We start from the raw sequence: 57,202 nt of genomic DNA, 5'->3' as shown, positions 1-57,202 counted from the left end.
CCTGGTTGTACATCTCGAACTCGGGGTGCTGTGCCTTGAGCACCTTCGCGCCGGTGAGCTTGTGGGTCCAGTCGGTGTGCCCGTCTTCGTCGTAGTAGGCCATGATCTGGTCGACGTTGATGCCCTTGGCCCAGGGGTAGGTGAGGCGCTTCTCCTTCCCCTTGAAGTAGTACTCGACGTGGCATTGCCCACAGACGTACGTGCGCATCTCCTGGCGGGTGGCGTGCTCATTCACGCGGAAGTCAGGCACGCCCTGGCTGGCCTTGAGCGCGGCGATGCCCTCGATGAAGCCGGGGCGTGTGATGCGCAGCTGCATCGTGGTGGGGTCGTGGCAGTCGATGCAGGACACCGGGTGCTCCACGAGCTTGCGCGCCTCGGCGAAGGGCATCTGGTTCATCTTCTCGAAGCCCTTGATGAGGTCCCCGTCGCCCAGCTTCTTGTAGGGGACGTACACGCTTCCGTGACAGTGGATGCAGGTGCCCGGCTGCTGCGTTACGTGCTGGCGCTCGGTGAAGACCTGGTCCTCGAGCATGTGCGCATGGCCACGCTCCTCGCGGAAGTCGGTGGCGAAGGCATAGCCGCTCCACATGGTGACCAGTCGCGGGTCCTCCTCGAGCCGGCTCTGCGCCACCACCGAGCGCGGGTCCGCCTGGGTGGGCGTGCGCGCCACCGCCTCGCTGCCACCGTAGCGGGTGCGCTGCTGGTCCACCGTGCGCTTGTAGCCGTCGTACTGCAGCGGGAAGTTCTTCCCCCACACGGCGGGGTCGGTGATGGTGTCGTCGAGTTCGACCACCCGGTAGAAGGGGTTCTTCGCCTCCTGCTTGCGCTCCATGATGTTGACCAGGAGCGCGGTGACACCCGCCGCGGCCAGCGCCGCGGCGACAGCGACCGCGACCACGAGTCTGGTGCCGCTGAAGCGTCGGCGCTTCTCCGGAGCCTTCTCGGGCTCGGTCATCGTGCATTCTCCTTACGGATGAGCTCGGGGTTCCCCGAACCTTCGGGGTGGCCCACGGAGTTGTGGCAGGTGAGGCACTGCAGTTGCTCGCTGGGGGCCACCTGCTCGTGGCCCGTGGGGGGCGTTTCAATGGCTTCCACGATGGACCCGTGGCACTTGCGGCAGGCGTTCTCCGTCACCACGCGATTGCCCGGACGCAGGCGGATGGGGTCCGGGAAGGTGCCGGTGGTGAAGTAGTAGGAGTGCCAGAAGCCGTTGCTCGCCTTCGTGTAGTACTTGGGCAGGAAACCCGCGGGCGTATGGCAGTCGTTGCAGGTGGCCACCGCGTGGTGGCTGCTCTTGCGCCAGCCTTCATACTGCTCGTTCATGATGTGGCAGTTGGCGCAGGCGGCCGGGTCGTCTTGCAGGTAGGACGAGCCCTTCGCGTACACGAAGGTGAAGCCGCCGAGGCCAACCGCCACACCGATGGCAATCCCGAGGATCACGGCCAGCACGGTGCGGGAGGCGGAGGGCACGCGGGGCAACCTAGCAATGCTCGTGCTACGCGGAAGTGGGATGTTGCTGTCGCGTGCGGATGGTGAGGCCTGTCGGATTGCCGGAGTGTGGCTCCGGGCGCGGCGCTTCGTGCTGACGCGCAACACTTGCGCGTACGGCGCAGTCTTTGCGCGCCGCGCAGCCTTTGCGCCGCTGGCGCATCGTTCTCGCGAGTGCGTTCTCATGGACCGACTCCCGCGCGTCGCCATCTACCGCGAGGACCGGCGGCGTGACGCTTGAGCAGAGGCTCCGTTCCGTGCTCCAGTTCCTTCCACGCGACTTCACTCATGCGCGTGGAACACCGAGCGCGCGCTCATGCCGTGTCAGCGCTTTCGCGAGAGTCGACGGGGAGTGGAAGGGGACGACGTCAGCCCTACAGTGCCGCGCACCCGTGCGTCTGTATCGCGGCGCCCTCGGTCTCGAGGATTCCCTCCAGCACCCAGAAGCCGTTGATCTTCTCGCCCTGGAAGTGGAGCACTCCACGACCGGTCGACCCCGCCACTGGCATTCGCCAGTCCACCCGGCCAGAGGTCGCGGACCACGCCTGACTCTTCCGAGGGACCTTCAGGTAGCCGTAGGACCAGCCCCACCAGGCCGCGTCGATGGGCTCGCCCAGCAGGTTGCGAGCCTCCGCGCACGCCGCCAGTTTCTCCAGCGCGGCCCGGGGTGCGCCACTCATGCGCAGCCTCATCCGGTCGTACACCTGATAGGCCACCGTGAGGACCAGCAGCGCCAGCACGCCTTGAACCGCGCGTTTCGAGAGGCTGACGGGGCGCGAGGAGGGCCGAGGCATCTGCCCAGTGTCCTCCACAACATCCGGAGCCATCAACCGCGTTCCCATCCAGTCTCGGGAGGAAGGGCAGGGCGAGTCTCCGATGGGCGGGAATGGGCACGCCCGCTCGACATGGCGGCCGGGATGGAGATGGGGCCCGGGAGGCTTCATCCCTCGGCCCGACGGTTTCGTCCCGCCGTAGAGGGGATTGAGCCCTTCCCGCGCAAGACGCCTGTCTCGGCGGCGTAGATAGCCGGGTGGAACCACGAAGTGGCGACAGACCGCACGGCTCGTGGTCTCCGCAGACGGCCGAGGGAGTGACATGCGATTCATGAAGTCGTGGCGGCGCTTGCTCATGGTGGGCACCCTGTTTGTGGTGTGTGCTCCGGGATGTCGACCTGGTCCGGAGGAGGGCGATGCACCGGAGGCGCCTCGCGCGGACCTGGCCCACCAGTCCCAGGAAATCACATGCGGGAGCAGCCAGGTCCCTGTGATGACGAGCGGCACGTTGCCAGTCGGCATCGTGACTCGCTCGGGGGCTTTCGGCCCCGGTTACGAGGCCTGGCTGGCATTCGATGAGGTCGATAGCTCCAGCTCGATGTGGATCTCCGGGCTACAGCAGAGCCCCGCGTGGATTGGCTACGAATGGGCGGACGGCCCGCGGCGAATCATCCGCTACGCCATCCGCTTCTCGAATGGCTCGCTCACGTCTCGCGCGCCCAAGGCCTGGACGCTCCAGGGCTGGAACGGCTCGCAGTGGGTGGTGGTGGATACCCGAACCAACGAAGTGAACTGGGGGGGCACGGAGCGCCGTGTGTACACCCTGGCGGCCACCGCGACCTACCCGAAGTTCCGCCTCAACGTGACGGATGACAATGATTCGCGCGCGGGCATCGAGGTTGTTTCGATAGGGCGGCTCGAACTGCTCGGCTGTCTGCCGGATACGACGCCCCCCACGGCGCCTGTCCTCACGCACTTCACCCCGGCCCCACCGTCCACCACTTCGAACCCCAATCTGATTGGAAACGCGGAGACCGGGTCGACGGTGCGCGTCTACCCCAACGCCAACTGCTCGGGGACGCCATCGGTCTCGGTCACCGCGGGAACGGAGCAGCTCTTCCTGGCGGTCGTCCCCGTGAATCCCAACGCGACGACGGTCTTCACCGCCACGGCGACGGACTCCTCCGGGAATGTGTCCGCATGCTCGCAACTCCTGAGCTACGTGCATGACAGCATGGCTCCGGCGGCGCCCGTGATGACGGGCTTCCAACCCGTGTCACCGGGCAACTCATTGACGCCCCAGGCGCGCGGCACCGCGGAGAAGGGGAGCACGGTTCAGGTCTTCAAGGGCTCGGGCTGTGTGGCGCCCGTCGTGGTGAGCGCCGTGGCGGATGCCTCCACGGGCGCGTTCTCTGCTTCCGTGACTGTCACGGCCAACACGACGACGAGTTTCTCCGCGCGGGCCGTGGACCTGGCGGGGAATGTGTCGGCGTGTGCCACCGCCATCAGCTACGTGCAGGACAGCGTTGCCCCGGCGGTGCCTGTGCTGACGGGGTTCCAGCCGGTGTCTCCGGGCAACTCGCTCACGCCTCAGGTGCGCGGCACCGCGGAGAAGGGAGGCACCGTTCAAGTCTTCAAGGGCTCGGGCTGCGTGGCGCCTGTCGCGGTGAGCGCCGTGGCGGATGCCTCCACGGGCGCGTTCTCTGCTTCCGTGACTGTCACGGCCAACACGGTGACGGATATCTCCGCGCGGGCCATGGACCCTGCGGGGAACGTGTCGGCGTGTTCGACGGCCATCAGTTACCGGCACGACGGCATCGCCCCTCCCGCGCCTCGGTTCATGCCGGGCTTCATTCCCGTCGATGGGAACGCTACCGGGGGGCTGGTCCGCGCGATGGGGGAGGTGGACTCGCGAGTCACGCTTTTCATGGATGCTGCGTGCGCCACCTTGTTCTCGCCATCAGGTCCCTTCGTGGTGGGCGTGGATGGCTCGGTGACGATGGCGCTGACGCCGGGCCAGCGGCTCGGGCCGCTGTTCGCGGATGCGCGCGACGTGGTGGGCAATCGCTCCGCATGTGTTCCGGTGCCGGTGGGCTGCGACATGGGCTTCGCGGACTGCGACGGGAATCCGGCCAACGGGTGTGAGGGGGACCTGCTCGCGGACGAGGCGAACTGCGGGGCCTGCGGCACCGTGTGCGCTGGCGCTCCGTCTGCCCGTGCCGTGTGCGGCGCGGGGACTTGCGGGCTGGGCTGTGTGGTGGGCACGTTCGATTGTGACGGCAGCGCGGCCAACGGCTGCGAGTCCCCCAGTGCGTGCGCGCCGTTGGCGTGTGGCGTGGACATCTCGTCCGAGCTGATGATCACCGACCTCTCCGTGGTCGATGACCCCTTGAGGACCACGGGTGACGGTGTGTGGACCTTCGGTCACCTCATGCGCGAGATGAACGGCGGGCAGGACCCGTCGGACCTGGTCCGCGACTGGTTGTCCACCTGGATGTCGGACCAGTTCATCGGTGCGACGGAGGTCGGGGCGCGGCCCAACATGGCGGGGATGGTGCTGCAGCCGTGGGAGAACAGCAGTGGGCCGGGACCCTCCCTGGACTTCAACGTGGCCCCGTTCCGTCTGCTGGCCATCGTCAACCGGATGGACTTGCGCAAGGAGGGCGAGTTCGCGGGCGAGGGGCGCTTCGTGTTTGGCGTGACGGACCCCAACGGCCATCCGCTGCCGTTCACCGTCATCCTGGAATACATCCTGCCCGGGGGCTCACCGGATGAGTTCCAGCGCTGGGCGCGGGACTGGCACGAGTTGGGGCGCATCGGTGTCGGGAGCCCCGGCTACAACGAGAAGCTCGAGGCCCTCACGAGCCGCTTCACGAAGTCCTTCGTCGCGCGGGGCGCGCACCTGGGCAGCGCCATCCACCAGGTCCGCACCAACGAGAACGCGTTGGTGCCGCTCTGGGAGCTGCGTGAGTTTCACCTGGGCCCTGGAGGGTTGATGCCCGCGCACGTCGCGCTCTCGCCCACCCTGTTCTGGGACGGCTCGCGCACCCTGGCGGACTATGTCAACCTGAACCTGTCCTCCATCCTCACGGAGACGCACACCGTCCCGGAGTTCTTCGAGAACCAACCCCTGCTCGCGGGCTCCGCGTTTACGTTCCCCAACTTCGCGTGGGCCGTGCCGCAGGTCTCCACCGAGGCGCGCCACAAGTTCTCGTTGAACACCTGCAGTGGCTGTCACGGAGGGGAGACGGGCACCGTCTTCTTGCACGTGCACCCTCGCGCCGAGGGAGTGTCGTCGGCCTTGTCTCCCTTCCTCGTGACGTCTGGGCCCATTCCGGATCGGTTCGACCCCTCCGTGACGCGAACCTTCGCGGACCTGGTTCGGCGCCAGGCGGACATGACGTCGCTCGTGTGTGGCGTGCCAGTGGCGAATCCTCTCGCTCGGGCAATGGAGACCCTGGGCACGTCGATGCTCTCGGGTTCGAGTGAATCGGTCCGGCCCGCGGTGCCTGGCTTCCCGCCGCCCTCCAACCTGCCGGCGGGTCGCGTCCACTGAGGTGAGCCGTCGCTGAACGCAGCGGTCGGGGCAGGGCGCCGCGTGCATCGGGCGCCCTGTGGGGGCATGGAGCCAGCCGTGGACCTCAGGATGCGGCGCGTCGTGAGCCGTTGTTCGCTCGTTGATTGCCTCGCATATCCCGACTCAGTCAACAGGGCCCCCACCGCGCTGATGCGTCATACTCCACGAGCAAGTCCTACTCGTTTCAAGTAGCGCATGGAGGCCGACATCAACAATGGCGGCTTCATGCAGTTCTTCTGCAGGAAGTATCCATCGCCTCTCATGACCACGATTCGATGAGGGAGCCCTTCAGGGGACTCCAACTCAGTGAAGGGCGGGCCCTGGACGTGGGCCCGCCGGGAAGTGTCATCGGGTGCGGCGTCAGCCCATGTTGCCGCGGAAGCCGATGGGGCCCTCACCGTTGTACGTCATGGTCCCGGTCAGTGACTCCCCGCTGTTGCCGGAGGTCAGGTCGAGGGCGATGACGTTCTGCCCCTGCCGGGAGCCGAGGACGAAGGTGCCACCTGGATTCCAGGGCGCGGTCGGCCCACCCCACTGATTCTCCACCACGTAGTTGTTCGGGCTGGTGAGGGTGGCGCGGAAGGCGATAGGCCCCTCGCCGTTGTAGGTCATGCTCCCGGTCAGCGTCTGGCCGCCATCGTTGGAGGTGACCTTCATCGCGACGACGTTCTGCTTCTCGCGGCCGCCAATCACCCAGTTGCCCCCCGGATTCCAAGGAGCCGACGAGCCACCCCATTGGTTCTGGACCTTGTAATTAGACATGCCTGGCATTCCTTTGTTTGTGGGTCGGATGCCCAAGGGCAGTCCTCAGTGCGATTTCAGTCCGGGCGGGGGCGGCTGGGCTGCCTTCGGGTGCGCGGAGAATAAGTCGGTGAGCGCCTGGGATTGATGTGAAAGTCGTCGAGTGTCGATGTGTGGTCGATTGGTATGTGATTGTGTCTAGCCCTCAGGTCCCGGGTCTCTGGGCGAAATGCGGCATCGTCATGGCGCGCGCCGTCGCCAAGGTGTGTCAGGTTCCGAGCCGGGCAGACTGGACGGGCACGTACCGTCAGGTCCAGGTGTTCGATGTCGGAGAAGAGGCAGAGGCGGCGGCGACGTCGCTTCAGCCCTGCGTTCATGATGTTCCACCCGCATATCCTCAGCCGTGCCCTCGGTCGGCAGGGCCCGCCTCGGAAGCCAGCCGTGCTGCCTCAATCGGTGACTGCGCCTTGCTTCGTCCTGCCGGCCGCCGCGTCGACCCGCGTGTCCTGGGCGATCCAGTTCACCTCCCAGGTCTTGCCTCCGTCGTCAGAGAAGGCCTGCTCGAAGCGGACGGAAGTAGGCGTCACGTTCGAGATGACGAAGCGCACCAGGATGGCGCGCCCGTCGAGCTGCTCCTGGGCGTAGAACTCACCGCGTCCTTCCTTGAACTCGCCCACGGTCGGCACGGCGAGAGTGCCATCGCGGCTGTTCGCGAAGTGCAGGCTCCACTGGCGCGTCCGCGGATTGTACAGGCGCAGGTTGAGGCCCTCGAAGCGCCCACCCTCGCCGTCGGCCACGAGCTCCACGAGGTTGCCGCGGCCGTTCCACACCTTGCGCACGACAGTGGTCCCATTCATCTCCACCCAGGTGTTCGAGCCCGTCAGCGGGCGCAGGCGCCGCTTCAGCTGCGTGCGCCAGGTGCCGATCTCGAAGTCGAAGTCGCGCTGGCCATCGCGCGGGGCAGGCGCAGAGGCTTCGCGCTCCTGGGCAAGCCCCGGGAGTGGGTACAACACGAGTGCGGGCAAGCAGGCGAAGAGCAGCGGCCGGAGCAGGTGGAGGGGGTTCATGCACGCGAAGCTAGAGGCGTGCGCGCCGCCCCGCTGTCAGGAACCTGCGCGGACCTGCTGCAGCTCCGCACGCAGGCGCGCGGGGCTGCTCCCCAGCACCTGGCGCACGCTCTGCGAGAGGTGGCTGTGGTGCGAGAAGCCCAGCTCCAGTGCGAGCCGCGCGAGGTCCTGCTCGCCCTCCGCGAGCCGCTGCAGCGCCGTGAGCACCCGCAGCTGGCGGCGGTAGGCGCGCAGGGACAGCCCCGTCTCCGCGTGGAAGAGGCGCATGAGGTGGAAGGGTGAGCAGCGGGCCTCCTGCGCCACGGTGTCGAGCGAGAGGTTCGCTGAGAGCTGGGCCGCGAGCAGTGCGCGCACGCGGCCGACCGTGCGGCGCCGTGCGCCCCGGTCTCCGCGCGCAGGGGCCTCCGCGCGCTGCCTGTCCGAAGCGGCCACCTCGAGCAGTGCGAACACCGTCTCCTCACGCGAGAGCCGGTCTCCGCGTGGGTCGCGCAGGGCGGCACACACGCGCGCGTGGCGCAGGTGCACCGCGGCGCTCAGCCCCAGCTCCGGATGGTCCGGGCCACGCCGGCCCCACAGCTCGTCGAAGAGTTCCGGTGCGAGCTTGATGACCGTCGCATCGTCTCCCTCCGCGCCCGGATGGCCGACCCGGTAGTCCACGCGCGGGTGGTGCAGCAGTGCGGTGCAGGGGTCCGCGACGAAGCGCCGGAGCCCCCGGTGGTAGCTGAAGCAGCCGCGGCGCAGCAGCACCAGGTGTCCCGGGTCCCCGCCTCGCTCCTCCGCGGGCCCCGCGCGCGGATGCCGGCAGCGCGAATCGAGCACGCGGAACTGCTCGGACTCGAGGAGGGTCAGCAACTGGGCCATGGGTCTCCACCATCCTCCCGGGCGGGGCGCGTGTGAAGCCCGCCGGCAGGCCTACGCGTCGCGCGCTGGCCCTTCGCCACGTCCAGCTGCGCGAGCAGGTCTGCCCCCAGCACGAAGAAGCGGATGGCCGAGCGGCTCGATCCAACCGGCCCAGGCTCCTGCCACACACCCGATGGGAGCGCGGCCTGTCAACGGGACGCGAGGATGCCGTCCGGGCTGCACTGACCCCTCTGGGGCAGCGTCCAGTCCGAGGGCCAGATCATGAAGCTCAACCTTCCCGAGCGTCAGCTGTGTGGCCGCGCCAGCTTCGACCTGCTGCGTTGTCGCGTGCTGCTCACAGTCGCGCCCCTGAGAATCCTCTGCACGGTGCTGGCGGCCACGCCGCGCGGGATGGACTGCGTGGTGGCCGAGCGCGTGCTGAACCGGCGGTACCACGGGGCGCCCGCTCAGGTCTGAGCCCGATTGGCAGAACCTGCTTGCTATCCCACCGGTCGTCCGATTCAGACTGTCCGTATGAACCGTATCCTCCTGCTGGCCGGATTGCTGAGCCTCGTTGCGTGCAAGGGCTCCATCACGCCAGGCACCGACCCCGGAGACCCCAACAACCCCGGTGGTCCCGGGGGGCCAGGTGGTCCCGGGGGGGGCTTGGGGGCCGCGTGCGTGGTGCAGTCGGTGCTCACCGATCGTTGCGCCACCTGTCACGGCGCGCTGCCAACCCAGGGGGCGACGATGCCGCTGCGCACCCTGCACGACATGCGGGTGAGCTCGGCGATGGATGGGAGCCTCAGCAACGCCCGGCGCGCGCTCATCCGCATGCGCGACGACGCGTCTCCGATGCCGCCGGCCCCGCATGCGCGTGCGAGCGCAGCTGAGCTCACCGCGCTCGAGACCTGGATCGGGGAGGGGATGCCCCTCTGCAGTGGCACGGGCAGCCCACCCGTGACGGTGGTTTCCGAGCCCAACCTGCTCGATCAGTCCACGCTCTTCAGCTGCACCGAGGGCGTGCGCTCGGATGCGTCGACGCGCATCCGCCGCATGAACCGGCGCGAGTTCACCCGCAACGTTGGTGGCTCGGTCGAGCGCAGCTGGACCGGGTTCAGCTTCTACGACAACCCGCTCGATCCCAGCGCCATCGAGCAGTACAGCTCCTGGGCCACGGACGAGACGCTGGACGAGGCCACGGTGGAGCTCTTCCTGCCGGTGGTCGGCGAGGCCGCCGCGCCGTGGACGATGAACTACCCGGACGGCAACCGGATGGAGCGTGTCTACACCGACAGGCGCTTCAACTGCATGTTCGTCGACGCGAACCCGAGCGACACCTGCAAGCGCTTCCACCTCGGCCAGATGCTCGAGTTCGGCGTCTTCTTCCGCCCGCCCACGGAGGATGAGCTCACCCGCCTCACCGCCTTCGCGACCGAGGTCATCGCGCAGGAGCCGAGCAACTCCCCGACAAACCGCGCGGCCTCCATCACGCGGATCTCCAACGCCGCGTGGATGATGACCGGCGCCGTGTTCCGCCGCGAGATGGGCGGCGAGCCGGCCGACGGTCGCGTGGAGCTGACCAGCCTCGAGCTGGGCTCTCAGCTGGCCTACGCGCTGGCGGGGCGGGCGCCCTCGGCCACGCCGAGCTTCGTGTACCCTCACTACTCCGCGCCCCTCGAGGGGCATCTGGCGGACGTGGCCACCGCCGCGAAGGACGGCTCGCTCATGCAGGATGCGACGACCACCGCCCTGATCGAGAAGTACCTGGGCGGAGTCGACGCCAACCAGAACGGGACGCCGCGCTTCGATCTGGTGCAGGACTACAACGAGGAGCAGCGCTCCAAGCGCGGGCAGTACTGGCTGGGTGACGGCGTCGCGGGTTTCTTCCGCGAGTGGCTCGGCTACGAGCACGTGTCCGCGGTGTTCAAGGAGTCTCCGGCGGCGACCTCGCGCTTCGAAATCGAGGGGCTCGGCTACATCAGCGCGGTCTCGTACGACAACCTGCTCACCAACTTCCATCCGCTGGAGCCGACCTTCATCCAGCAGTTCGACGATCTGATCGCGCGGGTGGTCATCGAGGATCAGGACGTGCTGGCGAATCTGCTCACCACGCGCACCTTCTACGTACCCTCCATGCAGCACGCGGCGTACGATTCGCACAAGGGCCTCTCGCACCCCTACAACGTCAGCGAGATTCTCCCGGCGACCGTCGCGGGCCGCTGGAAGACGCTGCCCGCCACCGAGCGCGCGGGCGTGCTGACCCACCCGGTGTGGCTGGCCGCGCACGGAGGCAACTTCGAGGATGATCCATCCATCGTCCACCGCGGCAAGTGGGTGCGAGAGAACCTCCTGTGCGGCTTCGTCCCGCCGCTCAGCAGCGTGCAGGTGGCAGCCCAGGTCGGCGCTCACGCGGCCGACAAGAACGCTCGCCGCCGCCTGCAGGAGGCGACCGCCGGATCGCAGTGTCAGGGCTGTCACCGCCTGATGGAGCCGCTCGGTCTGCCCTTCGAGATCTACAACCACGCGGGCTTCCTGCGCGCGCGGGATCACTCGCCCAGCGGAGGCTGGACCACGCCGGATGGAAGCTCGACGCTCACGTCGATGCCGGACCCCGCGCTGAACGGCACGGTGCGCGACGCGGTGGAGCTGAGCGAGCGCCTGGCGACCTCGCGGCACGTGAAACGCTGCTTCATGCGACAGGCCTTCCGCTACTTCATGGGCCGCCCGGAGAACCCGAGCGACGCCTGCACGCTGACGCAAATGGAGCAGGCCTATGATCAGAACAACGGCTCGTTCTCCAAGATGCTGACCACGTTGATGACCAGTGACACCTGGAAGACGCGGCGCGTGCCGCAGGCTGGAGAGTGACTGCCATGTTCTCGCGACGAACCGTCCTGAAGGGCATGGCCGCCGGCCTCTTCGCGCCCTACTTCCACGACGTCTACGCCCAGTCGTCAGCGCGGCCGGCGCGTCTGGTGCTGGTCCTCGAATGCAATGGCGTCTACCCCCGCGCGCTCCTGAGCACGGGCACCCGCACGGCGCTGGGTGGACGCGCCAACACCTCCGATCGCCTCTTCTGGGACGCGTACAAGGACGCGCCGCTGGTTCGTGAGGGCGACAATCTCGCCAGTGCCATCAGCCTCGGGCCGCTGGCGGCGTCTTCCGGCAACATCGACCTGGTGAACCGCTCCGCCGTGCTGCTGGGGCTCTCGAGCCTCATCGCGGGCGGCGGGCACTCCAGCGGGACGGGTGGGCTGAGCTGCGCGGTGAACGGCGCGGGCGCGACCTTCGACGCGGTGATCGCCCCTCGTCTGCGTCGTGGTGCACCGTTCGACGTGCTGCGCCTGGGCACCAGCTCCGCGCGGGTGTCGATTGTCTACGAGACCTGCGCGCTCGGGCCGCGCAAGCCCGCGGGCATCATCGTCAACCCGTCGCTCGCGTTCGACAGCACCTTCGGCTCGTTGCTCGGCGGCTCGACGAATGGGCGCGATCGCAAGATGCTCTTCGACTTCGCGCTGGCCGACTCGCGCAAGGCGCTGGCGGAGTTCAGCGGCAACTCCAACGAGCGGCTGAAACTGGAGCGCTACCTCTCCTCGCTCGAATCGCTGCGCACGCGGGAGGATCAGCTCGCGGGCATGGCGGACCGCGTGCGGCCCTACCTGCCGCTGGCGCCGAAGGACAACCCGCTCATCACTGGCGCGGGCTCACCGCCCGACTCGCTGAAGTGGTTCGAGGCGCAGTTCCAGATCGCCACGGCATCCCTCCTGGGTGGGCTGACGAACACGGTGGTACTGGCGACGGGCACCTCGGGTTTTGACGTGGCCTACGGCCCGGACGTGGCCGACATCGCGCGACACAGCCTGCAGCACGGCCTGGATGCCGGGCAGAACTGGGATCGCGTCGCGGAGGTCACCCGCCGCCACGTGCAGTTGGTGGCGAACCTGGCGAGGACGCTGGCTGCTACGCCAGAGGTCGGCGCGAGCGGCTCGATGCTGGACCACACCGCGATTGTCTTCATGTCCGACAACGGCGAGCAGCACCACTCGACCTCGCGTGAGTGGCCGAAGCTCGTGGTGGGTGGCAACGCGCTGGGCCTGAAGACCGACGGGCGCACAGTGGTGTACCCGAAGTACGACGCGGCCCGGAACCGGCAAGTCTCCAACCTCTTCAACACGCTTGGCCACGCGTTCGGAGATGCGGACTTCAACACCTTCGGGCAAGAGGGCAGCACGCGCATCGCGCCGGGACCGCTGAGCGAGCTGTATGGCTGAGCCGCGAGAGCGGGCTGGGCGGGTGTGACGCCGCCACGGGCGCCCAACAGGAAGCGGCGCGGTGCCCTCCATTCGTGGAGTGCCAGCCGCGCCGCTCGGGTGCCTCGAGTGTGAAGGCAGGCTGCAGTGGACTCGCGCCAGCGAGCATGGAGAGGGCGGCCTGTACACGCTCCTGCTCAAGGTGGGCGCAGAGGGCGCGCGGGGACGGATTTTGACCTGAGTCCCCGCGGGCCGGCCCGGGTTACTTGTCCAGCACCACTACCGGCGCGAAGCCGCCGTAGATCATCCGCGCGCCGTCGAAGGGCATCGGGTTCTGCTCGGGGCTCATGCTTGGGTCCTTCATCATCTTCTCCATGCCAGCGTCGCGCGTGGCCTTGTCGGGCCATTCAATCCACGAGAAGACCACCGTCTCATCGTCCTTGGCCTGCACGGCCCTGCGGAAGTCGGTGAGCTTGCCGCTCGGCACGTCGTCTCCCCAGCACTCCAGCACGCGGAGGGCACCGTACCCGATGAAGGCGGGGTCGCCCTTGCGGGCATGTGCGATGAACTTCTCCTTGTTCGCGGTCGGCACGGCGATGACGAAACCATCGATATAAGACATGGGATGCTCCTCTGAGAATGAGAGGACGCCGGCAGGGCGCCTTCAAGAGCGCGACGATTGGGCGGTACGGGGATCGACATGAAGCGCTCCGCGGACTCGTGAATCTGGCGACGACGACGCCACCGCGCGCCATTCCGGAGTCAGTGGACGGAGCCCTGGCTGGGGAGCCCACGGCCTGCCGAACCGGCGACTTCCCGTCCAAGGGGCGTACCGGACACCTGGGTCTGGGGGCACTCGTCGTGACGGCTCCCCTGCGACGTGGGCCTTGAGGCTTCCTGTTCAGTCCGGTGTCCCCCGGAGGGGGCGCGTCGCGGACGTGACGCCGTACTTCAAGCCCTGGAACCATCTCCAGAATGCGATTCGGGGACGCCTGGAGGCCAGCCGAGTTCTGTCGAGCGGAAATTGTCAGCAGCCATGCTCGGCCCTCAGCACCAGCCCAACCCTCAACACAGCTCCTATTCGTCTTCCGCTCGTTTCCTGCTCACGGTTGGTTCTTCATTCTCCTTGATGTGACAATCACGGGCCGCCCATGTTGAAACGCGACGACGTCATCCACGGAATTGACCTCGCCTTCAGGGATGCGGCCAGTCCACGAACCGTGGAAGAGCTTGCACCGCCGGGCATCGAAGCCAAGTACGTTGTCGACCACTTCTTCGGCAAGATGCGGCGCGACGTGGAATCCCAGCCATTCCCTGGCTCGCTGTACATGGAAGACTTCTCGTACATGACGGACGCCGCCGTCCTGTACTACCTGCCTTCGGTTCTCCGCGTCATGCTGGCGAATTCGACCGACTTCGAGCTGTGGATTCATCTCCACGGCTTTCTTTGTCGCATTGATGGTGACTATCCGGCCCCTGTGTTGACGACGCTCAGCGTCGCGCAGCGCAAGGCGATTGCGGACTGGGCAGACACTCTCAGCCAAGAGTGGGCATCGTCGAAGTGGATGTCGCGGTTCTCCAAAAAGTCCGCCCAGCTGGCTCGGACTTATCGCTCAGAAGGAACCTGAGCTTGTGTAGGACGGCGACGTTTGACGGCGGAGCACCTTGAGGACGCCGATGCTCTCGTCACGGACGCACAGCCACCCGCTACTAGCGCAGCGCCGCGAGGGCCGCGCCGACCTTCGCCACCGTCACCGACACGGGCGTCGTCACCTCCGGCGCGAAGATGGCCACGCGGAGCTCCTCGAAGTCCCACCGCAGCGCCTGCGCCGCCTCCTGGTCCCGCACGGTGGCGCGCCTGGCGAGGAAGGTCTCCCACAGGGGGGTGAAGGGCGCGGCCTTCCCCGCGTCCTTGCCGGGGTTCGCCACCGCACGAGACAGCCGTGCCTGGGCTGCGCGGAGGAAGCGCGGGTAGTTCAGCAGGCGCGCGAAGGGAATCCACTCGATGAGGTTCGCGGGGAACAGATGCCCGAGCTGCGCGCGGATGTCCCGCACGGCCGCCGCGCCGCTCGGCCCCTTTGATGCCGCCTTGAGTGCGGCGAGCGTCGCGGAGAGTTCCGCGGAGGTGACAACGACGGCGTTCGCCCAGTCCCGGGCAGCGGGCTCGATGCGCGGTGAGCCCTCACGGACCAGCGCCTCGAAGGCCGCCTTCGCGCGGGGCAGTGGCGCGCCCGGTGCGAGCTTGAACGCATCGTCGACGCTGCGTGCGAGGACGAGCGCCCGGAAGGCGTCGGCCTGGCCCCGCGCGGGCGGTGCGCCGTCCAGGGACGGGAAGGGCAGCGGCATGCGCGAGGCGCTGACGGCCACGTGTCCGCGCGCGGCGAGCATCAGGAGCCGGCGGACCCCCGTGCGAGTGGCCGCCTCGGCGGCGGAGGATGTCTCGAGCAGCACCAGGTCCACGGCAGCACCCCGGTCGACGAGCGCGGGGTAGCTGCGGACGTCGAGCCCGCCGACGCGGCGGGTGACCATCGGGGGCAGCTCGCCGAAGGTCCACGTCGTCAGCCCCTGGCGCTCCCAGTCCGAAACCGGCGCTGCGCTGCGCAGCGCAGCCCGTGCGCGTCCCCCGTACTGCTCCAGCAGCGCGTCGGCGTCGCGGCTCCGCGCGAGCTCCTTTCCCCGCTCGTCGAGCACCCGGAGCGTGATGCGCAGGTACGGCGCCACAACTTCCGCCCGGAGGGACTCCTCGGGCACGTCCACGCCGCACAGCCGGGACACCGCACGCACGAGCGCCGGAATCATCGGCCCGCGGAAGGGCACCAGTTCCTTCTCGAGACGGTCGACCAGCGTTGGCAGCGGCCCCAACTGCTTGCGCTGGGCGCGGGGGATCTGCTCGAGCAGGGCGGTGAGTTTCTCCCGCTGCCACCCGGGGATGGTCCAGTCGAATTCACCCGGGACCAACTGGGCGAGCAGCAGCAGCGGCACGCTCAGGGTGATGCCGTCGTCCTCGGCCGAGGGGTCGAAGGTGTACGTCACCGGCACGGACGCGCCGTTCAGGGTGATGGCGTCCGGGTAGTGCGCCGGGGACAGGCCCGGGTCGTGCGAGAGGGCATCCTCCATCGAGAGGACGAGCACATCGGGGTCGGCCGCCTCGGCCTTGCGGCGCCAGGCCTCGAAGCTCGCTCCGTCCGTCACGTCCGCCGGGAGGCGCTGGTCGAAGAACGTCAGCATCGCCTCGCTGTCGAGCAGCTCGCTGCGCCGGGCCTTGTCCCGCAGGCGCGCCACGCGCTCGAACACCTGGCGGTTCTTCTCCTGGAACGCCCCCCGGGTGCGGTATTCGCCGCGCACCAGGGCATGCTCCAGGAACATCAGCCGTGCCCGGGCGGGGTCCATGCTGGCCAGGGCCACGGGGCGCTCCTTGAAGACCTGAAGCCCGAAGAGGGTCGCGTTCTCCTTCACCACGGCGCGCGCGGACTTCTCCGACCAGTGCGGGTCGGAGTAGCTGCGCTTGAGCAGGTGGGGGGCCGCCGCCGCGAGCCACTCGGGGTCGAGCTTCGCCACGGTGCGCGCGAACAACTGGGACGTCTCCACGAGCTCGAACGCCATCACCCAGGCAGGGGGCTTTTTCGCGAGCGCCGACGAGGGGTGAACCATGAAGCGCGTCTGCTTCGCACCCGTATAAAGGCGCTGCTCAGGATTCCACTGGCCGATGCGGGACAGGAGCCCGGTGAGGAGCGCCTGGTGCAGGACGTCCCCGCGCGCCGGGGTGCCCCGGCCCTTGCGCGGCAGGCGCAGCTCGCGGACGGTCTCCTCGAGCTGTCGCTGGACGTCCCGCCACTCGCGCACCCTCAAGAAGGACAGGAAGTTGTCCCGGCACACGCGCCGCAGATGGGACGTCCCCCGGCCCTCGGCCTCGCTCACGAACGCCCACAGCTTGAGGAGCCCCGTGAAGTCCGAGTGCTCGTCACGGAAGCGCCGGTGCAGCTCGTCCGCCTTCTGCGCGAGCTCCCGTGGCCGCTCGCGCGGGTCCTGCAGGTTGAGCGCCGCGGCGACGATGAGCACCTCGTCCAGACACCCGTACTCGGCGCCAGCGAGAATCATCCGTGCGATGCGCGGGTCCACCGGGAAGCGCGCGAGCTGGTGCCCGAGCGGCGTCAAGGTGCGCTCCTGGCCCTCGATGGCCCCGAGCTCCTCGAGCACTCGCCAGCCCTCGGCGATGGCCCTCGGCTGGGGCGGGTCGAGGAAGGGGAAGTCCTCGACGTCACCGAGGCCCAGGGACTTCATCCGCAGGATGACCCCCGCGAGCCCGGTGCGCTTGATTTCCGGGTCGGTGAAGGCGGGCCGCGTGGTGAAGCTCACCTCGTCGTAGAGGCGCACGCAGATGCCCTCGCGCACGCGTCCGCAGCGCCCTTTGCGCTGGTCGGCGCTGGCCTGGGAGACCGGCTCGATGTGCAGGCGCGTGGTGCCCGAGCGGGGGTCGTAGCGCGACAGGCGCGCCACCCCCGTGTCCACGACGTAAACGATTCCCGGGATGGTGACCGACGTCTCCGCGACGTTGGTGGCGAGGATGACCCGGCGCTCAGGGATGGTGGAGAAGACGCGCGACTGCTCGGCGGCCGACAGGCGCGAATACAGGGGTTGCACCACCGTGCCGCGGAGCGCGCGCGCGTTCAGGGCATTCTCGGCCTCGCGGATTTCCCGCTCCCCGGGGAGGAACACGAGGACGTCCCCGTCCGGGTCGAGCGAGAGCACGTTCGCTACCGCATCGGCGACGGAGTCGGTGAGCTCGTCGTCCTCGGGGGGCGGCTCGTAGAGCACGTCCACCGGAAAGGTACGGCCCTCCACCTGGATGACCGGAGCCCCCCCGAAGAACTGCGAGAAGCGCTCGGTCTCGATGGTGGCCGAACTCACCACCACCTTGAGGTCGGGGCGCCGGGGGAGGATGCGCTTGAGCCACCCCAGCAGGAAGTCGATGGTGAGGCTGCGCTCGTGGGCCTCGTCGAGCACGATGGTGTCGTAGCGGTTCAGGAGCGGGTCGCTGTGAATCTGAGCGAGGAGGACTCCGTCGGTCATGAACTTCACGGCCGTCCGCCGGGACGAGCGGTCCTCGAAGCGAATCTGGTAGCCGACGTCCGTGCCCAGCTCCGTGCCTATCTCGCGTGCCACGCGCGCCGCCACGCTCGTCGCGGCGATACGCCGGGGCTGGGTGACGCCAATCTGGCGCGGGCGGCCGCGCCCCATGGCGAGCAGGACTTTTGGCAGCTGCGTCGTCTTCCCCGAGCCGGTGGCTCCCGCGACAATGACCACCTGATGGGCGGTGATGGCCGCGGTGATGTCCTCCACCCGGCTCGAGATGGGGAGCTCGGGGGGGAAGTGCAGGGTGGGCAAGCCGCCGGGGGCGGGGACGGGGGAGTCGCCGGACATGACAGCAGGGCCTAGCACTGACGCGCACGCTCCGCCCCTGACGAATCGGCTGGAGGAGGGCGGGATGCGTCTCCGGCTCGAGACATCCTGGAGACGAGTAAGAGCCTGAAAGAATCGGGGCCGGAAGCCGCTGAGATTCCAGCGGCTTCCGGCCCCGATTGCAGTGTCCCCGACGGGATTCGAACCCGTGTTACCGGCTTGAAAGGACTGCATCTTTTAGAGTGAGGATTGGGGTGATATACAGCCCAGTAACGCCACTGTAACGCCGGAGGGGAGCATGGGCGCAAACTGGGTCGGAACGTGGGCTGGGGGACGGGTTCGTGAGGTTGACGGCAAATCTGTGTGGGTGATTGAGCGACGGGTCCTCGGGGGGCGTCGGGTGCTCACGCTCGGCGTGGCCAGTGAGCGCGAGGCCCTCGCAGAACTCGCCCTTTTCGAGCGTGACCCAGGTACGTACCGAACAAGGAAGCAAGCAACCCAGGACGCGACGGAACTGGCGGAGAAAGCTGCCGCCGATGCTGTGATGCTGACTCCCGAACTTCACAGGGAGTTCATTGAGGACGCACGCAAAGAGGGGCTTTCCAAGGACTACGTCGAGCACGTCCTCGGGAATTACCTCGCCCACTGGGGGGTGGCCCTTGCCGGGCGGGACCTGCGAGGGGTGACGCTCCTGGAGCTGAAGAAGCTACTCAAGGGGTGGAAGTCCGCCGAGCACCACCGCATCGTGGCCCTCAAGTCGTTCACGTCGTGGCTTCGTGAAGAAGGAAAGCTCCACCGAAGCAACGACCCGACCCTGGACCTCGCGGTGCCACAGGCCAAACCCGAGAAGAGCGTTCGGACGAAGGGCTACTCCATGGCGGAAGTTGAGGCGGTCTACGCGGAGATTTCGAGTCAGCTCCTGCGGGACACCCTCTGCTTGCGTGCGAAAGCCTCGATGCACGACACCGAGATTGCGCGTGTGGCACGAGGTGAGGCCCTCCTGAAAGAAGTCAACGACCCCTGCGGCATCAAGGGGACTGTGACCTTCCATCACAAGCGAGGGGACGACCATGTTGTCAGCCTCGACGCTCAGGCGTTCGCGGCAGCTTTGCGGCTTCAGGCCCGGAAGAAGCCGCTCACCCGAGCCCCGGCCCTGCTGATGCTCAAGCGTGCCGCCAAAAGGCTCCGGGAGAAGTGCGAGACGCCCGAGGAGACAGAGAAGATTCGGGTCATCGAGCCCGGCGAGATTCGGCACAGCTTCTCGAACTGGGCTTCGGAGTACGGCGTCTTGGTGCGCCCAACGAAGCAGGGGCTCCCGGTGGAGGAAGTGGCCGCAGTGATGGGACATCGGAGCACGAAGACGACGCGAACGTTCTACAAGCGCGTCCTGGTGCCGCCGATGATTCAGCTACCTTTGGAACTGGCTCACCCGGAGGACCCGCCCATTGCTTCGCGGACGGCGGACTTGAACGACTCCAACGAGAAGTCCGTCGCCTGAGGCTTTCGACGGGGGCGAGGAACGGGCGGCGCCCGCTCCTCGTTCCCTCTGATGCACGCAAGCACGGAGTCGAGTCGGACCGTCGTCTTCTTCCCGAACTTGGGGGCCCGCTTCAATCGCCCTTCGGCGAGTAGCTCGAATACGCGAGTGCGCTTGCACTGGAGTAGTTCGGCGGCGCGCTCGATTGTCACGGCAGGACCATCGAAGCCAGGGCCGGTCAGATGGGCGGACATGTCACCGCTCGTCTTTCGTCAGCGCGGCACTGAACAGCCGCGCGTGCAAGAGTTCGTAGGCGAGCGCCGCTTGCTGGGGGACGACGCCATTTCCGAGGAGCCGCAGTCGCTCGATCCGATGGGCCAGCCCATCAGCCATTCGACAAACCGAGGGTTCAACGTCCGGGCGCCTTGCGAGGACTGCGCGCCATCCTGCGAGGTCGTCGCGTCCTGGGGGCCACCTGGGAAGGTCAGAATCGCTTCCGAGAGCTGCCGGCGACGCTGACCGATGCAGCTCGCGACCTTCCAGTCGAACGCCCCCGGAGTCGGCCAGTCCTTCAGGAGCGCGTTCAGGTCCGCCCCCGATTGCCTCCCGTTGCGTGGCCTGCCCCCACGTCTCCCGTGTCCGCTCAAGCTCTCTCCTGTGTTCGGCGTGGGCCAACACGAAGAGACGTTCTCGCTTGTGAGGGGCTCCGGCGTCGGACGCTCGGAGACAAACCCACTCCGCATCGAACCCGAGCGCGGCAAGGTCGGCGAGCACGCGGTCGAGGCCCCTCGAACGGAGCGCCGCGACGTTCTCGACGAAGACAAAGCGGGGTCGTACCTCAGCGACGATTCGCGCGTATTCGCGCCACAAGCCCGAGCGCTCGCCTTCGAGGCCAGCACCCTTGCCCGCAACGCTGATGTCCTGACAGGGGAATCCCCCACTGACGCAATCCACAACGCCACGCCACGCGACGCCGTCGAAGGTTCCAACGTCGTCCCAGACAGGCGCCGAATCCAGTTCTTCCTTTTCCATCCGGGCCACGAGGCAGGCCGCTGCGTATGCTTCCCGCTCGACGTAACAAACAGTCCGGAGGGAAGGGACGGCCAGTTTGAGGCCGTGGGCGAGTCCACCGCCGCCAGCGAAGAGTTCGAGTGCGCGGCGCGGATGAACTCCGACGGGATGAATAGCCAAGCCATGCGCGCTCACCTGGGAAAGACTTTCCGGGGCGCGAGTCGGCCGACGACATGAAGGCCAATGCCGATGGCATCCCAGACGTTGTGGTGCTTGTCCGACGCGCGGGGGAGCTGGACGCGAAGGTGTTCCTGCGGGCGCTCGCCGAGGCGCGCTTTGATGCGCTCGACCATCACGTCGCCGTCGAGCGTTCCCTTCCACTCGCGCGGCAGGTAGCTCCGTTCCGACGTTGCCCCCAACGCACCCGCGACGCGACCGACGACACCGGCAAGTTCGATGAGGTCGTTCGGGTCGCCCTTGCTCTTCCCGGCCGTGTAGACCTGGGGGCACTCACTCGCCACGGTGATGGAGAGAGTCGCGCCTGCTGCCCTGAGCGGCTCCAGGAGCGACGAAACGAACGCGGCCACCCCTTCGGCCATCCGCGCCCATGCCGGAAGCCCACGGGCCTTCCGCTCGGCATTCGTGGGCATGCCCGCCGCGAGCAGCTCGCCCGAGTCCATGTCGAAAAGCGCGACACCGCACTCGCGAAGTCCGGGGTCGAGCGCCACGAGGAGATTCACAGGCCCGCCACCAGGAAGTGAAGGGCCTCGGGCTCGCCCCCCAGCGCCGACAGCATGCGCAGCTCGTGGAAGTCGGCGACGTCAAAGGCGACTGCGTCGTCGAGGTCCGCGTCGAGGTATGGGCAGTGAGGCGGCGGGAGCTGTTCGAGCGCGTCGTTCGGTACGGACATGGAGCACCATTCAGGGTGAGTAGTCCTCCCGTAAATGAGTGCGGATTCCGGCCGTGGCTCAGGCCGCGCGCTTTGCTGGGGGCTCCCAGACCAGCAGTCGCCCCGAGCTATCGCGCACGGTCGCGACGTCCTTCGACATGATGCGGGACAGGGCGGGCTCGGCTTCGATTGCCGGTGCCAGGTCTGGGGTCGTTTCCTTCATCGCTTCGCGCATCAGGTACGCTTTGCGCTCGGCCGCGTCGTGCAACCGTTGCGGGTCATCGGCGCGCAGTTCGCTGATCAGCTCGTCATGCACCATGAGGACCAGCCGCGAGCCGTAGAGAGGTGCGCGACGGTCGACGTACATCTCGCGACTGACGCGCCACATCGCGAGCTTCGTCCCCACCGCCCCCAACCCCTGAAACGGCGTGTTGAGGAACTGTGTGTAGCCACATTCGCCCCGGAGAATGTTCGCGCCCGGAATCACCACGTCGGCGAACCCGCCATAGGTGGCGGACGTGGCTTCGTGCTGTAGGTCGCCTTGCTCGGGCCATGCCCTCAACCACATTGCATCCAAGTTCTTCGCGACCTTGAGGCACTCGCGGCAGACCATCTTCGGTTTGCGCTGGACGGTCACGACGACGCGCTCGACGCCGCAGACGTCTGCGCGCTTCGCCAGCAGGCAGAACGAAACCCGGTCCTTCGCGCGGGCGTTGTAGACGAGGGTGCCACCCTTCATCCCGCCGCCCTTGCCGAAGTTGAGAATCTTCGCGAGCTGGCGGAAGGACACGGCAACGGGGTCCTTCGCCTTCACCCGCGCGAGCAGCTCGTCGTAGCTCGTTCTGAGGAACTGGGCTGCTGCCAGCGTGTGGACGTCGAGCCCGCTGTTCAGCGCGTCGGCCATCCGCGAGTAACCGACAGCCCAAATCGCGTGTTGGGCCATGGTGCGCAACTCAAGCCCGCCGTAGTCGACCGAGCAGTAGACGAACCCGGGCCGGGCCTCGTGGACCTCGCGAATGCCGCCCTTCTGGGGGAGCTGCTGGTAGTCGGAGCTGACGCGCGTCGTGCTGACAAGCACGTTGAAGCGCGGGTTGATGGGGAACGCCGTACCTGCTTCGACAACATCCAGGTAGGTCGACTTGTACTTGTCGACGCGCCCGCTCTTCCCCAGGTCTTCGAGCAGCGGGTCGCCCGAGCCGAGCAGCGTGTCGCGGTCGGTCGCGACCTGACCGGAGGGGTATCGCTTACTGGGGGCAGTGATGGGAGCCTCTCTGCGATATGCCGCTGTCACGAGCGCCGCGAGGCGCTTCGAGTCCTTCGAGCCGTCGGCCCGGTAGATGCCCGCTGCTTGGAACTTGGCTCTGTTCTCGCTCCACTCCCGCTCGATGCGCTCACGGAGCTGGGCGACTGCGACACCGTTCGTCCGGAGGCCCCAGATTGAAGCGAGGTGGAGGGCGAAGGCGGCGCGCATCTGGTCGGCTTCGGCATGCAGGTTCCCGCCGTTCTTCTCTTCGCGGGCGATGGCTTCCTGCCGGTAGAACACGTCGAGCGTGTAGCGAGCGTCACGCTTCGGGTACTCCACTGCCTCCTGGGGCCAGCGCTCGACAGGCACACCGTCGAGTTCCCCGTAGCGCAAGCGCCACGCCTTCGGGTCCTTCTTCTCCTCGCTGATGTCGAGCCCGAGATGGCGCGACACGAGGAGCGCGAGCGGGTAGCGGGCACCTTCGTCACTGTCGAGTTTCCGCCCACTCGACGGGTCGACGCCGCAGACGCCGCGCGCAATGTCGATGAGCGCTTCACGAATCTGGACGCAATGCAGCCGCCCCGCTTCGAGTGCCGCGAAGATGGGCGCGACAAGGCGCGGGTCATCCGCGGCCATCACTCCCAAGTCGTAGGCGAGGTTTGCTCCGACGAGGTGCGTGTCCGCTGCGGCAATGGCATTGCGGAAGAACTCCCGGGCCTGCGCCTTGTCGAGCAGGCGTTCGCTACCGGGTTCGCGCGTCGCGATGCTGCCGCAGACGAGAGGAGGTGCGAGCAAGCCGGGCTGAATCGCCCACGTTTCTGTGTCGAAGGACCAGACGTTCACGCGGGCGCCTTGTCAAAGGGGAATGCGGCCCGTGACGTGAGCCACTCGCCGACGGAAGACGCCGCCGGTCGTGTCGCCGAACTACGAGAGGGCGTCAGCGAGAACGGGCAGCTTGCTGGCCTTGCGCGACTGCTCGACCTGGGCGAGCTGCTTGTCGTTCAGCTCGACGTGCGTCCAGCGGTAGCCACTGAGCACCTTGCCGGGCTGGCCGTCCTTCGCGGGGAGCTGCTTCGGGAAGACCTCGCACCGAATCAAGAGGTGGGTGCCCGCCTGCCGCTCGTCGAAGAACTTCTTCAGCGCGGCCGGGTTGGCGAACTCGTACTCCTCGCCACCCACGAGCGCCATCAGGAAGGACTTGAAGCGCCCGCCACCGCCCTTCTTCTGGTCCGAGAGGTTCTCGACGTAGTCGACCGACTCACCGGGCCGGTTCGGCGACTCGCCACCCGGCAAGGGGTCGGACTCGCGGACCTTCAGCTCGGCGATGGCGCTGTCCCCCTTGAAGCCTTCCTTCGTCCGGATGACTTCCACTTCGAGCAGATAGCGCCCGGCGCGGGGGTAGCGGCCTCCGGTGGCGGCCTGCGCGGTGGCAATCTTCGTGAGTGCGTTGTTCATGTTACGTGGGCCCTTGCTTGGGTTGCGTCAGCGGCGAAGTGCGCTGACCCCACGTAAATGAGTGCGGATTCTGGGAGTGGCTCAATCTCGGAGCCTATTCGCGACAGAAACCCTCCATCCTCACCGGTTGCCCTATTTCGTCTCAGCAAAGGGCCTGCAGTGTTTGAAGCGATCGAAGGTTTAAGCTGTGCGTTTGGCCGGATCGGCCTCGGGCGGTGGGGCGGCACTTGCCTTGAATAGCTCTTCTACGTACTGCAATGCCGCCTCGCTCTCCTGTTCACTGAGCTTTGATGCAAAGTTTCGCATTCCTCGACCCCAGGGCCGCATGTGTTTGCGCCAGAGCTGAGAGACGAGGTTATTCGGGAGCGGCGGAGGGTGGCTTCCCAGTGCATAGGAGATCCACGTTCGCTCTTGTTCAGTTCGGGCATCAAAGTAGCCGGCTAACTCCCTTAGGGCACTCTTCAGTTCTGGCGCTCTGACGAAAGTCTGGTCTGGCCTAATCAGCAAAGGGGCAAGAATCCTGTGAACCTTGTCGTCCGATGAGAAGACATAGCAGAAGGGCAGGTAGTATAGATACTGGAGGTCTACGAGATCTGTGGGCTTTGCCTTGACATGGGCGTCCCTGGATGCGACGAAGAGCATCAGCAGTGCCCGAAGGCAATGATAGGCAAATGGAGCAAATGCCTTCATGAATGTTTCTTCGTGCGACCAACGGACTCGAACTTGCGTGGCCTGTGAGGGGTCGACCTTCAGTAAGAGGAGGATGGCTTCAAGCCAAATATGCTGGAGGCTGCTCTTGGCGAGCATGGTGTCGACTGACAGCTTAATTTCGTCTGTGTTCGCAGATTTCGGTAGAATGATATGCCGGCTGCTAAGGTACTTCGTAAGGCCTTGGAGGCTGAAATTACTCGTTGCTTCTCTCCATCGACGCGCGAAGGCGCGATCATGCTCGTCTGCCTGATTGGCTGCCAGTTTCATGATGAGATGGTTGAAGAAGGACATGTCGATGAACATGCCGGTCGAGCCATCCTCGTTGCGCAACAGTGTCCCGTTGTCCACGGGGATTCGCCCGTCCATCGGAACATCAACTCCCATCAGGGATGACATACAAAGCGAACGATAGTTCTCGTTGGCGCTGGTGCCACTGCCATGGAACTTTCGCGCAAGTTCAACAACTTTCTCCTCTGAGGGCTTTCCATCTTTGGCTGCCTTGGAGAGATCGGCGGTTACCTCCTGCACGAGAACTGGCGTCACGTTTTCAAGGAAGTAGCGAACGAAGTAGCGATGCTCGCGATGTGAAAAGCTCTGGAATGCCGATTTGTCGAGAATGGTGATGGGACCCATCAAAATGCCTCCGAAGGACGGTTTGGTGCAGTATGCACGGTTGTAAAGTGCCAGAATAGTGGCAATGACTAGTGAGAGTCGTAACTCGCGAAGCAAAGCTTCTGCTGTGTGCCCTCCGTCTGTTCGATGAAGCGGGCGAAGTCGCGGGCCTTCTCGAAGGCCCCGATTAGCTCGTAGGTGTGCTGGTACAGCTCCACCTCGACTTCGTCGGCGAGCTGCCCTTGTCGGTGGCACCGGCCGATGGCCTGTTCCCACGCGGCCCCATCCGCTGGCGGATTCACGAACAGCATCCGCGAGAACATCGTCAGGTTCTTCCCTGTGCCGTGGGCGCGCAAAGACGCGACGATGGAGCGCTTCCCACTCTCCCGGATGATGGTCGCCGACGCTTCCGGACCACCGCCGTAGAAGGGCACGCCCGCCGCCTTCGCGATGCGCTCGCCCAGCTCCGGGAACTCTACCCACACGATTCCCGATTGCCCCTTGCGCAGCGCCCACTTCGCCGCGTCGTTCACGATGAAGTCGGACAGCCACACGGCTTCCGTGACGTGGACGACGCGCTTGTGAATCTCGCCCCAGGTGGGCCAGGACGCCGCGCGCCACGTGGGCAGCTCGCCGTCATAGGGCGGGGACTGGTGGGCGCGAATCGCGGCACGCACGAGGAGCCCCGGGGAGTCGAGATGCTCGGAGGGGCGCTTGAGGCGCTCGCGCAGCTCCCGGTTGAATTCCTGTCGGCGTGAGAACCAGCGAAGAATCAGCTCCGGGTCCTGCGGCATGCCCTGAATGGCCGGGTATCGCCAGCGATGGAAGAAGCCGCTCGCGAGCTGACGCGCGCAGACCACCCGTTGCAGCTCGTCGACGAACTCCTCGCCGTCGGGGCGTTGCCCACCGAGCGCCGTTTGAATGTGGGCGAGCAGTTCGTCGGGGACCTTGCCCGGGTCGCGCGTGCGGATGACCAGTGGCATGCCGACGGCGCTCTCGTCGGTGGCCACAACACCGGGCGTTGCATTGCGCCAGCGTCGATACGCGTCGCGCACCCGACGGCGCTCGCGTTCGGCTTCGTTCTCCCCATCCAGTGCGGCGAGAGGGTGGGACGGGTCAACGAGCTTGAGCAGCTCGCCCGGAGGCGCAACGGCATGGCCGGGGTCCAATGCCGCGGCCCACTCCTCGACGACGTGGTGCTTGAGTGGGAGCGGGCTCCCGTCGCGTAGCGCGTACTCCGCGAGGTGGGCGTAGTCCTTGACCGTTCTCGTCGCCAGCGTGCCCGACTGGGCCACGAGACGCGTTTCGGGGTGCTGTTCCAAGTAGCGAAGGAACCGGCCCGTGCGCGCGCTCTTCCGGTCCTTCAGCTTGTGGGCCTCGTCGCAGACGATGAGGTCCGGCCGGATTCGCGTCAGGAGGTCAGTGCCTTCCTGGGTCGAGAACTTCTCGTAGGTGATGACGTGGAGGACGGGCAAGCCAGGTCGGAACCACCTGCCGCCTGCGAGGTTGGGCAAGCGCCAGTGCCCGCCGTAGTAGTGCCAGTCAACGTCGATGAGCTGCGCGCGGAGGTTCGAGGGCAAGAGCAACACGGCAACCTTGCACTCGGGCATCACGAGCGGAAGCGTCAGGTCAATCAGCGTCTTCCCGTGTCCCACGCCAATGGGGAAGAGCCCGCCACCCGTGCGCGCGGCTTCCAGGAGGGCAAGGCGCTGGATGGGGAGCAACGAGGACGGGCACCGCTTCCCGAGTGTCCGGCAGGTGCAACGAGCCTCGGGCGGCGCGCGCAGCGAGGCTTCCAGCGTGGCGAAGTCACTGTCACCGTAAACGCGCGCAAGGTCCCGACGTGGAAGTCCGAGAACCCGCGCGAGGTCCGGAGACCAGCCAACGGGCTGTCCCTTCGCGATGGTTGCGCGGTCGCCCGTGAGTTTCGCAAGGGCGACGGGCGCAACGGTGACGGGGCGCTCAGCGGAAATCGCCGCACCCGGGTTGAGCCGGTGGAGGAGTTTCATGCTGGAGAGAGCTGGCGCCCCGCCTGTGATCAGCGAACGCCGCGAACAACCACGTCGAAAGCCGGTTCGAGGGCCTCGACGATGACCTGCATCAACTCCGACTGGGCGACCCCGAGCGCGGTGTAGATGCCGGGAGGGGGCAGCTCGGCACGTGCCGCCATCGCGAGCGCGCCACGCCACTTCCCGAACCCGAGCGGGGAGTCGGAGCCCGCGAAGCGCACATCGTCGACGCCGCCAGCCTGGGCGACCTTGTGGTGCATGTCGTCGACGTAGCCCGTGAGGGACTCGGGACGCGGCCCGTCGTGCTTGGTCGGCACGCAGTCGACGAAGAGGACGCGAAGGTCACTCTTGGGGTCGAGTTGCTCGGGCTCGGGAGCCTTGCGCGGGCGCCCTCGTCGCTTCGGCGCGGGCTGCTCGGCGACCTCGGGGGCCATCTGCACAGGCGCGGGCTGCGGCGCGTCGGGGGGCAGGACGGCGGGCAGGTCAACCGCGGCGACGGTGGTGGGGACGGATTCGGAAGGCTTGCTGAGCAGCTTGTCACGCAGGGACATCGTCTTGGTCTCTCCTGTGAGGCACTTCGCCATGAACGGACACCCGCCGTACTTGGTGCAGGCGGGGCCGTAGTTCGCGGGCACGTCGGAAGCGCGGGCGGCTTGCGCGTGCACCTTCATTGCTTCGACCTGGGGCTCGACCTTGGTCCGCCACTCGCGCGCGATGTGCTCGGCGGGCACGGAGGCGAGGACGGACGCGGCAAGGCGCTGGCCTCGGGTCTGGTAGTAGAGGTGCTCCAGCTCCAGCTCGCGCACGCCCGGGAAGCGGTCGACCTGGCTGAGTGCCCACGCGGCATAGCCGACCATTTGCAGGCCGGGTTCCGTGTTGGCATCGGCGAGCTGCTCGGGCGTCGCGGCGTTGCTCGCGATGTTGCTGGTGAACTTGTGGTCGGTGATTCGCAGCACTCCGTCGGAGGCGAGCTGCCGCGCGTCGACGAGGTCGATGAAGCCGGTGAAAGGGATGCCGCCCGCCGTCAGTGGCGGAGCACCGTCGAGGGGCTGTTCGACGAGCAGGTCAGGGCCGGGAGTGGGCAGCAGGTGGGCACCCGCCTTCGCGAACGCACCGAGCACGTCATCCCCCGTCGACAGGTAGTGCTCAAGCTGGGCGTGCCCCTCGGTGCCGACCTGCTGTGCCCCCGTGCTCGGCTCGGGCAACCGCAACACCTTGGCGAAGTACCAAGCACGGGGGCACAGCTTGTGTTTCTTGAGCTGGGACACGCTCAAGCGCTGGATGACTCCGGCAATGACTGAGTGGGCGCGGTGGGAGTCTTCAATGGTGAGCGTCACCCCACGTAAATGCGTGCGGATTCCGCGAGTGGCTCACGCCAACAAAAGACAGCCCCTAATCGGCGTTCGGGCCGAGTTCCTTGGCCATATTTTCGAGCAGCTTGTTAACCACCGGGACGGCGGGTTCGAGGCTCTGTTGAGTAAGCTGGGCCGACTGCTGAGTGACTTTGGGCATCTCTCTCAGAACTTTTTTGCCCAGCGGCGACTCGTAGAACTTGATCAACTCACTCAGCTCGTCCTCGGTGAAGGTCGCCGTGTACAGGTCGACCATCTTCGGCTTGATTTTCTTCCAGCCAATGGCGTTGTCCAGGGCGGCGTCAGCCTGGGCCCGGTAGCTGTCGAGGACCTGGTTTTTCGACGGCGGCACCTTGGCCTGCTCGAAGCGCTGGGTGAACATCTGATGGACCTGCATGTACACCTGAGTGCCCTGCTTGTCGGCATTGGCCAGGGTTAGGAATTTCTCGGCAGCGGCGTTGTGGCTAGCGGTCATTTCAGTTCCTTCATGCGAGGGATACGGCTACCTCCAAAGTAGGTCGTCCTGCGCCTGGGCAGTCATTGGCCCTTTGGGTACTAGTCTGCTCAATAGTCGCCCCACCCAGCGCCAGCGGGCGGCCGGTACGTTGGGCAGAGCAACTTGTTCGCGATAGGCCATGAGCTTCGGAAGTACCCCTCCTCTTTGGAGGCTCAAGGGGCGAGTCTACAGCTCACCCTGAAACACACCGGGGGCCGAGCCTGCTCAATGCGTGCAGGACTCAGGTGCAGTCACTGTAGTCCCCGACTGTGTTGCCTCGGTGCCCATTTGTCGAACTACCTATGGACAGCCCCTAGGGAGCCCCATGCCGCTCCCCGCGCCTTTCGGCAGGAGCGTTCTTCAGTTCGTCCGGTAGGTAGTAGACGAGAGGCCGTGTCCCGTCCCCCATCCGGCGCTGGCCTCGGGTGAAGTGCAACGCCTTGAGGGCCGCGCCGATCTCCCTGGAGATGCGCGGGTCGACCTGGGCGGGGTGAAGGGAGAACGCTTCGACTCCGACGTGAAGAATCGTGACGTCGTTGGGGCGCTTGTCGGCGGGCATCTCCAGGATCCACTTCAGAATGACTTCCTTGCGGCTGTCTCCGGAGTTCTCGGCACGCAGGGCGGCCTGTTGCTCGGCGCCCGCTGCTTCCTCGGACGTGAGCCACCACGACTCACCCTGCCGGAAGCGCACGACGGCTTCGGCCCAGATTTGGTCACGGTCGCGCGTGAGGGCCTCCGTGTCGATGTGGCTGCACTTCACCGGCCAGAAGCGCCGATGGCCCGTCGGGTCCCGCAGGTAGTCGTCCTCGTTGGTCGTCCCCACGAACACGCAGCGACGCGGGGACTTCACGTTGGTGCGTCCGTAGGGCGGCCGGTAGGTGTCTTCCGTCCTGGTGAGGAACGCCTTGAGGGCTTGGTCTTCCGACTTCCGGAAGGTGGTCAGCTCGGCCAGTTCGATGAGCCAATACTGAGAGGCCAGCATCGCACTGTCCTTGTTCGTCACGTCGATGTACGCGTCGGTGAAGTAGCGCCCTCCGAGGATGCGGAACGCGGTCGACTTCCGAAGACCCTGGGGGCCCTCAAGAATCATGACGGTGTCGACCTTGCTCCCGGGCTGGAGGGCGCGGACGACGGCGGAGATGGCGAACTTCGACCCGACGGCCCGCAGGTAACCGGGCTCCCCCTTCGCACCGAAGTACGTCACGAGCAGCTCGTCGAGCCGCGGCTTGCCGTCCCAGACGAGTCCCCCGAGGTACTCGGCGACGGGGTCGTAGCTGTTGCGCTTCGCCACGCCGAGAATCTGCTGCGAGACGGTCAGCGCCTTGGGACGCAAGCCGAGCTGGCCATAGCTGCTTTGCTGAATCCAGTTGGCGACGAGGACGTCCAGCGTCTCCAGGTCCGGATTGATTCCGAGCGGCCCGCCCTCAATCTCAAGCTGCTTGGTGCTTTCGTTGAAGCGGAAGACGCCACGCCACTCGGGGGAGTTGAGCAACACCGCGAAGACGTTCGCCTCGCTGTTGCGGATTCGCTGTGCGCCATCCTTGCCCGTGTCCAGCGCGAGCTTGTGCATCCAGTCGTCGGGATTGGGGGCATCTTCCTCCCGGCCGGGTGCGTCCTGTGAGGGGGCCTCCGGAGCCTCGCCGCCAAGTGACTTCCATATGGCTTCGTTCTCCGCGAGCCGACCGGCATCACGGGCTCGGCGACGGTCGCGGTGCCGCCGCAGCTTCAACACGGCCTGCTCGCACAGGTGCTCCGTCCCCTCTTTCCAGTCCGTGGCCGCGAAGGACGCGCGGAACAGTTCGACGATGGCCGATTCGGGCGTGCTGAGCGGCAGGACGAATGCCGCGCACGACATGAGGGCGTTCAGCGTCATGTCTTGCTCGCCAACGGGGGCCAGGGGCTCACCGGCAAGGGCTCGGCGCACGATGGCGACGTGCTCGGGCTTCCGGATGCGTCGCAGGAGGGCCCGCAGCTCGTAGAGGTCGGCGGGAGCCCCGACAGGCGCGGACAAATTGGCATGCGCAGGCAGCCCCGACCGGGACATTTCGAGCAACGCGTCGACGTCGAGGGGCGCCCCTTCGCCACTGAGGGCGAACGGCTCGGCACTCGTGGGGGCGTCGGGCAGGTAGTAGATGCGAGCCAGGTCCTTCGTTGCCGGGTCGGCGGGGAGTCCGAGCATGCGGATTGCGGCCTCGCGCACGGAGGGCCATTCACGCGGGAGCACGGGCCGTGACAGCGGCATGACCAGCCGCAGGCAGTAGTCGTCGGGGGGGCGGTTGCTGTGCGTCGAGTGAAGGGCGTACGCCAGTCCGTTGCGCTCGACAGAGTCGAGGAACGAGAGCTGCTGCGCGTTGAGGTGGTCCAGGTCGAACACGCCCACCGTGACGGCGCGCACGTTCTCACTTCGCCGACGCTCGACGATGTCGACAGGGCTCCAGGCGGGGCCGTTCTTCGCTGGGCAGCCACGGACGCAGGGCGACGTGGGGCACTGACTGCGACGATGGACGACGAGCTTTGCTGACAGCTCGGGCCAGGACAGGTCGACTCCCTTGGGGGTGTTGTCCTGGGCGTTTTCATAGAGCGCGACTCGCACGGGGGCGCCGTGGCGGGCGGCAGAGGCGACTGAAGGTGAAGTGGTCACCCTGCGTAAATGAGTGCGGATTTTTGCGGTGGCTCACGCGGCGAATTTTTCTTCGCGCTGGCAAGCATCAAGCCGGCAGAACCCCTCTGTATAACTCCCTAAGCCAAAGAACATGTAGGAGTAAGAGGAGCGGGGATGTGAACACGCATGAGGTGAGCATGTTCTAGGGATATATACGCGTACCCCCCTTTGCCCCTGTCGTAGTTGACGCACTGCTGGGCGCGTGCTCGCTGGGCCACTCGCGGAAGTCGCACGCATTTACAGGGGGAACGACTGCGTGCCGATGGGGCGTCGACGCGCAGCCCAACCGCGAGAGCATTGAAACACCGTGTCTGAGACTGTGTGTGAATCGGGTGGGGTCGGCATGGGGCGTGCTTCCCGCGCGGGGATGTTTCACGCGCCCAATTGCATCAGGGCCAGCGCTGAGAGGGCCATTGCACGCTACGGGTACGCCACTGAGGCAGCACAGCAGACTGTCCTCGTGTCGCGCATCATGCTGGCCCGCGAGGATGGGGATGCCGCGCTTGAGCGACTCCTGCTGGCCGAGCTGCTCGTGTCCGTGCGTCCAGTCATCCGCCGCGCCGTCGGGAAGTGCCTGTCGTTCGCGGGCACGCTGTCCCCTGAAGATCTCGAACAGGTCGCTGTGATGGCCGTGCTTCGCACCGTCGACAAGTTCGACCCGACGAGGGGCCGGCAGTCATTCGGAGAGGTCGCATACTTTCGTGCTCGAACCGCCTGCGAGCAGTACGCGCGCATGCACGCCAGCGATGTTCACCTGAGCGACGGGGCTCACAAGGGCCGCACCGTGCGTTCAACGTCTGTGACTGGAAGCAACGCCAGTCGAGTCCAGTGCATAGACATACCGTCTCATTTTTCGGACGGTACTCAGGGCTGCAACCCGTTGGTCGATGCGCTGGAATCCGCACTCGGCGAGAGGTCGGGCCGGGATGCCGACGAAGAGACTCCCGAAGCGCTGCTGCTGGCGGCTGAGCGACGAGCCCTCGTCTTCGAGGCCGTGCGGCGACTGGCCCCCGAGCCGCGAGAGTTGGTGTCCCGTGTCTTCGGCATCAACCGCCCCGCGCAATCGGTGCGCTCCGTGGCCGAAGCATGGGGTGCGCCAAAGAGCCGTGTCGACAGGATGCTGGTGCGGGCCCTGGTGGCGCTGCGCGAGCTGATTGCCGACCGGGAGCGAGTGGGGCGGCGTTGATGGTTGCTGCTCGACGGCGACCGTGTTCAGCGTGGCCTCTTCGTTAGAGGTACTTACTCAGACTTCTTCTTCGGGTGAATCACCATGTCGATGCGCTGACGCGGTGCGGTCACGTTGCCACCACGCCCGCCGGTCGCAACCTGGGTCATGGTGTTGTAGACGACCTTCTCGCCTTCAGTGCTGTTGCCTTCGTTCTCCACCTTGGCGCGGTCGGTGAGGATCACCATGCTCTTCCGCGCTTGGTACTGGATAGTCACTGCCCAGCCTTTCACTTTGTCTGGCTTGGCAGGGCTTTGCTGCTGCTCGAAATATGCAAGGTTGCCTACCGAAGTGAGCACGTCGATGTCACCGGAGGCGGTGCGGGTGATTGTCACGGTGTTGCCTTTGAATATCGTCGACCCCTGGGTGATGATCACGTCGCCGGTGTAGGTGGCAACACCCAGCTTGTCGTCGAGATGTGCGTTGTCGGCTTGGATGCGGATGGGCTGGTCGCGGTCGTTCGGGAGGGCCCAGGCGCTCGCGCTTCCCAGTGCTACGCACAGGCCGAGTAAATAGGGGAGGATTTTAGCGTGCATCATATTGTCCTCTTACGTTGGACAGCAGGATCACCCTGCCGTCGTTCATCGCCAGCAATCATGCTCACGGCGCCGCCGACTCTAATGGCCTGCACCACTCCATGCATTGGGCGATCTGCAACCAAGAGAGTCTCTGTCGGTTTATTCATGTTCTCCGTGTGTGAAACTGTTCCTGGGCTATGCCCCTGGGTCGGATTTCCTTTCGCGGGCCGAATTCTGGCTTGCTCGGAGCGCCCCACTTTTGAGAAATTTTGCGGAAAACCGCTGGGGTGATGCGTTTTGCAGGGCGCACCCATGAAAAAGTTCGAGAAACCGCACGCATTTACATGGTGTGGCTCGTCCAACCAAACTCACCCCTGAGATTCAGAAACAGATTTGCGACCACTTGAGGTCGGGCCTCTTTCGTCGAGCGGCCTCGGGCCTCGTGGGCGTCGACGAACAGACCCTCTCGCGCTGGTATCACCGTGGCGCGAGTGAGCCGCGCGGGCTCTATCGCGAGTTCTTCGTCGCGGTGAACCGGGCCGAAGCCGAGTTCATGCAGGGCGCGACCGAGACCTTGCAAGCCGCGTCGACGACGAACCCCAAGCACGTCCAGTGGCTCCTGAGTCGTCGGTTCCCCGAGCTGTACGGCCGACGCGACAACGTCGAGGCGAAGAGCCCCGAGGACCAGTCCGCCGACACCGCCGCATTGCGCGAGCTGCTGATTGACCGGCTGGGGAAGTTCCTCCCCGACGAACTGCCCGCGCCCACCGATGGCACCACGCCCCCGCAGCCCAGCAACGAAGGGGGCGAGTGATGCGTAGCGTGCTCACAGGGGCCTGGGGGAAGTTTGCCGAGGGACTCGCACCCCACGAGTCGCCCGCGTCGCGGATGGTCCAGACGGCCGGCTCCCGGGCGCAGCTCGCGAAGCTGTTCGGCGGGCTCGAGGACAAGGAAGTGGAGCTGCTCGTCTACGACCTCGACTTCTGGGCGCGTCGCGAGCAGACCCCTCCGGACAGGTTCTCGACGTGCTTCGTCATGGCAGGGCGCGGCTTCGGGAAGACGTGGTGCGGCGCGCGGTGGGTCATCAAAAAGGCGTGGCAGGCAAAGAGCGTCGGGGCGCTGATTGGCCCGACGGCGGCGGACGTGCGCGACACGATGATTCGCGGTTCGTCCGGCATCCTCGCCCTGTCACCCCCGTGGTTCACCCCGAAGTATGAGCCGTCGAAGCGGAGGGTGACGTGGCCCAACGGCGTCTATGCCATCTGCTACTCGGCGGACAAGCCTGACCGGCTGCGCGGGCCGAATGCCGGGTGGGGTTGGGGTGACGAGCCCGCTTCGTGGAAGCACGACATGGCGGCGGTGGACCAGCTTCCCCTGGTGCTGCGCATCGGCACACGTGAGGACCCGCCGCAGCTCCTGCTGACTGGGACTCCGCGCCCGCTGAAGAAGATTGAAGAGCTGCTCTTCGCGAACGTGGAGACTCAGGAACTCAAGCCGGGCGTCGTGCTGCGCACGGGCTCGTCGCTGAGCAACGCGGCCAACCTGGCGCCTACGGCGGTGGCCAACATGCGCGCGCTCGCGGGGACGCGCTGGGGTCAGCAAGAGGTGCTCGGGCGTCTGCTGATGGACGTGCCCGGTGCAATCTTCGGCTCGGCGAAGTGGAAGCGCGTCGACACGGACCCGCACGAGTATGCCCAGCAGCTCGACCGGAGAATCGTCAGCGTCGACCCGAGCCCCACGAGCGAGACGGGCTCGGACGAAACGGGAATCATCGTCGAGGGGTGCAAGTCGAGCGTGCTCTTCGGGGCCGACGGTGTGTCGCTCAAGAGAGTGTCAGTGCTCGCCGACCTGTCGCGCCGGGCGAGCCCGCGTGAGTGGGCAACGACGGCCATCCGCGCCTATCTCGAATGGGGCTGTGACGCGCTCGTGGTGGAGGTGAACACGGGCGGGGAGATGGTGGAGACGCTCATCAGCACCGTCGCGGGCGAAATGGGCGTGAGCGTCAACGTGAAGCCCGTCCGGGCGACGAGCGCGAAGAGCAAGCGCGCCGAGCCGGTGTCCGCCTTGGCCGAAGCGGGTCGCGTCGAGTTCGTCGGGACCTTCCCCAAGCTGGAACAGCAGCTCAGCAAGTTCGTGGGCATCGCGGGCCGTAGAGATGATCGAGCCGATGCCTTCTGCTGGGGCGTCCACGACCTCGTATTCGCGGAGCAGTTCTACTGTGTCTAGGTTTGTCGTGTACGGGCTGACGGACCCGATAACTTCCGAAGTTCGGTACATCGGAAAGAGTTCGAACGGCCTCCGGCGCCCGATGGCGCATGGACGTCCCAGTTCTCTCGCGAGCGATAGGACGAGAAAGGCGAACTGGATACGGGGCCTTCGCTCTCTGGGCTTGGATTACGGAATTCGTGTTCTTGAGGAGGTGGCTGAGCGAGACCTTCTTTGTAGTGTCGAGTGCTTCTGGATAGCTCAAGCGCGTGGTTTGGGCTGGCGCCTGACCAATTTGACAGATGGTGGTGACGGAATGTCGGGCCACTCATGGACACCTGCGTCGAGGGCAAAGCTGAGCCGCTCAATGAAGGGGAGGAAGCTGACCCAGGAGCACGTCGCAAAGCTGCGCTTCGCTAACACAGGGAGGCGCCATTCGGATGCAACTCGGGAGAAGCTACGCGAGGCCAGTAAGGGGCGAACGCTCTCGGCCGAGACGAGGGCGAAAATGTCGCTCGCGCGAACTGGCAAGACTCGAAGCCCCTTTTCGCAGGAGTGGCGCGCAAAGATCGCTGCGTCATTGCGAGGGAGAAGGCAGTCGCCCGCTCACGTGGCTGCGGCTGCTGCTGGACGTACAGGCTCAACGCGCAGCCCAGAGACGCGCGCGCGAATCAGTACCGGAATCAAGGCGGCATGGTCACGCAAGAGGCTCCACCGGGCGTGTGAGCTGATTGCTTCCTCAAGCGTGGGGTGGGACTGAGATGGGCTTTTGGACCCGGATGAAGGCGGCGGTGAGTCGCGAGACGCGTAAGGGGACGGGCCTGGAGCTGAGCCGTTGGGCTTCGGCCCCACCACGCCGAGAGGTGCCCGCGCTGCTCGCGGCATACGCGGAGATGCCGTGGCTGGGGACCATCGTCGACACGGTGGGCGACGCCTTCGCGGACGTGACGTGGCGCGCCTTCGTGCGGCAGGACCCCACGACGCGGAAGGCGCTCGTCGACGTGTCACTGCGGCGGGCCTGCGGTGACGTGCGCCGCGAGCGGTTGAAGTCGCTCGTCGATGGGGCCGGTGCGGCGGAGCTGCCCGACCATCCGCTGCTACGGCTGCTCGCGGACCCCAACGACTACATGACGGGCCGCGACTTCGCGAAGCTGTTCTGCCTCCACTACGACCTGACGGGCGAGTTCTTCGCCGTCGTCGAGGAGATGGCAGGCGTTCCCGTGGGCTTGTGGCCGGTGCCCCCCGACTGCGTGCTCGCCCTGCCGGACCTGAGCAAGCCGAAGTCCGAGCGCACGTACACGGTGACGGCTGGTGGGCGCATGTTCTCGCTGCCCGCGTCGAGCGTGATTTACGTGAAGCGCTTGAACCCGGCAGACCCGCTCGGCCGCGGCATCGGCATCGCCTACGCCCTTGGTGACGAGGTCGACACGGACGAGCACGCCGCGCGCTTCACGAAGAATGCCTTCTTCAACAACATGCTTCCGGGCGCGGTCATCGCCATTGAGGGATTCAACGAGGGGCAGGCCGGGCCCGCGAGGGCGTTCAAGGAAAGCCTCGCGCGCGAGTACGGGGGCCCCGCCAACGCCGGGCGGGTGATGATTACGAGCGGCAAGACAACCTTCGCTCGGCTCGACACGCCGTTTCGCGACATGCAGCTCGTCGAGTTGCGCCGCTTCCTGATGGACTTCGTGCGGATGGTCTACCGCGTGCCTCCGGAGATTGTGGGCGACGTGACGAGCAGCAACAAGGCGACGAGCTACGCCGCGCGTGAGCATCTCGCGGAACAGGCCACGAAGCCGCGAGCGGAAGTCTTCCTGGCGTCGATGCAGAAGAGTCTTGCGCCGCGCTTCGGTGACGACGTGCTGCTCTCCTACGACTCGCCCGTACCCGCCGACCGTGAGCATCGGCTGCGGGTGATGGGCACGCTTCCGAGTGCCTTCACGTTCGACGAGTGGCGCACCGAAGCGGGCTTCAAGCCACACCCCGAGCGCCAGGGGTTCGCGGAGTTGCTGCCGGGCCAGAAGCCCAACGAGCCAGGTCAGACGCCGACACCCGCCGAGGGCAGCTCAGCGGAAGCAAACGCGGAAGCCGAAAAGGGCACCTGAGCCACTCACGGAAACCGCACGCATTTACAGGGGGAATGCCTGCACCCATTACACGCTCCCTTCGGTTGAGCGCCGTTCGCAAGGACGCGGCGACGTTGAACGCCGTCGAGTCCATCGGCGGTCGACGCGTCTACAAGTTCCGAGCGAGCGACGGCGACTTCGACCGCTACTCCGACCGGCTCAACGTGAAGGGCTGGCGCGTCGACGGCTACAACGCGAACGGCGTCGTGCTCTTCAATCATGACGACGGGGCCGAAGCCGCTTCGTCGGGTGCCGAGCCTCAGTTGCCCATCGGCAAGGGGCGCGTCTACATCGAGGGCGACGCCCTGATGGTCGACGTCGAGTTCGACGACGAAGACGAGTTCGCGAAGCGCGTCGAGCGAAAGGTCGCAAAGGGCATCCTGAACGCTGTCTCCGTCCGCTACCTCATGCTCCCGGGCCAGTACCGGCAGAACGAGCGGGGCGGCTACGACTGCGATTCACAGGAGCTGCTCGAAGTCTCCGTCGTGACGATTCCCGGGAACGCTCGGGCCGTGCGCGCGAAGTCCTTCGAGGAGGGGGGCGAAGACCTCGTCGAGCGGATTGCCGTGCGCGTGGCCGAGCTGCTCGACGCGCGGGCCGAAGCGAAGTCGACGGACGACGAGGACGCCGAGCCGGAAGAAGCCGCCGAGCCCGCGCCCGAGAGCAAGCCCGACACGGAAGAGCCGCCTGCCGAACCGCCGAAGGCAGACGACGAGGAAGACGACAAGGCGAAGGGTTTCAACGCCTCCGATGCAGCGAAGAGCTTCGTCGAGGCATTCAAGAGCTACATCCGAGGGGTGAAGGAATGACTCGCGAGCAGGTTGCAGAGATGGTGAAGGCGCTGGGCCCGGAGGTGGCGCGCGAGCTGATGGACGCCGCAGCTCGTGGTGCGCCCGGCCGCACGGAGTCGGAGAAGGGGCCGCGTCCGGGGAGCGTCTACGCGAGCCCTGAGAATCTGGGGGCGTTCGCGAAGAGCGTCATCGCGGCGGGGCGACGCACGGGCGCTGCCGAGTTGGTCGACGCCGCGAAGCGCTTCGGCAATGCGGACGTGCAGAAGGCGGTTCAACTCAGCAAGTTCGACTCGGCCGGCGTGCTGGTTCCCATCCAGCAGAGCGGCGAGGTCATCGAGTTCCTTCGGCCCGAAGCGGCCCTGCTCAAGCTCGGCGTGCGGACCCAGACGTTCAAGGGGGAGCTGCACATGGGGCGGCAGACGGGCACTTCCGAATTCCGCTGGGTCGGCGAAGGCGAGACGGTGCCGAAGAGCGCACCCAAGTACGGCAAGGTCGTGCTCAAGGCGCACAAGGGCATGGTGCTGGCCGACATCAGCAATGACTTGCTGCGGACGCCGGGCGTCGGTGATGCGGGCGTGGGTGAGGACATTCGCGCGACGGTGGCCGATGGACTCGACGACGCGGGCTTCAACGGCGATGGGGCGGGGGCGATGCCGAAGGGACTCTTCGCGCAGCTCGACGCCGCGCACGCCTTCGCTTCGACGGGCATCACAGCCGCGGCCTATCTGGCCGACATCGACAAGGCGGTGGAACTGCCGCTGACCGCGCATGTCCGCATGGGCAACGCGGCCTGGGTGCTCCATCCGACGCGAGCGACCGCATTGTTGCAGCTCCAGAACGCGGGCATCTTCGTCTTCCGCCAGGAGATGCTCGACCGGGGCACGATTCGCGGCTTCCCCTTCGTCATGACGACGCGCGTCCCCGCGACGCGAATCACCTTCTCGGCCGACTGGCGTCAGTTCATCTACGGAATCGACGAGGACCTGATTCTGTCGGAGCACGACACGCGGGCCGAGTTCGACGAGACGACCATTCGCGCCATCGTGAAGGGGGACTTCAAGGTCCGCCAGCCGAAGGCGTTCAGCTCCATCACCTACGGCACCTGAGAGGCCCCACCATGAACGCCAATTCCACTGACGCGGGCGTGCTCGTTGGCATTCGCCCCGGCACGGTGCCCGCCGCTGTGAGCGCTGGGACTCGCAACAGCTCAGCCATTGACCGGCTGGGCTTCGACTCCTGCGTGCTCACGGCGTCGACGGGAGCTGCTTCGGGCACTCCGACGGCCCTGTCGCTCGCCGCGAAGCTCCAGGAGAGCACCGACGGCCAGAACGGGTGGACGGACCTGCCCGGTGCCGCAGTCGAGCCGCTCACGGCCCCCAACGCGGTTGCGCGTGTGAATGTCCGCCTGTCCACCGCGAAGCGGTACGTGCGGGTCGTCGAGGCCACCACCCTCACGGGCGGTACAGCTCCCACGCTCGGCGCGTCCAGTCTGATTGTCCTGGGCGGGCCTGACGAGATTCCGGCCGCGTAGCAGCGCGAGACGGGCCGGGGCTCCTCACCCATGGGGGCCCTGGCTTCGTCGTTCCTAAGCCCTCCTGAGCCCCTTCCATGGCCCGTCCTACTGACCTCTGCCTTGCCGCGACTGTCGCCGCCGACCTGGGCGTGCCTGTCGACCCCCACGTTGAGCGCTGCGTGAGTTCCGCGAGCGGTGCGATTGCCGCCCTGTGTGTCAGGGCCTTCGAGCGGGCCACGGTGACGGAGTACCCCGCGAGCTACGGGCGCCCCTACGTCCTGCTGGCTCGCCCGCCGCTCGTCGAGGTCATCAGCGTCCGGGAGGGGGGCGAGCTGCTTGACTCGATGGCCTACACCGTTGCCGGAGACCTCGCGGCCGGGGGGCTCCTCTACCGCCTTGCTGGCGTGTGGCCCGAGACGGCGCATGTGGGCGGGCTCGTCACGCTGACCGTCGACACCCGACAGGGCCACCCGGGAGCCTTGGCTGTGACGTACACGGGGGGCTTCGTGACGCCGGGACAGGTGGCGCTAGACGCGTCCCTGGGGCCCGTCACCCTTCCCGCCGAAGTCGAGGAAGCCGCCATCCTCGAAGCCTGCGCGCTTTACCGGGGCCGTGGGCGTGATTCCGACGTGTCCGGCGAGAGCCTCGGGGATTGGTCCGTAAGCTACCGGGAGCGAGGGGCAGGCCAGCGGCTTGCGAGTCCACGCGCCGAGCTGCTCGTCGCGCCCCACATCCTGTGGAGGGCGAGTTGATGAGCGGCCCCGCAGCGCACTTCCGGCAGCTCGTGAGCTATGCCGAAGTCATCGGACGCGACGCGTGGGGGACGCCGTTGCTCGGCCCCTTCCGGATTGCCGCCGCGCGCATTCAGCCAAGCCGCAAGCTGATTCGCGATGCCCAAGGGACTGAGTTCGTCGCGTCCTTCGTCGTCTACACCGCTGCGCCGCTCACGTTGCGGCACCGGCTTTGGTTCCCGGGTGACGACCTCTCCGACATCAACCACGCCCGCCGCCCTGCCGCCGTTGACGAGCATGTCGATGGTGGAGGAACGACGCGCTACCGAAAGGTCTGGCTCTAATGGCCCGTGACGTTGCCGCCGACCTCGCGAGCATCCTGGGCGCGGAAGGGTTCGGGCTGAGCGTTGGGGCCAACCTGTTTCTGGGTCCCACGCTCGAGGACGACGACGCGACAGTGCCGGACGTGTCGTGCTTCGTGTTGCAAACCGGGGGCGACGCTCCACTGGGCTACCTCGGGGGGCGGAAGACATACCGAACCGTCACCTGCCAGGTCCGAGTGCGCTCGGCCCGCGAGAGCTTCCGTGCGGGACAGGCCCTCGCGCTCGCAGCTCTCGACGTGCTGCATCTCGCGAATATCGCGCCCTATGTGCTGATTGAGGTCGACGAGGGGAGCCCGAACTACATCGGCACGGATGGCAGTGACCGCCACTGGTGGACCTTCACCGTGGACGCTTCGTTTGTTGATGGGGGCCCGTGAGCCACTCGCGAAATCCGCACGCATTTACAGGGGGAGATGCCACTCAAGGTTGCGCTTGATTTCAGACTGCTCGACAAACTGCGAAAGGTCGAAGGGCCCGTGCTCGACGACCTCGCGCCGTTGGCCCGCGAGCATGCATCCACGGTGCTCCAAGCGAGCCGCACCCTTGTCCCCGTCGGCAAGCGCGACACGGATGGAAAGCCACCGCTGAGCGCATCGGGGTTCGTCGATGGCCCTGCGGTGAATGCTGAGAAGGCCAGCGTCAGCGCGACGGCTGGCTATGAGCACGAAGCCGCTGGCGCGATTCACGAAGGATTCCACTGGGGCGCACAGCGCTTCGCAGAGCCCGTTCACTTCCTGCGAAAGCCCGCCCGGAAGGGGCGCGCGAAGTTTCGGAAGGCTGTCGCGGCCCAGATTCTTGCAACGCTTTCGAGGCTCTTCCCGAGCCGGTAGGGATTCAAATGTCATCCCCTGTTGCTGCGCACCTGGATAGCGTCTCGGTGCGCTCGGACACCAATGCCGCGCAGCCTGCTGACCGCGTCGACGGGCTCACCGACGCGTCGCTGAGCGAGACGGGCGACTTCACCGAAACGAACTACCTCGGGGGCTCCGGCTACAAGTCGCGCGTCCAGACGTTGAAGGACACGAGCGCAGACCTGTCCGGCCACTTCATGACGGGCGACGCGCCGCAGTCCGTGTTGCGGGATGCGCGCGACACCGGGGCCACCGTCTACGTGACATTCGTCTTCGACCCGAGCGCCGCCGCTGGCAGCAAGGGCAAGCGCATCCCCATGGTCGTCAACAGCTACGACGAGAAGCTGACGCCGGGCGGTGTCGTCGAGTTCAGTTGCAAGCTCTTGGGCAATGGCGCCCCGGTGGCCGTCTGATGTCGGTCATCCCCGCGCACGTTGGCTCGCTGTCCGTCGCGGGCGAGCCCGAAGAGTTCGTCAACGCCGAAGCCGAGCCCGGGCAGGACTTCACTGGCACTGAGTACCGAATCACCGACCCCGCCCGTCGTCGACTCAACCCCGGAGTACCCGCGTTCGTCGAGGTCTCTCCCGACGGCGATACGGATGCCGGTGCGTGGGTGCCCGTCGAAGCCATCGTCGATCCACTCTTCGGCTTCGTCTACCTCACCACGGCCCCCGGTCCTTCGGCGCTCGTGCGCGTTTCGGGTGCTTCGCTCCCAGTCCATCCGGTGGCGCTCGTGCGCTCCATCTCCCTCTCGGTGACCAACGACGTCGTCGAGTTGCAAGTCATGGGCGACGGGTACAAGCGGCGCGCGGTGTCGCTGCGGGACTTCTCCGGTGAGCTGGTGGGGCTGACTGCGCTCGACGCGGGGCTCGTGGATGGAGCTCCGTTGCTCGTCGAGGTGAGCAAGGGCGCTGGCTCCCATGTGTTCCGCGCGTGGGTGAGGGTGCCCGAGCTGTCTCACAAGCTGACGCCCGGAGCCCTCTACGAGCGCACCGTGAAGTTCATCGGCCACGCCTTCCCCACGGGGAGCGGTGCCGCCATCGCTTGGGGATACGGCGCCCCCTGAATCACTGCCGGAAGGGAAAGAGTCATGTCGAACAAACACAAGCTGCTCGCGAAGAACCGTCGCGTCATGAAGTCGGTGGAGATTGACGGCGTGAAGGTCAACATCATCAAGCCGACGATGGGGGACCGGCTTCGACTGATTGAACAGGCCCGCGCCGCTGGCGAGATGACCGAGCAGAACGAGCCGACGGGCGACCGTGCCGGAGCGCGCATGCTGGCGCGAATCGCCGTCTGCGTGATGAACGACGCGGAGACAGGACGCCCGATGTTCGCCGTCAACGACCTCGACGAGCTGCTCGACGAGTCCTGGCTGGAAGACTTCGCGACGGACCTGACCGACGTGTTCAACATCAGCGAGGAGAAGATGCGGGGAAAATAGACAGCGACCCCGAAGCGAGCCTGCTCTACGGGGTCGCGTCTCTCCTGAAACTGCCCCCCGACGCGGTTCGGGCGATGGCTTACGAAGACGTCATCGGGTTGGTGGCCTACGCCCGAAAAGAAGCGGACGAGTTGGAGCGGCGCTCATCCTCGCCCCCGACCGCTGCCGCGTCGCCACCGGGACAGAAGTCTGTTCGACGATTGCGGAGGAAGTGATTCACCATGGCTGGCGGCGGTCTCAAAGTCGGTGACGTCTACGTCGTCGTGACTGCCGCCGTCGGCGAGTTCACGAAGTCGATGCGGAAGATTGTCGCCGACGTGGCTTCCGCCGCGGGCAAGATTGAGCAGCTCGGGAACAAGATTGGTGAGATTGGCGCGATTGTCAGCGCGGGCCTGTATGGGGCGCTCGCGGCTGCGGCTGCATTCGACGCGTCGGTGACGGAGCGGATGGACCGAATCGCGCTCGTCTTCCAGAACGTCGGCGCGGAGATTGGCAACGCGATTCTTCCTCACCTGGAGCGCCTCTCCGATGCGTTGGAGCGCGCATTGGGGTGGTTCCAGCGGCTCGACCCTGTCGTGAAGTCGGCGATGGGCAGCTTCCTCTTCTGGGGGACTGCGGCGGGGCTTGCGGGTGGGGCCGTGGGCAAGGTGGCGGGCGCGGTGAAGCAGTTCGCCGAGAGCTTCCTCGCCTTCGTAGTGCCCGCGCTGGATGGTGCTGGAAAGTCGCTGGTGCGGTTCTCCGCCTTCCTGACGAGCGAGACGCCAGCCGTCGAAGGCAACCTGAAGAAAGTCGCCAAGGGGGCCGAGCAGGTCGACGCGAGCTTCGCGACCGCTTTCCGCAACGCCGCCGCTCGCATCCTGACGGTAACGGCCCCCCTTGCGGCCGTTGCGCTCGCGGTGACGGGCGTCGTGATGCTGGCGGGCACGCTCTACAAGGCATGGCACGACAGCAGCACTGGCATGCGCGACGCCTTCGTTTCCATGTGGCGGGCCGTGACGGATGTTGGCGGGCGCGTCGCGAAGTTCTTCCAGGAAGTCTTCGCGGGACTCGCGGCTGTCGTCGGTGCTTGGGCCCGTGGGCAGCTCGACACGTTCGCCTTCGTCGTGCGCAACCTGGCTCGACTGGCGGCGCCTCTCGCGCGAGCACTGAGCCTCGACGGCGTCGCGAATGCCCTGGACGGGCTGAAGGACTTGACTGGCGACGCGGTGCTCGGCGGTTTGAAGGGGCTCGTCGACAGCACCGTCAGCACCCTTCGCGATGGGATGTCGAATGTCTGGGAGGGCGTGTCCTACGGCGCGAGCTACGCCTTCGACGGCGTGAAGCTGATGGGTGGCGATGCCGCCGCTTTCCTCCGCGAGAAGTTCGGCGGTGTGTTCGACGACATGCTCGGGCCGAAGGGCAAGCTGCGCACGCCCTCGGAGACGCCCGAAATTGAAGTCGGGAGCGTGGAGATTGGAAAGTTCGACGCGAAGAAGTTCCTCGCGAGTGTCGGCAACACGGCGTCGATCATCGCCGAGGTCGCACGCCGCAAGGCAAAGGAACTCGCCGACGCGCTCGCTCGGGCCGCTGACGAAGCAAAGCGCGCGCTGACGAGCCGGTTCAGTCAGGCGTTCGGCCGCATCTACGAGCTTGTCGACCGCTTCCAGCAGGGCATGTCGGCCGGTGGTGTCTGGGGTGGCCTGATTGCCGTCGTCGCGGAGCTGCTCTCCCAGTCATCGACGTTCGGCAGCCTGCTTCAGATGGTGACGAACTTCATTCAGTACGTGGCCGACGTCATCGGACGGGTGCTGGCTCCCGTGCTGCCGCTGTTGGCCTCCGTGTTCAACATGGTGACGCCACTGCTCGACGCGCTCGTGCCGGTGCTTGAGATGTTCTCGAAGCCGGTTCAGGCGATTACGCCCATCTTCGAGGTGCTCGGCACTCTGTTCAAGGGGCTGGCCCCCGTCATCACGGTGTTTGGCCAGATTCTTGTCGCGCTCCTGGAGCCGATGACGCTGCTTTCTGGCCCCATCATGAAGGGGCTCTTCGCCGTCATCCGCGTGGTGGCAATGGGCATCCTCTACGTCGTGAAGGGCATCGGCACGGTTTGGAACGCCATCATTGGGTTCATTGCTGGCGTGTTCAAAGCCCTCGGCAAGATTCCCCTCGTGGGTGGTGCGTTCAAGAAGATGGCGCAGGGCTTGGACAGCATGAAGGTCCCAATGGACGCGGTCGACAGTGCGCTCGAAACCCTGAAGGACACCACCTATGACACCGCCGCTGCCAACGCCGCTGCGGGTGTCGCCGCTTGGGAGAACGCCGCCGCGACGAACAAGGCAACCGAGGCCCTGACCAACGTCCCGACTGGATTCAAAGTCGCGCTCGCTCGCTTCAACGCGCAGGACCCGATAGCGGGGTCGCCGTCGAGCCCCCTGGGGACGTCGCCTGTTGCTCCCAGTCCCGTCGTTCCGGTGAGTGGTGGCAACGTCAGCGTCGGGCAGATTGTCGTTCAGGGGGCCGAAGACCCGGAAGAGACCGCCCGACATGTCTACATCGAGATGAAGCGCGAGGCGCACCGACGCCGCGGCAATGGCGAGTGGCTGAACGGGAGATATTGAGATGCCCTTTCTTGCCCTGAACGGAATCCCCGTCCCCGTCGCTGAGGGACGGCGAAGGCAGGTGAACATCGGCACGGACTCACGCGCGTTCAGCGGGGCCTATCGGCTGGGTCGGCGCGCAGTTCGTCAGGAGTGGGAGTTCAAGACGGTGCCGCTGTCCCCCGATGAAGCGCTCGCCCTTCGCGGTCTGATTGCAGGTGACGGACATGCGCTGGCTTTCGATAGCGACGCCTTCACCAGTCGCGGGCTCAACCGGATGACCGCCGTGGGAACCACCTTCCAGGGCGCGAGGTTCGGCGGTGGGCTGAATCTGGCGGTTGGGGCTTCCGCTGCGTGGGCAATGCAACTCGGGGAACGCTGGACGGCCCTTCACCACGTCTACAGCAGCGCGGCGGGTGCGTGGCTCCAGGTCATCAATCGGAGTGACGGCAAGAGGTGGACCCAGGAAACGCCATCGGCGAGTGCCGGGGGCCTGTCAGTCGTCTCGGGGGTGCTCGCTGTGACGGGCGCCACCGACGCAGTGAGCTTCGACGATGTCGTGGGACTGCCGTTCCTGGTGCCCGACGCGTGGGTTGCTCATCTCGTTGCGTGGCACACCGGCCGGGCATGGAGCGCGCTTCCGTTCCTCGTGGCCAGCGGTGGCTTCGCACCCGCCGAAGTGAAGGTGCTCGGAGAGGTGCGGGACGGCGAGTTCGTCGAGTTCATCCACAACGGGGCGCGCATCGTCGGTGAGCGGCTCGAATTCACGTTGAGGGAGGTTTAGTCAGCATGCGCGGTATGTCGTCTCAGGGGCTCGCGGTCCTCGCGAATCCGGCAGGGCACGCTTCCCACGTTCGCGTGAAGGTTCGTGACGGCGCGGGTGGGTGGGTGAACTTGAGTCAGCTCGAGGGGCGCGATTTTCTCGACGCCGTCGAGGTCGACGAGAGCGTGGACCAGCCCGTCTCGGCTGCGACCGTCACACTCAAGCGGCAGATTGACTTCTTCAGCCTGGCACCGCTCCGAGCCGACTCGAAGCTGAACGCCAGCAACGGACAGCTCATCCGACCGGGGCGCGAGTTCATCGTCGAAGCGGCCGTGTCGCCCGTGGGCATGGCGCCGAGCGCGGGCGAGTGGCACTTGCTGTTTCACGGCGTCATCGACGAAGTGGATTTCCCCGACGAGCAGCTCGTCTTCCGTGGGCGCGACCTCGGGGGCCGGCTTCAGGATGAAATGATTCAGGTGGAGCGCCCCTATGGTGACTCCGTCGCGGGCGTCGAAGTCGAAGCCGTCATGCAGAGCATCCTCGCCGACAACGGAACGGGCGTGCTGCTGCATACGCCGGTCTCCCCCGGGTGGAAGATTCGGCGGTACGCCCAGAGGAAGGCGAGCGTCCTCGACGCGCTTCGTGACTTGGCTCAACAGATTGGCTGGGAGGTGCGCTATCGCTGGCGTGTGGCGAGCGCGAGCTTTGTCCTGACGTTCAGCGAGCCCCAGCGCGTGAATCCGTCGTTGGCCTGGACCTTCGCGCCCGGCGACTACCGCAATGTCCCGAAGCTCGCCCTCAACAAGACGGAGGTTCGCAACAAGATTGAAGTCGTCTACTCGGACGTGGGGGACTTGGACGTTACGGGTCAGCCGAAGCGGAAGAGTGTTGTCGCCCAGGATGCGGCAAGCCAGGCCGACTATGGCGTGCGCTTCATGCAGCTCGCGGAGGACGCGTCGAGCAACATCAACCGGGAACTCGAAGCGCGGAAGATGGCGGATGCGGCCCTGTCCGACTTGAAAGAGCCGCTCGCGGACCAAGAGATTGAACTCGACTTCTTCCTGCCGGTGGAGCTGGGAGACCTCTACCGGTTCCGCGCGAATGGCGCCCACTACTCCGACGACCAGAACCTCGCGGTCACCAGCTTCCGCCATGCCTTCACGTCGGAGGGTGACGCGCTGACGACCATCGCCACGCGGGGGAAGCCCTCGTTTGGTGTCTCCATGTGGCTGGAGATGGACACGCGTCCGGGGCTGAGCGAACCGGCCCACACGTTGCCGCCGCTCGACCCGCTCAACGTGTCGGTGACGGCCATCGTCAACGGCTTTTCCCTATCGCTGTCGCCTGCCCTGAGCGGCCCTCCGGTGGCGTCCTACGAGCTGCACGTCTCGACGGTGAGCGGCTTCGCGCCGAGCATCTCCACCTTGCGCGGCACCTTCGACATGACGACGTTTGGCGTGTCCGACCTGATGCCGGGGACGGCCTACTTCGTGCGCGTCGTCCCTCGGGACAGGTTCGGCAACCGGGGCAATGCATCCCCTCAGTTCGATGTCACTCCGAAGAAGCTCGACGGGGCCTCGCTGGGCGACTCCGCAGTCGGCTACCAGCACCTGCTCTACCCGCCGACCGACAACCTCATCCCCAACGGCTACAACGAAGCGGGCCTTCGCGCGATGGGCAAGCTCCCCGAGGGCGACAAGCTCGTCGAGGACCCCGCCAACGCGCGCTCGGGCCGTTGGGTTCGACGAGTGGAGCTGTCGAGTGCGGGGAGCTGGGTGGGGTTGAACTGGACCGGCGGCCATGGCTCTTCAGCTCCGGGCGGTCGGCTCAAGTGCTCGCCAGGGGACCAGTTCTTCGCCGAGGTCTACGTCAAGGCGTCGTCGGCCACGGTGGCGGGGATGGGGAATCTGCACCTGCTGTGGGAAGACGCGAGCGGCGTCTACTCGGGGCAGACGGCAGTTGTGGGGCTGGGGCCCGTGGGAGCGACATATCGGCGGGTGGCGTTGACGGGGACATGCCCGGCCGGTTGCACGGGGGTTCAGGTCTACTGGGAAGCGGAAGTCATACCGGCCGACGTGGGCAAACGGCTCTACTTCGATGCCGCCTCGCTCCGGAAGATGGTCACCTTCGACCTGCTCGCCGCCAACACGCTGAAGACGTCGAACTACGCGGAGGACGGCAACGGCATCCCCACGGCAGGGGCCAAGCTCGACAACGTGGGGACGACGCTCAAGGTCGCCTCGAACAACGTCCAGGTGGGGCGCTACTACCTGAGCGACGGATTCTTCCGCTCCGTTCAGGCACTCGCGGACACGGGGAGCCGCATCTACTACCGCGGCAACAACGAGGGCGTGCCGAACATCGACCGCCTCAACATCCAGGTCGTCGAGGGGTACGCCATTGCCGGGGCAGCGGGTGGAGCGGGCTTCTTCACCTGGGCGCACTACCGCGCGACGCTCCTTCCCCAGTCCGCGAGCGACAACCTCGACGCGTTGCGCTTCATGGAGGTTGGTTTCTACTGGGCGTTCGGGGACATCCACCCTCCAAACTTCCTCTACAGCACGACGGTCCCGATCGCAGACCGGAAGTATCAAAACGGGACCTGGGACGGTGACGGAGCCAACGCGACGAGCGCGGGCTTCACGTTCATGTTTGGCGACAAGTTCAACCGCCTGCGTGACTCGCTCGTAAACAAGCTGCTCTACCTCAAGGTGTCACTGCACAACGCGCAGGGGCACAGTGCAGAGCGCTGGTTCTTCCCTCCGAACGCCTACAACGAGGACATGATTCGTCGTGTGACGGGGCCTGCCTCGGCGCCATCTGGCGGAAGCGGTGGCGGTGGCCCCGGGCATGGAACCTGCGTGGCGCCCTGGGAACCGGTGTTGCTCGGCGACGGTGTGGAGCTGCCCGCCGAGAGGCTCAAGCCCGGAATGCGCGTGCTCACGATGCACGAAGGCAGGACGGACGGGGGCGTGTTCGACGTCACCCACGTCAGCCACCACCATGCCGAGCGCTGCAAGCTCGTGTTGATGGATGGGCGGACGGTTGTCGTGACGCCGGACCATCGCTGGCGCACGGTGGAACGCTGTTGGACTCGGACGGATGCGCTGCGTCCTGGGGAGCTGATTGACGGTTTCGCACCGGGCCGCGTGACGAGGGTCGAGCCCACGGTGGCTGGCGACGTGGTGCAGATTTCCGTGCGCTTCGCGAAGACCTACATCGTGAACGGGCTGCTCGCGCACAACCTCAAGCCACGCGATTAGAGATCTGTAGTTTCTGATTCCAGCTCTTTAGCCTTGATGAGAGTCACAGAGTCGTTTTCAACGAGAATTAGATCTGCGCCCTTCGTAGGGCTATCAAATCGCTCGTAGGCACCCCGAATTATCTCGTTATCTATGTGAAGCGTGATGTCCTCATTTATGTGATATGCATAAGAGTCTAGACCTGCGGCGTAGAGCCCGTCGGCACCCTTCGGGTATGTTCGGTACTTGATTGTGTTGTATTTAGTGTCGAGCATCTTGACGAACGCCTTTTCGGCATCGGCGGCGAGACGCGCTTTTTCGACAGTAGGATCCTCGAATATCTTGTCGAGATCCTCGGGGGCGAAGGTGTTTACGTGTAGTTGTTCGAGATCGAAGAGGAAGATGACAATCTCGTCTGTCAATCTGGCGGTTGGCCTGACTTGGGTTTCGTTTGATAGTATTTTTGCGCGTTTTTCGTGGCCGTTTTGAAAGAGTCGACTGAAGCTGTCGCCTTCTTTGGAGATTCCTACGTAGAGAAGCTTGAACTCCAAAAAGGCTCGATGATCTTGCAGTCCGTGAATGAGGATGTCCCCTCTCCAGTGCTCCATGAGTAGCTTATCGACGGTAAACCAATCCAGAGGGTCCGTTATTTCGTCGTTGACGACGTCCCAGAAGCGAAAGTGTTTTTTTCCGGCATCCAGAAAGGCCCCGTCAGTCTGTCTTGACAGGATTTTCGATACATCGACCCAGAGCCCGCGAGCGGTTTGGTTTGATGTTCCAAGTGAAAAATACAGACGAGAAGTTGTCTTGTCGAGATTGAGCTCTGAGAAAAAGACCTCCTCGCGCTGGCCCAACATGTAGAGTTTGCTTGAACTTACATATTCTCGAATCTCCGGAACCGCCCAGAACCAATCCGCTTCCTGGTTCGAGATTGGAGGAAAGACCAAGCAAAGCTTACTTAGAAGGTTCTTCTCCATGACGACCCCTGTGTGCCGTTGTTCGGAAGCCAGTACTCCCTCAATAGGCTAGCCCAGCTTTCTGTTCGACGCATAGACGAATTCGTGGAGTAGCGAGCCATCGCCAGAAGTCACACGCATTTACCTGGGGCACCCCTAGTCCCCGGTGATGCCGTGACCGCAGAAGAGACGCAGTCCGTTCAGCTCGTAGTCGGCTCCCTACTCGGAACGGCGGGGGTCGGTGTTCTCACCTGGGCCGCGAAGTCCCTCGTCGGGGAGATCCGCTCGCTCGTCGAGAAGGTCGCCCGTCAGGACGAGCGCATCAACGCCCTCGCGGTGGAGCTGGGCGCCTTACGGCGTTGGCGTGACGAGTTCACCGTCGGCCTTCCCGTCCAGGTCCGGCAGACGGTGGAGCTTGAGATTCTCCGCAGGACCCAGGCCGCGTCGGGGGAGTCCCGATGACCCGGGCAAGCTTCAAGCGGGTCGACCTTGACCGCGTCTACCTGCCGCTCGTGTCGGTCGCCCTTCAGCTCGTGGCTCGCTGCGAGGCCCGGGGCGTGAGCTACGTCGCGACCTACGGCTTCCGGAGCCTCGAAGAGCAGGCCGAACTGCGACGCCTCTTCCTCGCGGGCAAGGGCGGCAAGGCGTCTGCGGCGGGCCTGTCGGCTCACAACTACGGCCTCGCCTTCGACTTCGTCTGTGACGGTGACGCTCGGCCGGGAGTTCAACCCGACTGGCGCCTGCCGGCGTACCGCGTGCTCGGCGAGGAAACGACGCGGGCGGGACTCGTCTGGGGCGGCAGGTTCGGCGACGCGCCCCATGTGCAGTGGCCGGGCTACGTGAGCGCGCTTCAGCTCACGCCGCTTCGGACGCTGGTGGAGAGCAGTTCGGTCGCGGCTGTGTGGGCTCGGCTCGACGAAGAGCGCAAGTCGCCGCAGTGGCGTGCCGCAAACCCGAAGCTCGCGGCCGAACTGACTCGGCTGGGCTTCTAACTCGGAGGCAACATGGTTGACGTGGGTGTACTCGGGCCGAACCCCGAGCAGTTCGAAGTGTTCGCGCAGCTCCTGTTCAACGCGGTGACGAGCCAGAACTACGCGCTTGTCGCTTCCCTGGTGGTGGTGCTGCTGGTCTTCCTGGTGCGGAAGTTCGGCGGCAGGTTCGTTCCTTTCTTCAACACGGACAGGGGCGGCGCGGTGCTCGTGCTCGGCGTCTCGCTGGCGGGGGCCGTGGCGAACGCGCTGGCCGCTGGGGCGCCGTTCTCGCTGGCCCTGATGTTGACCGCCGTGAAGGTGGCCCTGACGGCGGCGGGTGGCTTCACGCTCATCAAGCGCCTTCTCTTCGGGAGCGCCGCCATTGAGAGCGCCGAGCAGGCGGGCGAGATTGCCGCAGGCCAGGTCGCGGGCAAGGCCGCGGCAATTGCCGTGCTTGAGCAGCTCGACAGGCGGGGCGACAAGTGAAGTTCGGCGCGCTCGTGCTGGCCCTGCTCGTCGGGGTTCCCGCGTGGGGTTCGGAGGTCATCGGCGTGGAGCGCGCGCAGCTCTTTCCGGATGGCGGTACAGCAGCCGTCGAAGTTCATGGCGGCTGCTGGTTGTCCGAGAGCCGCTGTGTCCGTACCGCCGCCGAGATTGAGCGGCTACGAGCGGAGAACGAAGCGCTGCGTCAACAGGCCGGGGATATGTCCTTCACGGTCGCCGTTGTGGCGCTGGTTCTGGGGCTCGGTGCCGGGTTCGCCGTTGCGAAGCTCGCGAACTGAGGGAGGGCGACTGCGGAATCGGCGCGGTTGGTCTGGGACCTCGCTACGCCGTGACACTGCGGCACTCACCGCAGCCGCCCGCGCGGGACTAAGTCACAGGTCGGCTTGTGCGTGCAAAGGGTTGCGGAAGGGATGGCTCCTCGCTCGCTCAATGGGCGGCAACTGCGATGCCCCAGGGCGTCCGGGACTTGACTGTCTCGGGCGACTTTCTCGGCGATGGACTCTTCCCGGTTTGCTAGGGTCGACACGGGAGAATCCGCGTTGCTTCGACCCGTTGCCATCCTTTCACTTCTGGTGGGAGTCGCCGCTTCGGCGCAGCCCCTTCCCGCCACCCGCGAGCGTCAGGAGCGGCGTGTGGCCCTCTCAAGCGGCCCTGCCGAGCCCGTGCCGGAGCTGCGTGTCGCAGCGGGGATAACCACCCTGCTTCTCTTTGACGCTCCTCTCGACCGTGGCGCGGTGGAGCTAGAGGGGCGCGAGCGCTTCCGCATTGTGGACGTCGGGGACCGTGCGCTTCTGCTGGAGCCTGCCGTGGACCTGGGACCCGGTGAGAGGCTCGGGCTTCGGGTCCGGTTTGCCGGCAGTCCCGCGCAGGACCGTGGGGTCTTTGTCCTCGTCTCCCACGCGGCGCAGGTGGACACGCGCGTGGAAGTCTTTCGACGAAAGGACTCTGTCGAACTTCTCCAAGCCGAGCTGATGGACATGCGCGCTCAGCTCAAGGCGCAGACGGAAGAGCTTCGGAAGCTCCAGGCACTGCGTGGTTCAGGCGGACCTGTCGAGTTGATTCTGTCCAGAGCATTGGACTATCGAGTGCGAGTAAACCGCAGCAAGGAGGCGATGAAGATGGGCCCCGAGGGGGCTCTCAAGATTGAAGGCGCGACGAGCTTTCGAGCCTCAGAATGGGCGGCCATAAGCGTCGAGGTGCGGAACAGCGGGAAGAAGTCTTGGGCTCCGGTATCGGCCCGCGTCGTGAACCTCAAGAGTGGCAATAGCCTGGGCGTAATTGGCGTGCGCTCGGCATTGCCTCGGGTAGAGCCCGAAGGTGATGGTCTGGTGGTAATTGAAACGGAAGTGCCGCCATGGCTGTCTGGGGAAACGTTTCGCGTGGAGCTTCTCGACAGCGACGGTGTCGTGCAGGCGGTAGTTCCTAGGATTGTGTTTTAATGGGCGCGCCATGCTGACAGTCATTCATCACCCTGCGCAGTTCCCACCCGGCCATGTGGTCCATGGTTGGCGTGTCGTGAAGCTCGTTGGCGCAGGCGCCTACGGTGCCGTCTACAAAGTGGAGATGAACGGCAAGCACTACGCGATGAAGGTCGCGATGCACCGCGCCACGAGCGGAGACGAAGAGAAGGCGGACGCACGGCTGCGGCGCGAGTTGGGATGTCTCGTCCATCTTCGCCACTCCAATATCATTGCTTCGCGTGCCTATGGCCGCTGGCCTGACTTCGAGAGCGGCTGGCTATACGTCATCCTCGACTTTGTGGATGGCTACACGCTGGCTGAGTGGGTGGAGAAGGTTCACCCTACCGCGCAGGAAGTCGTTCGTCTCTTCATCAGACTCTCCGCTGCCGTGGACTACATGCACGGGCGCGGCGTCTTCCACCGTGACTTGAAGCTGAACAACGTCATGGTGCGCGCCTCGGACAATGAGCCATTCATCATTGATTTCAGCGCAGGGGACTACACGCACGCGGAAGACCTGACGGACGCCCCACTTCCTCCGGGCACCCGCCGCTACCGTTCACCCGAAGCGTCCCGCTTCCTCCGGGAGAATGGCGACGACCGCGATGCCCGCTACGATTTCAAAGTCACGGACGACGTGTATGCGCTGGGCGTGTGCCTCTATGACGCGCTGACGAATCCCCAGCCCGCGAGCGATTCCGCGAAGACGCCCGTCGAAGGCAGGGCGATGCCGCCAGACCCTCGGGTGCTGAATGAGCGGGTTCCCGGCGCACTGAGCGACGCCGTGATGCGCTTCATTGCGCGCAAGCCAGAGCACCGGCCTCCCACGGCAGAGGCGGTGCGGCGTGAGTTGATGGCCCTCGCGATAGACTCGGGTCCGGAGTGGGTGACTCCGCTTCACACCCTCACGGCAAAGCCGCTGCTCACCCCTGCAAGTGAGCCGGAGGGCGCCACCAAGAGCGCCACTCCGCGCCGTGGACTCCTGCTAGGTGCATTGGGGACCACGCTCGCTGTAGCGGCCTTGGTGGGACTCTTCGCGTCGAAACAGGCCGGACAGGAGTCGAGCGCGATGGCATCCGTCGAGCCCTCCGCGCAGAGAGACGCCGGAACGGGCGCCCCATTGCTCGTAGTGGCCCCGCAGGAGGATGCCGGTATGCCCCTGGGAACAGGCGTCGTTTCTCCCGCGCCTGTTGCATCATCCCCTGGGGTAGCGTTGTCCCCTCAAGTTCCAGTCCAGAAGGAAAGCCCCCCCGTGAAGCGTGCCCCTATCGTCGCCAGTACGTCCGAGTCTCCGGCCATGAAGGCCCCTGCATCCAGTGGCGGCCGGGCCGAGTTCCTCAAGAAGTGCGCTGCTGCCACTGCCGTCGTGGCCTTGCAGATGGGGTGCCCGAGTAGTCAGGTGCGCCCCGGTCCCAGCGAATGTTCCGAGGAAGCGCGCGCGGCCATGTTCGAGGTGCTCGGGTTGCCGGAAGGGGATTCGGTAACAGTCACCATCGATAAGAATCAGCCAGGAACGATGAGTGACGCAGGCGTCTATTCCGACGGGCCGGTGCGCGGCATTGTCCGCAAGGGGGTCAAGGAACTTCCTACTGGAACAGTGCTTCTGGGGCGAGTGTGGACAGGCGGCGGCGCTCTCTTGGCTCGCTACACCGAGGCGACGTTGCCGAATGGGCGCACATACCCGGTTTGCATCGCCATTGGGGAAAAGGGGGCCGAAGAAGCCGAGCCGGGCCCCCAGCCTGGATCCATCACCTACAGCCGAAGCACGCTTGGCTTTGCTGTAAAAAGGTGGCCCTAGCATCTCTCCGTAAAGGGGGTTTACGCATTTTCGGGGTCTTTTTCGATGGGCGGGCTTCGTGCCCTTCGCGACCTATAGCGTCGTTCACGTCGGACATGACCAGGAGTACCTTCTGTCTGCCTTCACGCGGGAGCCTTCGCGGAGGGCTTCCAGGAGACTCCATTCATGTCTGATGATTCCAACCCTCGGCTAACAGAGGGCGTGGTCCTCTTTACTCAAGGGGATACCACATACTTTCTCTTCCAGATTCTCGGAGAGGGTCGCAACGGAGAGCGCATCCTCTACGCGCGGCCCCGCACTCCCGAGGGGTTCCAGGGCAAGGTGCTGGTCAAGTACGTGGCGCTCGCTGGGGGGGCGGGCCTCTCGGAGAAGCTCCAACGCGCACGCGTTCGACTGGAAGAGGAAGTCAGGCTGGCGCAGTTCCTCCAGCACCCCAACATCGCGCGCGTCGTCGGTCTGTTCGAGATGAAGCACGCTCTTTGCGTGGCCAGTGAATGCGTAGGTGGTTTCACGCTGGATTCGTTGCTTGCCATTGCCCAGGCGCGCGGGCGCTACTTCTCCGAATCCTTCATCCTCTATGTGTTCGCGGAAGTCGCTGCGGCTCTGGCCTACGCCCATGCGCGCACGGACGATGCCGGAATCCCTCTGAACATCGTCAACCGCGACGTCAACCCCACACGAATTCGGCTCACGCCTCGGGGTGGTGTGAAGCTGACGGACTTCGGAGTTGCCTTCTCGCGTCTGGCCGGGCGAGTTGCAACGACACTCCCGCGTCCCAAGGGCGACGTCATCTACTCTTCACCGGAGCTGCTGCTGGGAGAGGACGTTGACGGGCGCGCGGACCTCTTCTCGCTGGGCCTTACAATGCTGGAGTTCTCCACGGGCCGGCACCTGTACGACCCGGGCAACATGAAGATGGCCGACCTGGAGGCGCGCATGTCCGAGGAGGAACGGCGGCGCTTAGAGGACCTAACAAAAGTCAGGGCTGGGGTGGCCACCGACGAAGGGCATCCCCAGCTTGAGTGCATGGTCCGCGAACTCGTTCCCGACGCCTTCTGGCAGCGTGTGGCGCCGCTGCTGCCTCCGCCG

Annotated in this window: 50 protein-coding genes and 1 pseudogene (1 of these 51 cut by a window edge); 31 read left to right on the top strand and 20 right to left on the bottom strand. The window is 66.0% G+C overall.

From position 1 onward, the window contains the following. The 3 genes from HUA78_RS44315 to HUA78_RS44305 form a co-directional block, all read right to left on the bottom strand. Nucleotides 1–955, bottom strand: partial view of an ammonia-forming cytochrome c nitrite reductase subunit c552 gene (locus HUA78_RS44315; protein WP_174478971.1) — the 5' portion only. It extends 524 nt beyond the left edge of the window; the window shows 955 of its 1,479 coding nt (coding positions 1–955); it begins with the start codon at nt 953–955; its stop codon lies off the left edge, out of view. Continuing rightward, entirely contained in the window at nt 952–1,479 is a 528-nt protein-coding gene (gene nrfH / locus HUA78_RS44310; protein WP_217442849.1) for a cytochrome c nitrite reductase small subunit, read from the bottom strand. The genes HUA78_RS44315 and nrfH overlap by 4 nt, the downstream gene beginning before the upstream one ends. A 383-nt stretch (nt 1,480–1,862) precedes the next feature. Continuing rightward, a complete protein-coding gene (locus HUA78_RS44305; protein ID WP_174478969.1) occupies nt 1,863–2,282 on the bottom strand; it encodes a cytochrome c oxidase assembly factor Coa1 family protein in 420 nt (139 codons plus the stop codon). A 301-nt stretch (nt 2,283–2,583) separates the two neighbouring features. Between HUA78_RS44305 and HUA78_RS44300 the strand changes: the two genes are divergently transcribed. Then, a complete protein-coding gene (locus HUA78_RS44300) occupies nt 2,584–5,817 on the top strand; it encodes a hypothetical protein (RefSeq protein WP_174478968.1) in 3,234 nt (1,077 codons plus the stop codon). Between the two features lie 381 nt (nt 5,818–6,198). Here HUA78_RS44300 and HUA78_RS44295 read toward each other — a convergent pair. The 3 genes and pseudogenes from HUA78_RS44295 to HUA78_RS44285 all read right to left on the bottom strand — a co-directional run. After that, nucleotides 6,199–6,591, bottom strand: a pseudogene (locus HUA78_RS44295) (lectin ESA-2); the annotation flags it as partial. 437 nt (nt 6,592–7,028) lie between these two features. Beyond that, nucleotides 7,029–7,646: a hypothetical protein gene (locus tag HUA78_RS44290; RefSeq protein ID WP_174478967.1), complete on the bottom strand. Its 618-nt coding sequence runs from the start codon at nt 7,644–7,646 to the stop codon at nt 7,029–7,031. Between the two features lie 36 nt (nt 7,647–7,682). Continuing rightward, complete coding sequence (locus HUA78_RS44285) at nt 7,683–8,507, bottom strand: helix-turn-helix transcriptional regulator (RefSeq protein WP_141647442.1); 825 nt, start codon at nt 8,505–8,507, stop codon at nt 7,683–7,685. Nucleotides 8,508–8,768: 261 nt separating this feature from the next. Between HUA78_RS44285 and HUA78_RS44280 the strand changes: the two genes are divergently transcribed. The 3 genes from HUA78_RS44280 to HUA78_RS44270 are packed head-to-tail and all read left to right on the top strand — an operon-like array spanning nt 8,769 to nt 12,760. Further along, complete coding sequence (locus HUA78_RS44280; protein WP_174462640.1) at nt 8,769–8,963, top strand: hypothetical protein; 195 nt, start codon at nt 8,769–8,771, stop codon at nt 8,961–8,963. Between the two features lie 57 nt (nt 8,964–9,020). Next, complete coding sequence (locus HUA78_RS44275) at nt 9,021–11,357, top strand: DUF1588 domain-containing protein (protein WP_174462641.1); 2,337 nt, start codon at nt 9,021–9,023, stop codon at nt 11,355–11,357. 5 nt (nt 11,358–11,362) lie between these two features. Next, entirely contained in the window at nt 11,363–12,760 is a 1,398-nt protein-coding gene (locus HUA78_RS44270) for a DUF1552 domain-containing protein (RefSeq protein WP_174468357.1), read from the top strand. 241 nt (nt 12,761–13,001) lie between these two features. Here the strand turns inward: HUA78_RS44270 and HUA78_RS44265 are convergent, their stop codons facing one another. Continuing rightward, the gene (locus HUA78_RS44265) at nt 13,002–13,361 is read right to left on the bottom strand and encodes a DUF1428 domain-containing protein (RefSeq protein WP_141648852.1); all 360 of its coding nucleotides are present in this window, start codon (nt 13,359–13,361) and stop codon (nt 13,002–13,004) included. 529 nt (nt 13,362–13,890) lie between these two features. Between HUA78_RS44265 and HUA78_RS44260 the strand changes: the two genes are divergently transcribed. Beyond that, nucleotides 13,891–14,367 carry a hypothetical protein gene (locus HUA78_RS44260; protein ID WP_174478966.1) on the top strand — a complete coding sequence of 159 codons (477 nt, stop codon included), beginning with the start codon at nt 13,891–13,893 and terminating at the stop codon, nt 14,365–14,367. Between the two features lie 82 nt (nt 14,368–14,449). Here HUA78_RS44260 and hrpA read toward each other — a convergent pair whose 3' ends face one another. Continuing rightward, entirely contained in the window at nt 14,450–18,160 is a 3,711-nt protein-coding gene (gene hrpA, locus HUA78_RS44255) for an ATP-dependent RNA helicase HrpA (RefSeq protein WP_174478965.1), read from the bottom strand. 277 nt (nt 18,161–18,437) lie between these two features. Between hrpA and HUA78_RS44250 the strand changes: the two genes are divergently transcribed. After that, nucleotides 18,438–19,637 carry a site-specific integrase gene (locus HUA78_RS44250; protein WP_217442848.1) on the top strand — a complete coding sequence of 400 codons (1,200 nt, stop codon included), beginning with the start codon at nt 18,438–18,440 and terminating at the stop codon, nt 19,635–19,637. Between the two features lie 234 nt (nt 19,638–19,871). Here HUA78_RS44250 and HUA78_RS44245 read toward each other — a convergent pair whose 3' ends face one another. From HUA78_RS44245 to HUA78_RS44200, 10 genes are all read right to left on the bottom strand, one after another. Then, nucleotides 19,872–20,822 (bottom strand): DNA cytosine methyltransferase, encoded by a 951-nt coding sequence (locus HUA78_RS44245; RefSeq protein WP_371745815.1) that lies wholly within the window; start codon nt 20,820–20,822, stop codon nt 19,872–19,874. After that, a complete protein-coding gene (locus tag HUA78_RS44240) occupies nt 20,819–21,367 on the bottom strand; it encodes a hypothetical protein (RefSeq protein WP_371745814.1) in 549 nt (182 codons plus the stop codon). Before HUA78_RS44240 ends, HUA78_RS44245 begins: the two co-directional genes overlap by 4 nt. Further along, complete coding sequence (locus tag HUA78_RS44235) at nt 21,364–21,537, bottom strand: hypothetical protein (RefSeq protein ID WP_174478964.1); 174 nt, start codon at nt 21,535–21,537, stop codon at nt 21,364–21,366. Before HUA78_RS44235 ends, HUA78_RS44240 begins: the two co-directional genes overlap by 4 nt. A gap of 58 nt (nt 21,538–21,595) precedes the next feature. Further along, nucleotides 21,596–23,602, bottom strand: a complete 2,007-nt coding sequence (locus tag HUA78_RS44230; RefSeq protein WP_174478963.1) for a DNA polymerase — start codon at nt 23,600–23,602, stop codon at nt 21,596–21,598. Between the two features lie 81 nt (nt 23,603–23,683). Further along, a complete protein-coding gene (locus HUA78_RS44225; protein WP_174478962.1) occupies nt 23,684–24,214 on the bottom strand; it encodes a hypothetical protein in 531 nt (176 codons plus the stop codon). A 180-nt stretch (nt 24,215–24,394) separates the two neighbouring features. Then, nucleotides 24,395–25,558, bottom strand: coding sequence for a hypothetical protein (locus tag HUA78_RS44220; RefSeq protein ID WP_174478961.1), 1,164 nt, complete (start codon nt 25,556–25,558; stop codon nt 24,395–24,397). Nucleotides 25,559–25,626: 68 nt separating this feature from the next. Further along, entirely contained in the window at nt 25,627–27,546 is a 1,920-nt protein-coding gene (locus tag HUA78_RS44215; protein WP_174478960.1) for a helicase, read from the bottom strand. Nucleotides 27,547–27,575: 29 nt separating this feature from the next. Then, complete coding sequence (locus HUA78_RS44210; RefSeq protein ID WP_174478959.1) at nt 27,576–28,883, bottom strand: PD-(D/E)XK nuclease family protein; 1,308 nt, start codon at nt 28,881–28,883, stop codon at nt 27,576–27,578. A gap of 55 nt (nt 28,884–28,938) precedes the next feature. Further along, complete coding sequence (locus HUA78_RS44205; RefSeq protein WP_174478958.1) at nt 28,939–29,373, bottom strand: DUF2059 domain-containing protein; 435 nt, start codon at nt 29,371–29,373, stop codon at nt 28,939–28,941. Nucleotides 29,374–29,707: 334 nt separating this feature from the next. Continuing rightward, on the bottom strand, nt 29,708–31,987 hold the full coding sequence (locus HUA78_RS44200) for a virulence-associated E family protein (RefSeq protein ID WP_174478957.1): 2,280 nt from the start codon (nt 31,985–31,987) through the stop codon (nt 29,708–29,710). Nucleotides 31,988–32,528: 541 nt separating this feature from the next. Here HUA78_RS44200 and HUA78_RS44195 point away from each other — a divergent pair. Beyond that, a complete protein-coding gene (locus HUA78_RS44195) occupies nt 32,529–33,242 on the top strand; it encodes a sigma-70 family RNA polymerase sigma factor (protein WP_254624234.1) in 714 nt (237 codons plus the stop codon). A gap of 53 nt (nt 33,243–33,295) precedes the next feature. On the opposite strand, the gene lptA is transcribed toward HUA78_RS44195, so the two are convergent. Continuing rightward, nucleotides 33,296–33,820, bottom strand: coding sequence for a lipopolysaccharide transport periplasmic protein LptA (gene lptA / locus HUA78_RS44190; protein ID WP_174464331.1), 525 nt, complete (start codon nt 33,818–33,820; stop codon nt 33,296–33,298). A gap of 421 nt (nt 33,821–34,241) precedes the next feature. Here lptA and HUA78_RS44185 point away from each other — a divergent pair, with 421 nt between their 5' ends. From HUA78_RS44185 to HUA78_RS44105, 17 genes are all read left to right on the top strand, one after another. After that, on the top strand, nt 34,242–34,613 hold the full coding sequence (locus HUA78_RS44185) for a hypothetical protein (protein WP_371745813.1): 372 nt from the start codon (nt 34,242–34,244) through the stop codon (nt 34,611–34,613). Further along, entirely contained in the window at nt 34,613–36,025 is a 1,413-nt protein-coding gene (locus HUA78_RS44180) for a terminase large subunit domain-containing protein (protein ID WP_174478955.1), read from the top strand. Before HUA78_RS44185 ends, HUA78_RS44180 begins: the two co-directional genes overlap by 1 nt. Further along, the gene (locus HUA78_RS47920) at nt 35,955–36,764 is read left to right on the top strand and encodes an NUMOD3 domain-containing DNA-binding protein (RefSeq protein WP_371745812.1); all 810 of its coding nucleotides are present in this window, start codon (nt 35,955–35,957) and stop codon (nt 36,762–36,764) included. The genes HUA78_RS44180 and HUA78_RS47920 overlap by 71 nt, the downstream gene beginning before the upstream one ends. A 1-nt stretch (nt 36,765) precedes the next feature. Continuing rightward, nucleotides 36,766–38,109 carry a phage portal protein gene (locus HUA78_RS44170; protein ID WP_174478953.1) on the top strand — a complete coding sequence of 448 codons (1,344 nt, stop codon included), beginning with the start codon at nt 36,766–36,768 and terminating at the stop codon, nt 38,107–38,109. Between the two features lie 35 nt (nt 38,110–38,144). Then, nucleotides 38,145–38,939: an HK97 family phage prohead protease gene (locus tag HUA78_RS44165; protein ID WP_174478952.1), complete on the top strand. Its 795-nt coding sequence runs from the start codon at nt 38,145–38,147 to the stop codon at nt 38,937–38,939. Then, the gene (locus tag HUA78_RS44160; protein WP_174478951.1) at nt 38,936–40,027 is read left to right on the top strand and encodes a phage major capsid protein; all 1,092 of its coding nucleotides are present in this window, start codon (nt 38,936–38,938) and stop codon (nt 40,025–40,027) included. Before HUA78_RS44165 ends, HUA78_RS44160 begins: the two co-directional genes overlap by 4 nt. Nucleotides 40,028–40,038: 11 nt before the next feature. Next, nucleotides 40,039–40,452 carry a hypothetical protein gene (locus tag HUA78_RS44155; protein WP_174478950.1) on the top strand — a complete coding sequence of 138 codons (414 nt, stop codon included), beginning with the start codon at nt 40,039–40,041 and terminating at the stop codon, nt 40,450–40,452. 161 nt (nt 40,453–40,613) lie between these two features. After that, entirely contained in the window at nt 40,614–41,186 is a 573-nt protein-coding gene (locus HUA78_RS44150; protein ID WP_371745811.1) for a hypothetical protein, read from the top strand. Further along, a complete protein-coding gene (locus HUA78_RS44145; RefSeq protein ID WP_174478256.1) occupies nt 41,186–41,509 on the top strand; it encodes a hypothetical protein in 324 nt (107 codons plus the stop codon). The genes HUA78_RS44150 and HUA78_RS44145 overlap by 1 nt, the downstream gene beginning before the upstream one ends. Then, nucleotides 41,509–41,925: a minor capsid protein gene (locus tag HUA78_RS44140; protein ID WP_174478948.1), complete on the top strand. Its 417-nt coding sequence runs from the start codon at nt 41,509–41,511 to the stop codon at nt 41,923–41,925. Before HUA78_RS44145 ends, HUA78_RS44140 begins: the two co-directional genes overlap by 1 nt. A 36-nt stretch (nt 41,926–41,961) precedes the next feature. Beyond that, nucleotides 41,962–42,378, top strand: a complete 417-nt coding sequence (locus HUA78_RS44135) for a hypothetical protein (protein WP_174478947.1) — start codon at nt 41,962–41,964, stop codon at nt 42,376–42,378. Between the two features lie 8 nt (nt 42,379–42,386). Then, complete coding sequence (locus tag HUA78_RS44130) at nt 42,387–42,812, top strand: phage tail tube protein (RefSeq protein ID WP_174478946.1); 426 nt, start codon at nt 42,387–42,389, stop codon at nt 42,810–42,812. Beyond that, nucleotides 42,812–43,465, top strand: coding sequence for a hypothetical protein (locus HUA78_RS44125; RefSeq protein WP_174478945.1), 654 nt, complete (start codon nt 42,812–42,814; stop codon nt 43,463–43,465). Before HUA78_RS44130 ends, HUA78_RS44125 begins: the two co-directional genes overlap by 1 nt. A 24-nt stretch (nt 43,466–43,489) precedes the next feature. Further along, nucleotides 43,490–43,843, top strand: a complete 354-nt coding sequence (locus HUA78_RS44120) for a phage tail protein (RefSeq protein ID WP_174478251.1) — start codon at nt 43,490–43,492, stop codon at nt 43,841–43,843. A gap of 221 nt (nt 43,844–44,064) precedes the next feature. Further along, nucleotides 44,065–46,440: a phage tail protein gene (locus tag HUA78_RS44115; RefSeq protein WP_174478944.1), complete on the top strand. Its 2,376-nt coding sequence runs from the start codon at nt 44,065–44,067 to the stop codon at nt 46,438–46,440. Nucleotide 46,441: 1 nt separating this feature from the next. Then, nucleotides 46,442–47,203: a hypothetical protein gene (locus HUA78_RS44110; RefSeq protein WP_174478943.1), complete on the top strand. Its 762-nt coding sequence runs from the start codon at nt 46,442–46,444 to the stop codon at nt 47,201–47,203. 74 nt (nt 47,204–47,277) lie between these two features. Continuing rightward, entirely contained in the window at nt 47,278–50,445 is a 3,168-nt protein-coding gene (locus HUA78_RS44105) for a hypothetical protein (RefSeq protein ID WP_371745810.1), read from the top strand. On the opposite strand, the gene HUA78_RS44100 is transcribed toward HUA78_RS44105, so the two are convergent. Beyond that, complete coding sequence (locus HUA78_RS44100; protein WP_174478941.1) at nt 50,442–51,401, bottom strand: hypothetical protein; 960 nt, start codon at nt 51,399–51,401, stop codon at nt 50,442–50,444. The genes HUA78_RS44105 and HUA78_RS44100 overlap by 4 nt on opposite strands. Nucleotides 51,402–51,554: 153 nt before the next feature. Between HUA78_RS44100 and HUA78_RS44095 the strand changes: the two genes are divergently transcribed. The 7 genes from HUA78_RS44095 to HUA78_RS44065 all read left to right on the top strand — a co-directional run. Continuing rightward, nucleotides 51,555–51,842: a hypothetical protein gene (locus tag HUA78_RS44095; protein ID WP_174478940.1), complete on the top strand. Its 288-nt coding sequence runs from the start codon at nt 51,555–51,557 to the stop codon at nt 51,840–51,842. Further along, nucleotides 51,839–52,372 (top strand): M15 family metallopeptidase, encoded by a 534-nt coding sequence (locus tag HUA78_RS44090; RefSeq protein ID WP_174478939.1) that lies wholly within the window; start codon nt 51,839–51,841, stop codon nt 52,370–52,372. The genes HUA78_RS44095 and HUA78_RS44090 overlap by 4 nt, the downstream gene beginning before the upstream one ends. A gap of 12 nt (nt 52,373–52,384) precedes the next feature. Next, complete coding sequence (locus HUA78_RS44085; RefSeq protein WP_174478938.1) at nt 52,385–52,837, top strand: hypothetical protein; 453 nt, start codon at nt 52,385–52,387, stop codon at nt 52,835–52,837. Further along, entirely contained in the window at nt 52,834–53,133 is a 300-nt protein-coding gene (locus tag HUA78_RS44080) for a hypothetical protein (protein WP_174478937.1), read from the top strand. Before HUA78_RS44085 ends, HUA78_RS44080 begins: the two co-directional genes overlap by 4 nt. Nucleotides 53,134–53,394: 261 nt before the next feature. Next, nucleotides 53,395–54,294 carry a DUF2381 family protein gene (locus HUA78_RS44075; RefSeq protein ID WP_174478936.1) on the top strand — a complete coding sequence of 300 codons (900 nt, stop codon included), beginning with the start codon at nt 53,395–53,397 and terminating at the stop codon, nt 54,292–54,294. A gap of 10 nt (nt 54,295–54,304) precedes the next feature. After that, nucleotides 54,305–56,113: a serine/threonine-protein kinase gene (locus HUA78_RS44070; RefSeq protein ID WP_217442843.1), complete on the top strand. Its 1,809-nt coding sequence runs from the start codon at nt 54,305–54,307 to the stop codon at nt 56,111–56,113. A 165-nt stretch (nt 56,114–56,278) separates the two neighbouring features. Then, nucleotides 56,279–57,202, top strand: a 924-nt coding sequence (locus HUA78_RS44065) for a protein kinase (protein ID WP_174478935.1), incomplete at its 3' end; no start/stop codon positions are given.

The organism is Myxococcus sp. CA033, from assembly GCF_013336625.1.
GTDB lineage: Bacteria > Myxococcota > Myxococcia > Myxococcales > Myxococcaceae > Myxococcus > Myxococcus llanfairpwllgwyngyllgogerychwyrndrobwllllantysiliogogogochensis.
This window is presented reverse-complemented; position numbering and strand designations above follow the sequence as displayed.

Bases quoted from the DNA above. Each gene is read 5' to 3' on its own strand.
- HUA78_RS44110 (WP_174478943.1), top strand. From the start codon at position 46,442: ATGCCCTTTCTTGCCCTGAACGGAATCCCCGTCCCCGTCGCTGAGGGA.
- HUA78_RS44170 (WP_174478953.1), top strand. From the start codon at position 36,766: ATGGGCTTTTGGACCCGGATGAAGGCGGCGGTGAGTCGCGAGACGCGT.
- HUA78_RS44305 (WP_174478969.1), bottom strand. From the start codon at position 2,282: ATGCCTCGGCCCTCCTCGCGCCCCGTCAGCCTCTCGAAACGCGCGGTT.
- HUA78_RS44120 (WP_174478251.1), top strand. From the start codon at position 43,490: ATGTCGAACAAACACAAGCTGCTCGCGAAGAACCGTCGCGTCATGAAG.
- HUA78_RS44215 (WP_174478960.1), bottom strand. From the start codon at position 27,546: ATGAAACTCCTCCACCGGCTCAACCCGGGTGCGGCGATTTCCGCTGAG.
- HUA78_RS44280 (WP_174462640.1), top strand. From the start codon at position 8,769: ATGAAGCTCAACCTTCCCGAGCGTCAGCTGTGTGGCCGCGCCAGCTTC.
- HUA78_RS44265 (WP_141648852.1), bottom strand. From the start codon at position 13,361: ATGTCTTATATCGATGGTTTCGTCATCGCCGTGCCGACCGCGAACAAG.
- HUA78_RS44090 (WP_174478939.1), top strand. From the start codon at position 51,839: ATGACCCGGGCAAGCTTCAAGCGGGTCGACCTTGACCGCGTCTACCTG.
- HUA78_RS44235 (WP_174478964.1), bottom strand. From the start codon at position 21,537: ATGTCCGTACCGAACGACGCGCTCGAACAGCTCCCGCCGCCTCACTGC.
- HUA78_RS44070 (WP_217442843.1), top strand. From the start codon at position 54,305: ATGCTGACAGTCATTCATCACCCTGCGCAGTTCCCACCCGGCCATGTG.
- HUA78_RS44260 (WP_174478966.1), top strand. From the start codon at position 13,891: ATGTTGAAACGCGACGACGTCATCCACGGAATTGACCTCGCCTTCAGG.
- HUA78_RS44085 (WP_174478938.1), top strand. From the start codon at position 52,385: ATGGTTGACGTGGGTGTACTCGGGCCGAACCCCGAGCAGTTCGAAGTG.
- HUA78_RS44125 (WP_174478945.1), top strand. From the start codon at position 42,812: ATGTCGGTCATCCCCGCGCACGTTGGCTCGCTGTCCGTCGCGGGCGAG.
- HUA78_RS44100 (WP_174478941.1), bottom strand. From the start codon at position 51,401: ATGGAGAAGAACCTTCTAAGTAAGCTTTGCTTGGTCTTTCCTCCAATC.
- HUA78_RS44115 (WP_174478944.1), top strand. From the start codon at position 44,065: ATGGCTGGCGGCGGTCTCAAAGTCGGTGACGTCTACGTCGTCGTGACT.
- HUA78_RS44195 (WP_254624234.1), top strand. From the start codon at position 32,529: ATGCTGGCCCGCGAGGATGGGGATGCCGCGCTTGAGCGACTCCTGCTG.
- HUA78_RS44155 (WP_174478950.1), top strand. From the start codon at position 40,039: ATGAACGCCAATTCCACTGACGCGGGCGTGCTCGTTGGCATTCGCCCC.
- HUA78_RS44205 (WP_174478958.1), bottom strand. From the start codon at position 29,373: ATGACCGCTAGCCACAACGCCGCTGCCGAGAAATTCCTAACCCTGGCC.
- HUA78_RS44290 (WP_174478967.1), bottom strand. From the start codon at position 7,646: ATGAACCCCCTCCACCTGCTCCGGCCGCTGCTCTTCGCCTGCTTGCCC.
- HUA78_RS44165 (WP_174478952.1), top strand. From the start codon at position 38,145: ATGCCTGCACCCATTACACGCTCCCTTCGGTTGAGCGCCGTTCGCAAG.
- HUA78_RS44275 (WP_174462641.1), top strand. From the start codon at position 9,021: ATGAACCGTATCCTCCTGCTGGCCGGATTGCTGAGCCTCGTTGCGTGC.
- HUA78_RS44140 (WP_174478948.1), top strand. From the start codon at position 41,509: ATGGCCCGTGACGTTGCCGCCGACCTCGCGAGCATCCTGGGCGCGGAA.
- HUA78_RS44270 (WP_174468357.1), top strand. From the start codon at position 11,363: ATGTTCTCGCGACGAACCGTCCTGAAGGGCATGGCCGCCGGCCTCTTC.
- lptA (WP_174464331.1), bottom strand. From the start codon at position 33,820: ATGATGCACGCTAAAATCCTCCCCTATTTACTCGGCCTGTGCGTAGCA.
- HUA78_RS44250 (WP_217442848.1), top strand. From the start codon at position 18,438: ATGGGCGCAAACTGGGTCGGAACGTGGGCTGGGGGACGGGTTCGTGAG.
- HUA78_RS47920 (WP_371745812.1), top strand. From the start codon at position 35,955: ATGATCGAGCCGATGCCTTCTGCTGGGGCGTCCACGACCTCGTATTCG.
- HUA78_RS44225 (WP_174478962.1), bottom strand. From the start codon at position 24,214: ATGAACAACGCACTCACGAAGATTGCCACCGCGCAGGCCGCCACCGGA.
- HUA78_RS44160 (WP_174478951.1), top strand. From the start codon at position 38,936: ATGACTCGCGAGCAGGTTGCAGAGATGGTGAAGGCGCTGGGCCCGGAG.
- HUA78_RS44135 (WP_174478947.1), top strand. From the start codon at position 41,962: ATGCCACTCAAGGTTGCGCTTGATTTCAGACTGCTCGACAAACTGCGA.
- HUA78_RS44130 (WP_174478946.1), top strand. From the start codon at position 42,387: ATGTCATCCCCTGTTGCTGCGCACCTGGATAGCGTCTCGGTGCGCTCG.
- HUA78_RS44180 (WP_174478955.1), top strand. From the start codon at position 34,613: ATGCGTAGCGTGCTCACAGGGGCCTGGGGGAAGTTTGCCGAGGGACTC.
- HUA78_RS44285 (WP_141647442.1), bottom strand. From the start codon at position 8,507: ATGGCCCAGTTGCTGACCCTCCTCGAGTCCGAGCAGTTCCGCGTGCTC.
- HUA78_RS44145 (WP_174478256.1), top strand. From the start codon at position 41,186: ATGAGCGGCCCCGCAGCGCACTTCCGGCAGCTCGTGAGCTATGCCGAA.
- hrpA (WP_174478965.1), bottom strand. From the start codon at position 18,160: ATGTCCGGCGACTCCCCCGTCCCCGCCCCCGGCGGCTTGCCCACCCTG.
- HUA78_RS44220 (WP_174478961.1), bottom strand. From the start codon at position 25,558: ATGGGTCCCATCACCATTCTCGACAAATCGGCATTCCAGAGCTTTTCA.
- HUA78_RS44300 (WP_174478968.1), top strand. From the start codon at position 2,584: ATGCGATTCATGAAGTCGTGGCGGCGCTTGCTCATGGTGGGCACCCTG.